This is a genomic window from Paenibacillus sp. FSL W8-0439 (assembly GCF_038008995.1).
Lineage (GTDB): Bacteria > Bacillota > Bacilli > Paenibacillales > Paenibacillaceae > Paenibacillus > Paenibacillus polymyxa.
Genome location: NZ_JBBPAK010000001.1, coordinates 1,745,071 through 1,802,741 on the forward strand (window position 1 = coordinate 1,745,071; position 57,671 = coordinate 1,802,741).

The following is a 57,671-nucleotide window of genomic DNA, read 5'->3' on the forward strand; positions in this document are numbered from 1 at the left end:
GATCAGTATGATGCTGATGGTCTTTGGAATCGTTATGATTTTTGGGAACTTTTTATTTGGGGGATTACTACATAAAAATCTGACAAAGACTGTCATCACGTTCCCGTTGCTATATATGGTCATTTACGTACTCACTTATGCTCTGGGTACTTCTTTCCTACCGATGATTGTGGTTGTGCTCATTTGGGGAGCTGTACATTCCGGAGGGCTAATTATTAGCCAAGCATGGTTAACCACTGAAGCGAAAGAAGCTCCAGAGTTCGGTAATAGCCTATTTGTCTCATTTTCTAATCTCGGTATTACGATAGGGGCTGCTATGGGTGGGTGGTTTATCTCTCACTTGGGAATACACCAGCTCATCTGGAGTGGAATGATGTTTGCACTGCTAGCATTTTTATCGGTTATCATAAAAATAAAAATGTTCAAATCAAATGCAACGGAAGCTAACGTGCGTTAAAATATGGAGAGGTAAACGGGATCTTGGCGTTGCTTATCTGGGGAGTGCTATCCTTAATTAAGCGCTTTCGTTAATCGTAATAAAGGAGTAGACATCTCTATGTGTTGAAATTACATTATTTATGGGGAGGAATCTGATGGATATTCGAATGTATCACGATCTGGAGGCTCAATTGGAAGAAGCGATTTGGGCTCTTGGAGAGGAAGCAGCTCTTACACTTCCCATAGATAGCGGTATGGCCGAGGAAAAGGCACAGAAGGCTTGGGATCTAATCCCTGAGCCAAAGCATACATGGGGCATTACAGGTGTAACCTTGCATCAGTATGTTCAAATACTCAACTATAACAGTCATATGGAGCGATCAGTAGAGCTTTTAAATGACGAAATTTTAGATTTAGAAGGTTCGGAGTACCGAATTATACATGCAGAGCCTTACATTCTAATGGCGGAAACGCTTCTTCTTCAGTGCAAGCCCCTATTAGCTCATGAATATCTCAAGAAAGCATACTCGATTGGGAGTGCACGGGCATTTCGGGATCAGCCCAAGCTTTATTTCGAAATGGCGAAAAGTAAAGCTCTGGATGAACAGGATATATTACATCGGTTTAAATCGTTGGATGTGAATGCCAAACTTTTGAGCGAATTAAAAGATAGCCAATAACCAATGTTATGGGCTTATCTTTTACATTTGAGGAGGACGATTGCTTTGAAATTAAAAGAAGTGCTCTTAGGCACACACAGCTTCGAAGCGATGAAAGCTTTTTACGGCTCTCTCCTGGATTTGCAGGTTGTAGAGGAGGGTCCATCGCGGTTGTCGTTCCAAGTAGGGGAATCGGTGCTTGGTTTTCAGGAATCCTCCCATATGGAAAATGAGTTTTACCATATTGCCTTTACGATTCCAACCAATAAATTTATAGAAGCCAAACAGTGGGCTATCAACCGAGGAATTTCGTTGATTTCAAGGCACCAAGAAGATGAGTTTTTTTTCGAAAACTGGAATGCAACCGCGTTTTACTTCTATGATCCGGATCAAAACCTCGTTGAATTCATTGCCCACCATACACTCGATAATGCAGTCGCTGAAGCTTTCGGATCTCACTCGATACTTCGTATAAGCGAGATTGGTCTTCCGGTCGATGATGTCCCAGAGGGTTCTAGAATAATTACCGAAACGTTCCAACTTAATTCATGGGGAGGGGCTGGACAGAAATTTGTACCGCTAGGGGATGTGGAAGGTTCCTTTATTGTTACAGACAAGCAACGTCCCTGGTTTCCTGATGATAGGCTTCCGACCGTGTTCAGCATCCGTGTCTTGTTTGAAGGTATATGCTCTGCCCGTCTTTCGCTTCATAATGGGTCGTATGAATTGAGATCAACCTGAGTTAAGGCTTCATCTCATCGCTACCACCCTGGATTTCTAGAATAGATCAATAAGAGGAAAATCCCGGGATTACCATACATATAGGAGAGAATAGATGAATATTAGATTGCTAAATTCAAATGAAAATTATCCGTTAGAGCTCTTGTTACTAGCTGATCCTTCGCGCCAACTTGTTGAGGAATATTTGAAAAGAGGGCAGTGTTATGTAGCAGAAATTGACCATCAAATTGTGGGAGTCTATGTTCTTTTACCTACAAGACCTGAAACAATTGAGGTGGTGAATATTGCAGTATCGGAAGTCATGCAGGGTAAGGGGATTGGCAGACAATTAGTGACACATGCGATTGAAACAGCCCGGATACAAGGCTATAAAACATTAGAAATTGGTACAGGAAACTCTAGCATTGGACAGTTAGCTCTCTACCAAAAATGTGGTTTCAGAATTGTAGGTGTAGATCTAGATTTCTTTGTCAGACATAACTATGTAGAAGAAATTTATGAGAATGGCATACAGTGTAGAGATATGATTCGTATGTCTCAGGATTTGTAGAGCTTAATTTTCTTTGCAAACCCTTCAAAGGTATCTTAAGTAAGGTTCTGAAAGGTATATGATATTGTGCCAAAAGATGGTACAATGAATTGCGGAAAGGCTATACAATCATTGGATTGCAATAGTCCTTTTTTAATGAGCTGATATCCTACTAAGTTCCTGACAAGGGGTGGTTACTTTGTACAACACAACAACCACGATACTCACAGAGATAGCAAAACATATGAGAGATCATGATTTAATCCTAAGTGATTTAGCTAGAGCAGCCGAAATGAATCCGGGCACCATGAGCAGTATTATTAATGGGAATCGCACACTTTCAGTCGATCAGTTAGACCGAATTACACAAGCGATGGGCTATCCCGTTGGTTATTACTATGAACGCTACGTGTCTGAGTATTTAGCAGAGGCTAATCCGAATTGGCGTCGAATGAGTCCTTTTATACATAATTGTGCGAGACTCAATAAATTGGACTGCATTCATGATGTGGTTAATTTATTGATGGATAAGTTAGGCTATTCAGAATCTTTATTTGAGCTTGCCGAAGAATTATTTCATGAAAAAATGTATCAAGCGGCAACCATACTTTATGAAAATGTGGCTATAAGTGAAAAAAAGCAATATTCGGAACGTCTGGCTATGTGTCAGTACCGTTTGTTCCATACTAGGCAAGGAGATAATCAAGAGAAAAACTATGAAGCAGCCGTTCAATTTGAAATATACGTTGATCGACTAGATGAGATAGAACAGTTAGATGCATTAAAAGATCTGGCGAATACATACCGTTCGTTACGAAAATGGGACAAAGTAGAATTATTCGCTAAAGCTCTGGGAGACAAGGCAAAAATTCAATATAAACTGGAGCAAGAACGCCATCCATCCAAAAGAGAAAATGCAAAGAAACCAAGCTTTCCTCTGTTTGCGTATTGGGCTTTTTCTCATTTGCTTCGTGCAGAAGTTTGTGAGGCTCATAAAGATTATGAGAAGGCACTTCAGCATACGTACAAATATGGTGACTTAAGTTGGGTGAAAGATTCAGATGAAATCACTTCAGAATGGAAAATGAGATATAAAGAATGGTCTAAAGCCAATACTTATGTAAATAAACTTCATGCTGGTGAAATTGGTGTTCTGGCTGATTATGTAACATTATTTTCTTCAAGGAAAGAAGAATTACTTTCGGGATTAGATAACATACTTGAGGCTGCTAATCGATTTCATTTAAATGTTGATCATATTCTAAATCAATTTAAAACAGAAATTTTAGCTTTGCTGGATAAACCCGAGTGTGTAGGTACGTACAATCAACAATTAGTTATAGAACGTTATATCCATTTCACACATGAATTAGCAGTTTACTACTTTAACAAAAGTAATTTTGTAAATGGCTTTACTTTTTTGTTAAATTGTTTGGAAAAATCTACATCAATCAATAATAAGTCGTATATAATTAAGTGTGTAAAACTGTATGAGTTCTATCAAGAGTGTGCAGCATCTGAGACGAAGACAGCATATAGAAATATAATTAATGAGGTGGATAATGATGAGACGTAAAGTAATTCTATCTTTTTTAGTTACTAGTTTTATACTAGTAGTAGTAGTTTCCCCTCTTCAGTATCAAGACAAAGGGTCTATTTATGAGCCCACTGGACAACACGGAGGAATGTGAGAATAAAAAGGTCTCCAGTATAGGACACAGTAGAACCTAAAAATATACTATTAATAAGTGGTTAGATGGAATGATCCGTCTAGCCTTTTTATTACCTATTTTGCTGTAAATAATCAATATGAAGAAATCTTCTTTTGAGAAATATATGTAAAAAGTGCAAAAATGTATATGTATTGTATGCCGAGTTTGTGTTGAAAGGGTGGTTTATTTATGGAGATCATACCTACGATTAGAGCAGAAGTTCAAACCTATTTGATACGGAAAAGCTTAACCATGACCGAGTTTGGTCACATGATTGATTTGAATGTAGGAACAGTTAGTGGCATTGTGACGGGCAACCGATCTATTTCTGTTCACCAGCTAGATCGCATCACTATGGGAATGAATTTACCCCCAGATTATTTTTATGAACGTTATATTGATGAATGTATTGAAGAAGAACCGCTCAACTGGCGGAGAATCAGCCCTTTTTTGTACCGATGCGTGGAGTTAGGACGACTTGATTGCTTGCGAAGAGTTGTAGGTATGTTGCTAGATAATCCTGTATATCTTCCTTCACTTTTTGAAGTGGCAGAGGATTCTTTTAAAGAAGGTTATACTGAAGCAGCGGCATTCCTTTATGAAAATGTGGCAGAAGGGGAAAAGTATCAGTATTCAGAACGATTGGCCGTTTGCCAATATCGATTGTTTACAATTCGTATTGGAGACGATCAAGAGAAAAACTATGATGCAGCAGTTCAATTTGAACCTTACGTTGAACGGTTAGATGAGATAGATCAGCTTGATGCGCTAAGAGCGTTAGTGAATACATATCGTTCTCTACGAAAGTGGGATAAATTGGATGTGTTTGCAAAAGCATTAGGAAATAAAGCTACAATACAATACAAAATTGACCAACAGCATCATGAAAATAATGAACACACAAAGAAGCCGCTATACCCTCCATTTGTCTACTGGGCATTTTCGCATTTAATACGTGCTGAAGTTTGTGATGCTAATAAAGATTATGAGACAGCGCTCCAACATATCCAGAGATATGCCGATTTAAGCTGGGTAGAAGAGAAAGATAAAACGACTCTAGAATGGAAAAATCAATTTAAAGAATGGGCAACCGCTAATATTTATGTGAATAGGCTTATGTCAGGCGACTTAGGTGTAATCCCTGATTATGTTGCTTATTTCTCTTCAAAGAAAGGTGAAATACTCCCTGCAATAGATAATATAATTGAGGCGGCTAATCGATATAATATTAATGTAGATCACATCCTTGAAATGTTTAAAACAGAAATTCAATCTTTTTTGAATGAACAGAATCAGGTAGGCGTGTATACTCAACAAATTAGTTCAGAACGTTTTACTCATTTCTCAAGGGAATTGGCAATCTATCATTTGCGTAAAGGGAAGTTTTCAGATGGGTTCACATTTTTGTTCAGCTGTTTGGAAAAGTCTGCTGAAGCTAACAATAGAATACAAGCAATCAGATGTATGAGGTTGTTTACACATTTTAAAGAACATGCATCTGCTAACACGAAGGCAGTCTATGGAGAACTGATTAAAGCAGTTAATGAAGATGAAGAATAAGCTGATCCCACCATTCCAATTGCAAATAAAATGCTTTTAAGTTCAAAACTACACCTGACATTGATTCCTGAGTTACAGGGTATGTTGTTCGAGATTTGAAAGCTAACAGTGTTGCTCATTGATTCAAATAACTTATAACAAGGGAGTGATACTTAAGACATAATAGAATTGTTTATTTCAGTTCAAACGTCACATGGATTAAAAGGAAATAACAGGATAGTAGATGGATTTTCCTAAATCACCCCTTTTGATAAGATTATTTCCATCAAAATTAAAGTGGGCGTGGTAGAATGGGGAGAGTTTTAGTTCCACCTGACAAATTGATGGAAGTGGCTGATCAGTTCTTACACGGAAAGCATGAAATGGATCGTATGCTGAATTTTCTGAGTGGACGAATTGATTTTGTCCAACAAGGCTGGTCTGGAGCTACCCGAGAAAGATTTTTTCAGGATTTTCAGGTTTCTCGACAATCCATGAGTGTAACGCTTGAACGACTTTCTACGGTTGCACAAGAACTCATCTTTATTTCAAATAACTTCACACAGGTAGACGGGGAAAAAGTCGTATTAGATGTGCCAGGGAATGGTGTACCTATCAAAACAGCATCCAGCGGTGAAGGTTGGTTACATAAAATTTTTGAACAGATTGGAAAAGCGGAGATCACCAAGGCCGAAGCCCAACTGGAAGCTAGCAAGCTACAAGGAGAAATTTTCTGGGATACTGCACAGGGAGCAAAAGGTGCTATTCAGGAAGATTTAACCTTAGGGATACTGCCTGATAAAGAACGGGATTATGATCATCCCATGGCAGCTAAAGTAGGCGAAATTCTCGGTCACGTAGCTACGACATTGCAGGGCGCCGGTGAGGTAGTAGCTGGACTAGGTGGAGAAGGATTATCAGTTGCTGTTTCATCTACAGGAGTTGGAAGTATCGTTGGAGTACCAGGATTAATTGGATCTGCAGCTTTGGCAGCGCATGGAAGTACAACCGCATTTAAAGGTGCAAGTGGAATAGGAGAAAAAACAGCCGAATTGTGGCAGATGGTGAAAGGAGAAGGCGGAGGCTCATCAAAATCTACCCCTTCTTCGGGAGCTAAGGCAGAAAAGGCTCCACATGTGATCGAGGGAACCCACAATAATAATATGGGTAGCATAATTAAGGAAGGAAATAAGACAAAATATACAAACCCTGCTGGCAATGAATTGACATGGGTTGATCAACATCCCAAAAATATTAACCGGGATATTGAGAACTTTATGAATAGCTCAGATGTAGGAAAGGCAACTGAAGCAAAAGTAGCTGGCTTTTTAAAAGAAGAACGGGAAGTCACAGGTTTTGGACAAAAAATATTAAAGAAAGATGGTCAACTTGCAGGTGATTTAGATGTAGTTACAAAAAATGAATTAATTGAGGTTAAGGCTTCAATTAAAGCAGTTAAAGAAGGACAACTTGAGAAAATGACAATTACAACTGATAAGCTTTATTTTAATCCAGAACAGAAGAAAGTTATACTTTATATTGATAAGCCTTTGGGCAATCTATCTCAAAGCAATATAGAAAAATTAGATAATATCAAGAAACTAGGAGTAACTGTTGTAAATTCCTTGGAGGAATTAAGAAAGGTGGTTAAGTGATGGGGAGTTCGGCTTTTATTTTAATAGAACGAGAAAAATATACACCTGAGAAATTACTAGGAGATGCAATCGTAGCTGCCTTTCATGCAGATGCTGGATTATATTTTGACAATGATAAAAAATATAAGAACGAGCAGTTTTTTTCAACAACTCTAAATATTTCTTATAACCCACTAGGTACTGAAAATAACCAGCAGTTTATATTCTATATTGACGGAATTGAAAATCACGAAATTAATTATGAGCATGATGAGGATGTTAGTGGATTAGATTCAAGCTTGTCCTTGTACCAAGTAGGATATATTGAAGATGTTTATGGTGTTGAAGAGCTTATTTTTCGATTTATATATGAATATCTCAAACTTAATCCTACTGACTATTTTTGGATTCCTGATTATGATTGGGTTTACAGTTGGGAGGATATGCAGAAGTTTAGATCTCTGCCTTATGATCCAAACTGGTGCTATAAAAATCCTAAATCAATATAATTTACAACGATTAATGAATATCTATAAGCTTGCTCCTTTAACAATAAAATGGGAGCAAGCTTTTTTCATAGTAATTTATCTGATAAAGAAGATAATTTGCATGCACCTAAGAATTAAGAGGCGGGTTTAAACAGGAGAGTCTTCAGTCAGGCTACTAACTTAGCGATATGGGTAAAGTATACAGAAGGTGCGTGAATGTTATGAAGTATGATACATTCTTAAAATTATGGGAAGAACAAAATAGTCTAATGAGACTATTGTTCTGTGAAAATAAAGTGTTAGACTGAAAAACAAAGCATTAGACCGTGAAAAATAAAGTTGTAGACTGGCAGCCGGCGTTAGCCGACGGGCAGGATAACGCAACCATTAGATGGACTTATGGTTCTCATATGATACAATTTATCCCAGAAGTATCTTCGCGGGTTAATGAAAAGCAGCGGTGACGAACTAATAGGAGACCAACACAAAAAAGTGGTGGTTTTATGGATATGCAATAATAGTTTACTATAGGATCTTATTCCTCGGTTCGTCTGAACCGATTGTAACGGAGATTCATGAAGTACCTGGAGAGATGGAAATAAAAGTGTTACCTGACAATGGACAGAGCGGGATTGGAAGAGCGGAAGTGAAGTGGCAAAGCCCGTAAGCGTAGGTCACAGCTCATAATACGAACGGAGAACTATAGCTTAACCAAGAAATTACTGGAAAATGCGGAGGGTAATTTGGATCGCAATTCGCTGGAATCGAGCGAAGATTCACTTCGCAGACAACTGGTGGCACTACGCGCCGAATGGAACTTGGTACTAAAAGGAGGGGGAGGACACATGCGAGAAGAACAGGAAATATTCGTGGGCAAAGGATATAATAGGTCGTACGCAATTGCTACGGGTCTACCGATTTTAAATATTAGGGGTAGCTTATCGCGTGAAAGTAACGGCCAACTACCGTTTCCGTGGGTGACAACGGGCATCAAGATTGATAAAGAACAGATGTTGGAAACCGTTATGAAGCAGAAGACACTCGAGTATTTGTTCAAGATGCAGTTCAGTAAGGAGGAGATGACCGACCGCAATTTGGTTGTAGGCTGTTATGAATACAAGAATCCGAATGACAAGGAACAAATAACGCTATATGCGCTGGTTTCGTTGAAGGAATTTCTCGCGAGATACGGCGATGAACGGGCATCAGAGATTCTGATGCGAGTTGGCTGCGCATACGAGAAGATTATGGAAGAATGCGATGAAGCCATTGAAGAACACTATGCAGTGTTGCGCCGGGCACTTCATTTGAAGAATCTGAGGGACAAATATGACGTCGTTTACGAGTGGGTTGAAGAGGAAGGGCAAAAGACGTACATAAACAGATACACCAAATCGAGTTATACGAAGATTAAAGCTGAATCATTCGTAGAGTTGACCAAACTCTATGATGAACAACGGAAGAAGGATGCAAAGAAGACGTTCTCGACTCTGGAGCCGTTAGAAGCATTCATGCAAGCATAAGAAAACCGCCCCTTTACGGGGCGGTTATTCAACGTTTCATCGAACGAAGATTCGAGGAATATCCAGCGATAGAGAGGATTCTCGACAGTCGCATCGGAAAGTGCTGACCCGTACGCCAGATATGGTCGAATGGAACTGATGGAAGACGTTGATCCAGCCAATTATTTCGGCAAAACCATAGAGGTGGAACGATTTAAGGCGATTGGAAGCCTAGCGATTCAGGGAGAATTTATCGACCTCGGTGTTTCTTACTGACGGCAAGCCGATCGGTAGCACCGAAACGGTTGTAGATATCAACGGGGGTGACATGTTCTCGCTCCCTAGTGGCAAGCCGCTGCAGAGTATAAGTGGCAAGTCCTTCGAGGCGTGGCAGCGCGACTAGCTGGATCGGTACGGCGGATGACAAGAACCTCATCTTGTATCAAATAAAATTTATCAAAACAGCCAGTCTTATCGCATGAAATAATTTTACACCACTTGTTACGCTAACAGAGAACGTTAGTTCAATAAACCAGCGGCAGTCTAGGACTTTATTTTCAGGTCCTTGACTGCCGCTGGTTTTATATTTGGGTCAGTCTAAAACTTATTATTCCAAGTCTGACGATTTAGCAATTCAGAATCAGCTTAGGAGCAACAAATCCAGTCTAAATCTTTATTTTCATCGGATAACTATTAGAGAGAGGAGGGATTTAAGAATCGGAAATTTTTATCATGGATTTGATAAGAGGTATTTTCAGTTATTTTCATTGTGGGCTGGGACTTGCAAAAATATTGGAGGCTTATAACAGATACAGTCTAAGAGGTTTTTTAATTGGAGCTACATCTTTCCTTATCGGAGGTTTGGGGCTTTACTTCACAAGGCGCTATGTATCATTGGATAAGTTATTATAGGTAGACAAATATTTTATTAAAGGAGTATACAATGCTAACATCAAAACAAGAAGAGAGCCTTAGTAAATTTATAAGTAAGATTCTGAGGCATACACCAGAACAGTTTGGTCTTGAGCTAGACCATGAGGGTTATTGTGACATTCAAGACCTGATGCAAGGAATAAGATCAGAGAACAGATGGTCTGATGTCAGTGAGTCGGATATCGAGCAAGTAGTAAGCCATTGTCCAAAGCAGAGATATGAGATGGTTAATGGGTACATAAGAGCTAATTACGGGCACAGTGCAGGCAGATTGAATTATAAGGAAGCTACTCCACCAACGATTCTCTATCACGGTACAAACACAAAGGTAATCCATAACATTTTCACCGAAGGAATTAAGCCAATGGGCAGAAAGTATGTACATCTGTCTGAATCCCTTGAGTTTGCAATTTTAGCAGGCAAAAGACGTGCGGAACTGGTGATTCTCGAAGTAGACACAGCAAAGGCATTGGCTAATCAAGTGAAGTTTTATAAAGCCAACCATGGTGTTTGGCTTGCTGACCTTGTACCCCCACAGTATTTAAAGAAGCTTGAATAAAACGTAAACCCAAAACATTAACGATGATCACAAAGACTAGACAAAATCATTCCATATAGTCTCTGTGATATCGCCTATTTTGCTGTACATACATAATCCTCCTAAAATTTTGAATGTATCCACGGGTGTCCACACTTACCCGCAAATGTCGCATAAAATATCCCGGATGAACAAAGAGGAGGTGCATGTAACCATGATACACATGGAACTCATTCAAGTGGGTGAGCATACATTTATCGGAGTCGAGGTCTAACTGCCTAAAACAACCCTGTTGACGATCTCCAACTTCCGTGGTTACATCATGTGTGGTGCGTCTAAGATGTACCGAATTTGGGGCAGTGAAATTTTCCGCTGTTTAAGCCGTAAAGTTCATAGCAATTTTCAATTTACTGATCTGTACTGATTCATTCTATTAAAATCTTATAAATGACTGAATTTTGTGACCGCATTTGTGACCTTTTGAAGGGGGACAAGCATGTGACTGTGCATTTTACTCCTGTGAGGTCTGCTCAAATGGTTGTTTGAGTTGAGCCATAAAAAATCTATTAAAAAGAAGATATTTGTATATGGACAAAATGATCGTACGATATAGCATTCTTTGGAACAGTGGTTTTGGAAAGTTTATTCTAGAGAAAAACTGCAACTGTGAATTGTGAAATGACCTTAAAAGATTACGAGTACCGACAGGAGAGTAAAGTAAATGAGATAAGCTCAAAGGAGAACGTTAAGCCAACGCAGATTAAAGTTACTGGGATTTTGAGACTTCCATATTCATAAAGTGAATAACAGCTTTAGAATGAACATGAGAGCGTATAACAGGTATATATGTTCAATGTACAACGTATTGATACCAGTTCATCAGCTACACATTAACAATAATTGAAATTGAAAGGCAATAAGATATCCTTCTTAAAGAGAATGATAGGGTAAACTTGTTGTCACTGAACACTCGTCAAGTAAACAAAATACAATACTTCTTCACAAAAGGGGGGGATTTATCAAATTTTATATTTACAATAAATAACAATTTATTAAATGACAATAAAGAAAGAACCTGTTTCTTCCAAAGAGAATATTGTATATTTTTTATTGCAAGATACAAACGTTGGAGGAGGAGTAAACGGTTTAATTTATACACAATGTTTTCGAGAAGTTTAGCTAATCTATTGTAAAATCATTAGATTAATTGGTAATTTTGATTCTCAATTTATTTCCTAAAGGAGATGTTAAATGTGAGAAAATTTCAGAAAATATCAATCTCTGCTTTTGCTTCCTTGATGATGATCTTAACACCTATACAAGCCGTTTTTGCTGACGAAGCCGTTACTAATAATACCCCTTCAGCACAGGAAATTCAGGACGTTGGAACTTTTGATTTTCAAGGAACAGAATGGGGAGATATCGGAAGTTCAACTCAGGATATATATATGACTGGGGCTATCAAGATTGTGGTTAATGCTTCTTCTACCAAAAGTTTTCCAGTTTATGCTGTCGACCCAAATGGTGGTGAAAAATTTTTAGGACAAATAAAGGGTAAAGAATATATAAAAACACAACTATATGGTTACTATAAAATTTACGTAGGTGGAAATATAAACGATGGATCATTCTACGTTTATTATTAAAAATCATTGGTTTTGCTTCACTATGAGAATATCGATAATAGTAATTTAAAGAGACTAGTCGGAAGGGAATTCCCTTCTGACTAGTCCTATTTTAATTGCTTAAACAGACCCTCAAAATATGTTTCTTACGATTCGATTTCAAATTTGGCAGAAGCACATACCACAGCAGCCGTTCGTATTCAACCACATACAAGCCCAACGGAGTCGTTAATGTGTTCGCTGGCATTGCCCTCCTAAATAATAGACGGGCCTTTAAAGTTAACATATTTTTGAATAAAACATCAATTTTACCATCCAGTTGTCCACATATTGACGCTGACTGGATTTTTCTGTATCCAAATGCGTCATTGGGAAGCTTTCACGGGGTCATAGCTGATAGTATTGCTTACATAACGAAATGGGTGTCATCAAGTGTCACCCAAAGGATAATTTTGCTGATGGTAACCTTAACTTTCCAACCTCCAACTTTGACGCTTCGTTTCTGGTAATCCCAAAGCAAGTTTACATACAATCTTCACAGCCAACTTTGCGTTCTGAAAATAGCGTGACACTGAGTAACGCTATAATTGAACTCGTGTCCATTGTGGACGTGCGTTGCCAATCCAGACATGGTGAATTTCCATATCGTAATTCTAACCCTCTGAATCGAAAGGTATGAAAGCTAAACTTAATTATCGTGAAACGCGATATTCGAAATCCTATGCATGTGGAACGAAATTTCGTTTCCCCTTGTTACATAGTGAAGCTTGTTGGCGTATTGAGTGAATTGGCTGAATATTGTTTATCCAGAGGCCAGTACGAAAAGGGAGTTCGGTTCTTATTAGATGGTATGAGGAAATCAATTATAATTAATGATGAACGCTCAATCCTTCGTTACAGGATAATTGTCGAACGTTATCAGAAATTTGTCCTAACTGAAGCCAAGACGGAGTATCATAATTTAGAAAGCTATGCACGACGACTTTCTTATTAGTATTAGTCATAAGTACACAATCAACGAGTAGTCAAGTTACAACTATACCATCGGCAGCTCAAAGTGGTTGGTTTCAAGTTTAGAGCTGGCACATTGGTAGTTAGTACATTTGTATAAATAGTTCGGAGCGTTTATTCATATGCATTAAACCATGAAAATTAAGTGAAGGTTAGACGGGCTGTCCGTCTAACCTTTTTATTTTGTAAATGTGACAATGAATTGTTCGCATTTTTTAAAAATTATTATAAAAAATCCTTTTTTTATGAAAAAATATTGTAAATCAATATACAACATTGTATATTATATCCTGTGTCTATCAAACATTGGGAGGTTTTTAGATGAAAAAGCATTTAGCAATTGCGGGGTTGGCCTTAATTATAGGTATGGCTCCTCTCACCTCAGTAAAAGCAGAAGGTAGTGCTGTACCATTGGATAAAGAGATCATCAAACAACAAATTGACAAGGATCGTATTGATCAAGTGAATTACCATCTTAATGAACTTGCACACCTGAACAAGACAGATCAGAATGACTACTTAAGCGAGTTTGGTATTAAAGTGAATAAAAAAAGCATTTCTGCATCTGAGTCTACATACAATAATGAATCATTAAAAGATGAGTTTGAAAACATATTGGATAATGCCTATATTTATACAATGGATGACAATGGATTTGTGTATGACAAAAATGGGGAAGTTGTTAATGAAATTGATTTAAATAAAAAGGAAGAGGGTGTAGAAAACAATATTGCTCTACAAAGAGCAACTATCGATCCCAATATTTTAGGCTCTAATAGTGGAGCTTTTGCTAGACAAGTAACGGCTACTGGATATAAAGGTATTAGAACAACGTTTACTTTACCTTCCTATCCTGCAATTAATGCACCTAATGGAAGTGTAGCTGGATATTTATATAATGGTATAGATGTGCTTTCTTCTTCTTATTTGAGTGGGTTTAAGCTTGAAGCTGGGTTACAGTATAGTCAAGCACAAAACAGCTATACTGCGGTTATTCATCCGCAGAGTACGCTACAGAATCCTATTCCAGATGGTTCCACTAGTGTTCCTCCTAGATACAAAGCAGGTACTAATGTTATAAGCAATGTTTTTTATGATACTACTACTTCGCGTTTTAAGTACTTTGTGAACGGAACTAATGTTAATGGTACAAATCAGTACCTTCTATTTACTTATTCAAAACCACTGAGTAGCTCTGAGGTTTCTAATTTAGTTGTTAAAAGAGTTACAGCTTTAGCTAAAGAGAATTATTCTGGTGGTGACATTGGTAAAGTAACGGTTAATTATTCTGGTACTGAGGTTACGAGAATAGATGGATCAACAACTGATTTGACACAAGGCATTTTAAGTAGTCACACGTATAATGGAAAAACGTTTGGTACGTGTGATACGCCTAGTGGAGCAATAAGTAAATCTGGTAGTGTACCTTACCAAACAGTAACAGTTAATACTGTAGGTTTCTAAGTATATTGTAGTGTTAGGTCAGTGCCTGTATATGTTTTGAAATAGGTATTGACCTAACTAAAGTTATCAGCTACTTAATGAAAAGGTTTGGAGGGATATTTATGAGAAAAGCAGTTATATTTTTATTGTCTTTTTCATTATTTTTTGTTTTAGGAGGAATTATACAAGCAGCAAGTGTTAGTGATTCAATAGCCAAAAAAGCTGATCATGCGTACAACTCAAACCTTAAAAACACGGCTTTAACAATCTCATATAAGCAAAAAGGGAAACAATTTAATTATAAGTCCCGATATATACCTATAAAAGATTTGTTTGGTGGTTATGTCGATTCAGTTTCATGGGATGCTAAGAAGAAGGTAGCGCTTGTAGGAAATCAAGGGAAAGTGTTTGTATTGAATGTCTCGGGGAAAGAAATAACTCCTTTAAGTAACCAAATAGTTGCACCGACAGAATGGACACGTATTTCAAAGGGGAGCGTTGAAATAAAAGCATCAGTTATCGCTTATGTTTTTGATAGATACGGTAACACTTATAAAGATAAAGAAAGAGAAGCTTGGAGAGAAAAACTTGATTTTTTAGATATAAAAGAAACGGATGGTTTACCTGGTATAAGAGATGGCTATCTTCATGTTTCTCTAACATACAATGACAAATGATATTTAATTAGGTGTAGTCAACTTAATGACTACACCTTTTTTGATATTTGTGGAATATTTTCCCACAGTTATACACATCTTTAATTGTACAGTCTGGTTACAATTTTATCAAATAGGTTGCATCTGAAAGATAACTGTAGAAAATTTCGAACTCTGGTATTCAAAAGCTAAGGGCTGACATGTAGGAAGTTAGCACGTTTGTATAAATAGTATGGAATGCTTGTTCGTCTCTAATCTTGAAAAGATGTGGTTATGAATGTTAGAAAAATGGTACTTCTAATCATTGCGGCTAGTTTTTTGTTTATCGTTATTATACCTGTCCAGTCGAATAGCCATCAGGTTAATCCATACTATGATCCAATTGCTGGAGCATGAACGTAAATAAAATTTGAATGAAAAAGTTTTGAAATAATGCAATCCTAAAATGGGTTTAATTGCGAACCCAACAGGTTACCGCAGAGGATTTTAATCATTCCTAAAACGGGTCAATGGGAAGCAAAGCAGATCATTAAATCATAAAAACTTTAAGTGAAGGTTAGACGAAATTGTCCTTCTAGCCTTTTTTTGTATGTATGGTTGTAACGTATTGATGTTTTCCTCGAAAATAGTCTCAAAAATAAAGCCCTCCTTTTATAAGGAAGTCTCTTGCCTTTAGAAAGCTGTGATACAGCATCCCCAAACAGTAGCAAAAAAACATAAAATCAAACAATCGCTAAGACGGAAAAACCAGCTATCTTCCAAGCCTTCTTCTTATTCATGTTACCTCCTTGATTATTGAATTATTGGGAAGGCACATGAGATTATTGACCGTCCACAGGTTTAAAAGGGAAAAGACAATAATGATTTCTGTAAAATCCTAATTATGATAAAAATAGTTTTCTTTTTCATTAGTTTAAATTGAATACCCAACCATCAAGTTGAGCCTTGCTATTACCATAGGTAATAGGCAATTTATCAGTAAGAATAACTAGTTTTTTTCAACTTCAATAAAAACACACCCTTTTCGATATTTTTTAACCACCATCTAATCGCACCTAAAAAAAGAAAATATTTGTATTTTTTATAAATAAAGTTTGTTACCGTAATAAGAGGAAAAGTCAAATAATTTTACATTTTGGCAAAAACTCAAGAAGATATTGCAAACGATTTGAACATAACAACTGAGCAGCTACATAACCATAAAAAATTCCTGAGTTGCAGGATATGGTTGAGGGGCGAAGTTTAGGACTAATAGTGCCACGTTAATAAATGTATCTTATAACAAGGGATTATAATGCTTTAGACATAATAAATTTGTTTATTTCAGTCCATTGGTCACATAATATAAAAAGGGAATATCAGGATAATAGGTGGATGTCCCTAAACATCTCCTTCTGATAATATTATTTCCATCAAAATTAAAGTGGGCGTGGTAGAATGGGGGAGAATATTAGTTCCACCTGACAAATTAATGGAAGTTGCTGATCAGTTCTTACACGGAAAGCATGAAATGGAACGTATGCTGAATTTTTTGAGTGGACGAATTGATTTTGTTCAACAAGGCTGGTCAGGAGCTACCCGAGAAAGATTTTTTCAAGAATTTCAGGTTTCTCGACAATCCATGAATGTGACGATTGAACGACTATCGACAGTAGCACAAGAACTCATCTTTATTTCAAATAACTTCACACAGGTAGACGGGGAAAAAGTCGTATTAGATGTGCCGTGGCTCGGAGACTCTGTTAAAACGGCTTCCACAGGTGAAGGTTGGTTACATAAAATTTTTGAACAAATCGGACGAGCTGAGATCACCAAGGCTGAAGTCCAGATGGAAGCTAGCAAGCTTCAAGGAGAAATCCTCTGGGATACTGCACAGGGAGCAAAAAGTGCTATTCAGGAAGATTTAACCTTAGGGATGTTACCTGATAAAGAACGGGATTATGATCATCCCATGGCAGCTAAAGTAGGTGAAATTCTCGGTCATGTAGCTACAACATTGCAGGGAGCTGGTGAGGTAGTAGCTGGATTAGGTGGAGAAGGATTATCAGTTGCAGTTTCATCTACAGGTGTAGGGAGTATAATCGGAGTACCCGGATTAATTGGATCGGCAGCTTTGGCAGCGCATGGAGCTACAACGGCGGTTAAAAGTGCAAGTGGAGTAGGAGAAAAAACAGCCGAATTGTGGCAGATGGTGAAAGGAGAAGGTGGAGGCTCATCTAAACAAACACTCACTTCCAATAAGGGAACGTCGATAGACGTTACTCCTTCATCTAATCATACCAGTACGACAACAAATCCACATCCGGCTAAAGGTGAACCTAACTCATCTGTTGATATTCTAGATAAAAATACAGGTGAGATAAAAACGAGAAGATATTATGATGAGAATGGAAGAGCTATACGAGATGTTGACTATACGAATCATGGAAATTCAAAACAGCATCCAGAGTGGCCTCATGAACATATATTTGAGTGGAAACAAGACGGAACGTTTAAAAGAATCAATAAAAAGTAGGAGGGATTGTTTTGGAATACACTGAATTAGTAGAACGTTTTGAGATGGGGGAAGAGTTTCAATTCTATTATAAAAACGACAGCTACTGGATTAGCCATAATGAAGAAGAGTATTTTCTTACTCGGGAAAGAGACAGTTTTTCGCAGTCGTTTCAATCAGCAAAAGAGTTGTTTGTTAATGGAAAGATTGATGATAAGACCATTTTAGAATTGTGGGATAACATAGAGATTTGAAAAAGTATAGATTAGACTTGTTCCTTTAAGTAAAAACCGGGGTGAACTTTTGAAGTAAGTAGGGTAAGCTTGGGACGTGCATAATATTTCGGTTATACTCCTTCAAAGCCCAGCTTGGCTCAAGACGATCATTTTAATTATTTTCATGATGTTTATAATTATAAGAACCATCATCTACTCCTTTAACGGGGGCTTGGTTATACTGAATAATTTTACCCCGCTCTTTTTTATAAAAATACCTTGTATTGGTTTCGTCCTTGAAAATAACCTGTGTACTAATTAAGGGAGCTTTAGCTATTTTAGTTTCAACTGAATAGATTTCAGATGGTTTGTATCCTTGAATTTTTACAAGATTGTTGAAAACTTCGCTTTGAGTATGACTTTTAGTGTAACTACTAAGTATCCAAATGCTTGCAAACAGAATTATTATAAAGATTGCTATTCCATGTTTCTTCATAACTATCTCCTCTTATAGATTAAAAGAGTTTCTACTATGATCTTTCTAACGGATAAGCTTCCTTAGAAATATCATGATACTAAAATAAGACATATTGCCTATTCCCTGAATTTCCCTTATGATAATTGTACTATTACCAGACAAGGAGATACATATGAAAAAAGCTATTCTATTATTATTAATGTTTGTTGTTTTAATCCCATCACAAGTATTGGCAGCAACATCTACAAAAGCAATGTCAACAAGTGAAATCGAAAAATTATACTTTGAGAATTACAAAGATCGTGTAAAGGAAATTAAAGTTGCACAAAAAAAGCTCAATGCTGTCCTGGGGGCAGAAGTTCGTGAGTTAACTCAGAGATTAAACCAAGCAACTGCGCGATATAAAAACGAAGTGAAAAATAAGTCTAGTAAAGTGGTAATAGCTCAAGCCAAGGCTGATTGCGATAAATTAAAGAAGCAGCTCAGCGTGGCAAAGGTGGAACTAAGTAAAAGTATTAAAAATTACAAGCGAGAAAGTGACCAAGTTTTAAAGGATATTGCAAAACAAAAAGCAGACCTTATAAAATTCATTAAGAATCACACGGCAGGAAAAGATAAGCTTACGGAGTCTGAATTTAGCAAGCAAGTTAATGGATATATTATGTCGATCGACAATTCATTTACTGGAGTTTTAAAAACGTTAACGGAAGCTGAATAATAGGGAGTAAGGCAGCAGGTATTACCTGTTGCCTTTTTAATTTAGATTTTATTGTTAATGTCCTTCAGGCCAAACCGTATGCAGTCACCAATCCTGTTAGGTTGGGTGCGGTTCAAGAAGTGTATAGCTGTATGCGATTTTACAGAGCTAAGAAATCTATTGTGATTACTTCAAGTAAATACACAACCTCGTGTGAACAGTTAGCCAGTTATAATGAAGTGAAGCTGCTGGATCGCAATGATTTAATTCGAATGATTGAGCTATTCCAAGAACAACAGCACAGCAAAGTAAAAGATATCATCGAAGAAGAGCCTTATTTGAGTCTAGATTCATGGGATGATTATAGGAATAATAGTAAAGTGATTAAAAAGGATCGTAAGACTGAAAAATACCAGAAACAAACTGTGTTGTGACGAAGGAAAACGGGACCGGAACGGATAGGGATACCCCCTTACCGGTCCCGTTTTCACTTTTTTCACACAAAAGACTGTCTAATGGTCGAAGAAAAACTACTTTTGGGACAGTCCCATTTTTGCAGGCAAATAACTATCTATTGACAGTTGTAGTAAGAGAACTTATTCTCAATTAACGACTTCATGCCGGAGCAAAGTTTTTTTATTGTGTTACTCCCGTGTGCGTAATAATAGATCGTACTGATCTCTGCTGGTTCAGGCTTTAACAACAGTAAGTCCCCGTCAGCTTCTTTCCAAAATTCACCCAAAACGATATAGGGCTTCTCTTTTTTATCTATTTTTTGTAATGATTCCAATTCTAAACGTGTACCTTCAATTGAAATATTCTCAACTACTTCAAAATGCTTTTTTACATCGCTTGGCAGTTGAAAATCTAATGACGCTTCTACCTGTTCAATTTTATGTAAAGATGCGCCGCCATCCAAAACATCCGAATTACTGTAAACGTTTCTAAGCGAAGTCGCAAACTTTGGATATGTCTGGAATACTTGTGGTATCTTTTTGTTAAGATGGTCAAGTAGAATTTTATCCTGCTCTTTTTGAATCTTGCAAAAGGCTTTGAATTCAGCTCCATAGTGTTGTTGGTATAGATCGGAATTTTCGAATGGAATGTTTCTCGCCTAAAGATATTCGACGGCTCTCTTTTGGCTGGCAAGGATAGGCACCCATCGAAAGTCGTGCTTGATGGGTTTGAGTTTAAGAAAAACACCACGGGATAAGTGCTTTTCCAATTGAACTTTATTTTCTTCCCACCATGCTTGCCGCTCTTCTGGAGACGGCTCGCATTGAGCTAATTGAACGAATGTCTTTTCAAATTTTTCTACCAATTCACAACCCTCCAAAAAACATCAAGCTATTGTCTTTATTCTTATGGTAGTCTGTTTTCTGGAAAAAGGGAACTAAAGGGTGCTATTCAAGAAGATTTAACCTTTAGGGATGCTGCCTAATTAATACGGAAGACTAATTTGGACTCACAATATAGAGCATTAGTGAATGAGGCGCTGGAAGGGTTTGCGGATTGATATGATCTCTTAGCTTTCTGGCTGATTATTCGGATAAGGAAATCAATGATTAGTCCAGTCAGAAAAAAACAAAATGGATAGTTACAGATTAAAGAATGAAGATGAAGATTAAAAAACGACGAATTTATGCTTTTTGACATAGGTAGAAAGGTTAATCCTTCATATAACAATTAGGAATTAAGTTCATTTTCCACAAATCGGAATAGTGTTACTATGTCATAATGAACTCATGACTAGAGGTAAATTATGACAACCATTAAAGTGACACCTGAGCAACTTATGACGGTCTCCAAGCAGTTTGAGTTAGCACGGCAAACGACAACTCAAATGAATAGCAATTTAGTACAACAAATTTTATCTATGGGACAATTGTGGGAGGGACTGACTAAAGAACACTTTTACTATTCCTTCCAGAAATCTCAGAAAAATATGAATGACTTTGTTACCCTGGTGGATTCTATTGCTAGGGAGTTACGTCACCATGCAGATAAATTCAGATTAGCGGACCTGATGGAAGCAGGTAATATTGATGCAAGTTGTTTACCGCCTCCACCGAATTCATGTGCTGTTCCTGCTCCAGATACGCGGAATGCGTTTCAGAAATCGGTAGATAGCTTAACTGAACTAGGTCAGGATTTTGTAGATGCTAATTCAGTACGCTATGAGAAAAAGTTTGATTCGGTTTGGAGCTTTTTAGATTATATGTCGTATGGTATTCCAAAAGGAATGTATCAAGGGTACATGGAACGGGCAGCTAAACAAAACGATTCATGGAATGACATGCTCAATTTCGGTACATTTGGAATAACGGGTATGATTCAGGGAGCATTTAATCCTACCAATGCGTGGTCGAAGGAACACTGGGCTAATATGATCGGTACAGCAGGATTGTTTGGAGGAGTTAGTTCAGTTATTAAGCCTAAAATTGGGTTATCAGGGTCTATAAAATATACTCCATTAAAAGATGGAACTACCCGAATAATAGAAGAGGCGGACAATGCAAGAAAAATTATTGATACTAATGGCCTGCGTAATGAAGTGCCTTTAACTGTAGCACAAATTGAAGGTTTAACTCAGTATGCAAAAAAATTAGGGATGCCACAAGAAAATATCCGTGTAGCGGGGCCTAATGACACATCTCCTACTGGATTATTATTTGATACGATTCTCAATATAAATAATGATGTATTACCTTCTAATGCGACAGGTAAATTAGCAGCTAATAGCCGGATAACTGGACATGGAACAATAGCGCATGAAGTTGTCGGACATTATGAAGCAGGACTAGCAGGTAAATCCTTCCGGGTTATGGATGATGAATTTAACGTTATAACTAGGAACTTTGCACTTGACGAAGCCCAAGCAAGTATCCGAGCTGCACGATTTGCTCCTGATTTGACCCAATTAGAAAGAATCATGCTATTAAGAGATGGAATTACTAGATTAAAAAACGAAGGTATCAAAATTAGGGAAGTTAAAGATATACTGTTCATACATGAACGTTAGAATGGAGAGGTTCTCTTTTGGAGATTATGAAGTTAGACGATATTATTAAAACACCCAATAAAGGAATCATTTTAATTGGAACAAATCTTGGTTTAGATAAGCAGGATCATACCAATTTGAAAGGTTTGATAGGTTCAAAAATACAAGTAGATAAGATAGATGGAACGAAATGCGAACTGGACGTATTGGATATAAGCATTTCTTTCTCCATTGCTAACCATCCGCTAATTGGAATTAATGTAAAGGATTCAGGAGACATTGAAGATATAAAAAAGGGAACACAAGTAGTACGATTTTTGTAAAATAAATTAAGCGAATATTATGTTGATGAAGACTGGTATGGGGAAAATTCATGTGAGAATCTATTTTAATATAATAAAGTACATTATTAGAGAGGAGGGGGGGATTTATGAATCGGAAATTTTTTATCATGGCTTTAATCAAAGGTGTTTTCGGGTATTTCCCTTGTGGATTGGGGCTACATTTCCCTTATCGGAGGTTTGGTGCTTTACTTCACAAGGCGTTATGAATCATCGGATAGGTTATTATAGATAGACAAACATTTTATTAGAAGGAGTATATCATGTTAACACCAAAACAAGAAGAGAGCCTCAGTAAATTTATGAGTAAGATTCTTAGGCATACACCAGAACAGTTTGGTCTTGAGCTAGACCATGAGGGTTATTGTGACATTCAAGACCTGATTCAAGGAATACGATCAGAGAACAGATGGTCTGAGGTCAGTGAGTCGGATATCAAGCAAGTAGTAAGCCACTGTCCAAAACAAAGATATGAGATGGTTAATGGGTACATAAGAGCTAATTATGGACACAGTGCAGGCAGATTAAATTATGAGGAAGCTACTCCAGCAACGATTCTCTATCATGGTACAAACACAAAGGTGATCCATAACATTTTCACCGAAGGAATTAAGCCGATGGGGAGAAAGTATGTACATCTGTCTGAATCGCTTGAGTTTGCAATTTTAGCAGGCAAAAGACGTGGAGAACTAGTGATCCTCGAAGTCGACACAGCAAAGGCATTAGCTAATCAAGTGAAGTTTTATAAAGCCAACCATGGTGTCTGGCTTGCCGATTTGGTGCCACCACAGTATTTAAAGAAGCTTGAATAAAGCATAACTCCAGAACATTAACGATGATCATAGAGACTAGATGGAACGATTCGTCTAGTCTTTTTAATATCGCCTGTTTTGCTGTACATACATCATCCTCCTAAAATTTTGAATGTATCCACGGGTGTCCACACCCACCTGCAAATGCCGCATAAAATATCCCGGATGAACAAAGAGGAGGTGCATGTAATAACCATGATACACATGGAACCCATTCAAGTGGGTGAGCATACATTTATCGGAGTCGAGGTCAAACTGCCTAAAACAACGCTGTTGACGATCTCCAACTCCCGTGGTTACATCATGTGTGGTGCGCTGGATGTCGGATTGCTCAATGAACGACTGGCGGATCGGAAAATTCTGGCCGCACGTGCTGTAGGGGTAAAAACACTAAAGGAACTGTTGGAAGCACCAATGGAGTCAGTGACGACGGAAGCTGAGCAACTTGGAATTAAGCCAGGGATGCCAGGCTATGAAGCATTATTGAAACTGGTGTAAGAAGCCTAGTAATAGTTGTTGGATAAAAGCAAAAAAGAAAAATTTCACAGAAAAAACCGGGCGCTACAGCTCCGGTTTTTTCTGTGAAATTTTTCATTCTATCGAGTGGAACTATTTGAATTATATACGAAGTGTATAACCTGCAAGAACAATTAATCGGCAAACAAAGCGGTAAGGTTCTCGCTAAAGGGGGCTTGGACAATTCCTTTTTCGGTAATGATGGCGGTAATGTACTCATGTGGTGTAACGTCGAAAGCCGGGTTGTAGACTTTGATACCTTGTGGGGCAGTTCTTTTGCCAAAGCTCTCGGTAACTTCCTCCGCAGAACGCTCCTCAATCGGAATATCTGCGCCTGTAGCGGTCTGTAAATCAATGGTAGATAGTGGCGAAGCAACGTAAAAAGGTATACCATGCGCCTTCGCCAACACTGCCAGGCTATAGGTGCCGATTTTGTTGGCCACATCCCCATTAGCGGCGACTCTGTCTGTACCGACAATGACAGCTTGCACCCATCCTTTAGACATCACCATGCCTGCCATATTGTCACAGAGCAGGGTGACATCTATGCCTGCCTGCTGAAGCTCAAAGGCGGTCAGACGCGCACCCTGCAATACGGGGCGGGTTTCGTCAGCAAATACTTTCAGGTGGATTCCGTTTTCCTGAGCCAAATACATAGGCGCGAGCGCTGTTCCGTATTTCGCTGTTGCCAAGCCGCCTGCGTTGCAATGAGTGAGTACGCCCATCCCATCCTTGAACAGAGGTAAAGCATGGATGCCGATTAGGTGGCAAACTTCTTCATCCTCTGCCTGAATGGCTATAGCTTCACGCTCCAGCCCTGCATTCCAGTCTTCGATCTGGCCCACCTCAGCCTCTGTGACGAGTTCGCCGGCTCGCTTCTTCATGCGGTCCAGAGCCCAGAACAGATTTACGGCAGTCGGCCGTGAGGTAGCCAAATGTCTGCACACCGCGTGTACATGCTCCAGCCACTCAGCAGCGTCATTGCCGCGATAGGAGGTAGCCCCCAGCACCACACCGTAGGCTGCGGCCATCCCGATGGCGGGGGCGCCCCGTACCTTCATGGCATGGATGCCATCCCACACTTCTTCGGTGGTGAATAAATCCAGCATGACTATCTTTTCGGGCAGTAGACGCTGATCCAGCATGGACAAGTGGTTTCCCTTCCACACCAGTGAAGTTAGAGCCTGTCCAGACACAGTTGCTTCATGGGAGGATGCGGGAAGAGATTCTTTATTTTCACTCATATGCGTGATGCTCCTTTAGTTTGGGTCGCTGTTGCTGTCCGAACAATGTCTTCTAGTTCCCGGATCGAATGAAGCTCGCGATTGCGGAGAACCAAGGCTTTTCCGATCGATAACGCGAGACGTTCCGCAGCTTCCTTGATATCAGGATCGGCAATGGTATCGATATCCGCCACATGCGACAGGCTGATGATCCGGCGGATCACTTTGCACCCTGCAAAGCCAATCGTATCTTGCAGTACTTTCTGGAGGTATAAGTCCTGATATCCGGGTGTACGTGCCAAATGATCGGTGACGTGCTCGTTCCACAGTGTACGAAACCTGCTCTCAAACTGCTCCCATACTTGAATGACGGTCTCCAGGAGCCAGTCACGTCGTTCCTTTAGCGCCGTCTCGCTAGAAGTCCATTCGGGCTGTGCTGCGTAGTTCAACAGCAGATTGGCGATGACCGCTCCGATATCAAACCCCATGGGGCCGTAATAGGCAAATTCAGGATCAATGACTTTAGTCGATTCAGCTGTTACAAAAATACTACCTGTATGGAGGTCGCCGTGTAGCAGTGCTTCTGTTCGTGTCATAAACTTTTCTCGCAGCAAAGCTACTTCCAGATGAAGGATCTGATCTGTACGGAGTGCCTCTGCTTCGTCTTCAATGTACATACCATAGTTGTTATTATCTGAAAATCGGTAGGGTTCATCCAAAATCAGATCCTCAGTTATTTTGCAGAGTTCAGGGTTTATAAAGCGTTTAACCAGCTCTTTTTTAGCCTGCTGATTCATGCCCAAATCTGAGGTGAAAAAGAGCGTGCGTGCCAGAAATTCCCCAATATGATTAGCAAAAAGAGGGTATGTGTTGCCTTCAATTAGTCCCTTGCGCATGATTGTGTGTGAGCTAAGATCCTCCATCACGGTTAACGCAAGCTCATCGTCATAGCCTAGTACCGCAGGAACCAATTCGGGGCAAAGCTGGTGCTCCTGCTGAAGTGCCTCGCGTTCAATACGGGCGCGATCCAGCGACAACGGCCAGGATTCACCCACAATTTTTACATAGGGAAGTGCCTGCTTGGCAATGATACTCTTGTTAGATTTGGAATCTGTAATATGAAAAACCAGATTTAAGTTGCCATCGCCGATTTCTCGGCATTCCAGATGAGCTTCCTGGCTAAAAAATCCGGGAATGTTCTTCACGAATTCGATTGCTTCTTCGGTCGTTAAGGGATGATATTTGGACAATGAGGTCACCTCCGTAAATTGCGCACATGTAAATGGTAAGAAAAAACATCACAATATTAAACCAAGTATTTTGATAGGATAGAGAAAGTATAACGAAAATCACTGAATTTTTGTACATTTTTTTTATGATGGATTGGAAGAGGTGGGCTTCTTCTTTTTGTTTCGTCTCTGTATAGAAAGGGTAAATATGAAACAGACGTCCGGCAGGTGATATTCAAATGCCCGCTGGCGTCTTACCGTCAGCAGGGACGGTGATGAATACGTAAACGCTTCTGAAAGTCAATTTGATGAAAAAGGAAGGGATTTATGATGGCTAAAACAACAAGTAACTCGAAAAATACGCAAACCAAATCGGTGGAGGAACTTTTAAACCGTCAAGTCGCTAACCTCAATGTGTTATATGTAAAAATTCATAACTATCACTGGTACGTGAAAGGCTCCAGCTTTTATACACTCCATGTTAAATTCGAAGAATTATACAATGAAGTGACATTGAAAATGGATGAGATTGCCGAGCGCTTGCTTGCCTTGAAAGGTTCTCCTTCCGCAACATTGAAGGAATACCTGGAGCTGTCCTCAATTCAAGAGGCTACCGGTAATGAAGATGCTCCAAAAATGGTGCAAACCCTGATTGAGGATTTTGCGACGGTATGTGAGGAGTTTCAGGAAGGTATCGAATTGGCGGAAAGTAATTCCGACCAGCCTACTGCAGATTTGCTGATCGGCTACAAAGCAGATTTGGAGAAACACATGTGGATGCTTCGCTCTTATTTGGGCTAACTCATCAGGCTTTCGCACTAAAATAACCCCTTTACATGTAAAACGCTACTGACGTCAAGCTGTCAGTAGCGTTTTTATGGCTAAAAAAGAGATTATGTATCCCATGGTTTTTGTACTACACTATAACTATGTAATCATTCGAAGGATGTATTTTGCCATTTGTGTGATTGGTAGGATGAACATTTTATGAAGAAAGGTGGATAACGTGCGTCTGTTGGTTGCACCCTTAAAGATATTTATTATAAAATAACTTGAGAATCATTGAGAATCAGTTTAGAATGATTATAAATAAATTTTTAATTATTACATTTGCTTGAAATCAGGGGGCTCCCCTGTTTAAATATCTTTCTGATTTCGACACCACACTACATTTTTTGGAGGGTATTGCGAATATGGCTACAAACTTTAAGATTGAAGGTCTCAAAGCGACCATTGAAGGTAAAGAAATTTTGAAGGGGATTAACCTCGAAATGAAGGGCGGAGAAATCCACGCCATCATGGGTCCTAACGGAACGGGTAAAAGTACGCTCGCATCTGCTTTGATGGGTCATCCTAAATATGAAGTCACAGATGGCAAAGTAACTTTGGATGGAGAAGACGTGCTGGATATGGAAGTGGATGAGCGTGCACGTGCAGGATTGTTCCTGGCGATGCAGTATCCAAGTGAAATTGCAGGGGTAACAAACTCCGACTTTTTGCGTAGTGCTATCAACGCGCGCCGTGAAGAAGGACAAGAGATTTCCCTGATTAAGTTTATCCGCCAAATGGAAGGCAAAATGAAAGAGCTTGAAATGAATCCTGAGTTTGCTCACCGTTACCTGAACGAAGGTTTTTCCGGTGGTGAGAAAAAGCGGAATGAAATTCTGCAAATGATGATGCTTGATCCCAAAATTGTCGTTCTGGACGAAATTGACTCCGGTCTGGATATCGATGCTTTGAGAATCGTAGCTAACGGCGTAAACGCTATGCGTTCTGAAGACCGTGGCTTCCTTGTGATTACTCACTACCAACGTCTGTTGAACTACATCAAACCAGATTATGTACACGTAATGATGCAAGGACGTATCGTTAAATCCGGTGGTCCTGAGCTTGCTGAGCGTCTGGAAGCGGACGGTTACGACTGGATCAAGGAAGAGCTGGGTATCGTTGATGAAACTGTAGGACAAGAGGCGTAAGCCGGAAGCGAGGAGGAAAACTGATGACAACACAAACAATCCTTCCGGTAGATTCCGAGCAACTGCGTGTTCTGTCCGAACGTAATGGCGAGCCATCTTGGCTGGTCGAAGACAGACAAAAAGCACTTGAGCTTGCAGGCCAACTGGAGCTTCCGGTATTTGAAAAAACAAAAATCGAACGTTGGAATTTAAACGATTACGGTCAACATAAATTGAGCGAGGTCATTGCATCTGTAGGTCAGGTTCCTGCAGCCATTGCTGATCTGGTCAAAGAACAACAAGAGGGCGGTCTGATCATCCAGCGCAACTCCGGTGCGGTATACGTGAAGCTGAGCGAGGAACTGGCAGCGCAAGGTGTTATTTTCACGGATTTGCAAACGGCGGTCAAAGAGCATGCTGATTTGGTCAAAGCTCATCTGAACACTGTTATTAAGGCTGAAGAAAATTCATTGTCGGCATTGCATGCAGCACTCTGGAACGGTGGAGTATTTGCTTATGTGCCTAAAAATGTAGAACTGAACGTACCGCTTCAAGCTGTGTTCCTCACGGATGATGCGACTGCAACTTTTGCGCCGCATGTGCTGCTCATAGCTGAAAATCATAGTTCCGTGACGTACGTAGACAACTATGTATCTGCAGATTTGGCGGCACCTGTTCTTCATAACGGTGCGGTAGAAGTGGTTGCGAATGCAGGCGCTAAAGTACGCTATGCGACAGTGCATCAGTTTGGAGAGCAAGTAACGGATATTTCCATTCGTCGTGCCACGCTCGGAAATGACGCTGCTATCGAATGGATTGTAGGCGAAATGAACAACGGCAATACAGCGAGCAATACCATGTCTGTGCTCAAAGGCAATGGCTCCAACTCGGATGCCAAGGTTATTGCTGTAGGTTCTGGTTCACAAAAGCTGAACTATACGACACAAGCACAGCATTTTGGTAAAAATTCCGCTAGTCAGATGATTACACGCGCAGTTATGCGTGAAGAAGCATCTTCCATCATTAACGGAATTACGAAAATTGAAAAAGGCGCTACCAAAGCAGACGGTCAGCAAACGGAGCGTGTACTGATGCTCAGCCCGAAAGCACGTGGTGACGCTAACCCGATCCTGTTGATTGATGAAGATGATGTAACGGCTGGACACGCAGCCTCGGTTGGTCAGGTTAACCGTGAGCAAGTGTATTACTTGATGTCCCGCGGAATTAGCCGTGCAGAAGCTGAACGATTGATTATTTATGGCTTCCTGGCACCTGTCGTATCTGAAATTCCGCTCGAAGGACTTCAACATCAGCTGCAAAGCCTTGTTGAAAGGAAGTTAGGCCAATGAACACTGCATTGATCCGTGAACAATTCCCGATTTTACATCAGGAGATTAACGGTCATCCGCTGGTTTATTTGGATAATGCGGCCACTTCGCAAAAGCCGCTAGCGGTCATCGAGGCGATCAAGCACTATTACGAGTTTGATAATTCGAATGTACACCGTGGTGTGCATACCTTGGGTAGCCGTGCTACGGATGCTTATGAAGGTGCGAGGGAGAAGGTAGCCCGTTTTCTGAATGCCAAGCGCAGTCAGGAAATCATTTTTACACGCGGGACAACAACCGCGCTGAATCTGGTGGCTTCTTCTTACGGTAGAGCTAACTGTAAGGAGGGTGATGAAATTGTCATCACTCCGATGGAACATCACAGTAATCTGATTCCGTGGCAACAGGTAGCCAAAGCCACGGGTGCGACTTTAAAATATATTCCGCTTCAAGAGGACGGTAGCGTTGATCTTGCAGACGTGGAGAAAACCGTCACAGAACACACAAAAATTGTTGCGATTGCGCATGTCTCCAATGTGCTTGGCGTTGTGAATCCGGTCAAAGAGATTGCTGCTATTGCACATCGCAAAGGTGCAGTTATCGTTGTCGACGGTGCACAAAGTACGCCACATATGAAAGTAGACGTGCAAGACATAGATGCTGATTTTTATGCTTTCTCTGGTCACAAAATGTGTGCTCCTACAGGAATTGGTGCACTCTACGGCAAGAAGGCGTTGCTGGAAAACATGGAGCCCGTTGAGTTTGGCGGTGAAATGATCGACGATGTGGGATTGTATGAATCCACATGGAAGGAGCTACCTTGGAAATTCGAAGGTGGCACCCCGATTATTGCTGGGGCAGTTGGCTTGGGAGCTGCCATTGATTTTCTGGAAAGCATCGGACTAGACGCCATTGCACAGCATGAGAGCCGTCTAACGAATTATGCACTCAAACGTCTCCGTGAAGTGGAGGGTTTGACGATCTATGGACCTGCTGAACGTCATGTCGGGCTTGTAACATTCAACTTGGATGATGTGCATCCGCATGATGTAGCTACTGTACTGGATAGCAAAGGGGTGGCCATACGTGCGGGCCATCATTGCTGCCAGCCATTGATGCGCTGGTTGAAAGCCAGTGCAACTGCACGTGCCAGCTTTTACCTCTATAACACGGAAGAGGATATCGACGCTCTGGTCAGCGCCTTAATCCAAACGAAGGAGTATTTTGGCGATGCAACTTGATGACTTGTACCGACGCGTGATTATGGATCATTATAAAAATCCGCGCAATCGCGGACGTTTTGAGGACGATGCTGTTACGGTGGATTTGAATAATCCTACGTGTGGTGACCGGATATCCCTTCAACTCAAAACGAAAGACGGCGTAGTCGAGGATGCCCGTTTTACAGGTGAAGGCTGCTCGATTAGTATGTCCTCGGCTTCGATGATGACAGAAGCGGTCAAAGGAAAAACGATTGATCAGGCCTTGGATATGGCGAGTCGCTTCTCCTCTCTGATGAAGGGCGAAGCGGTCGAATTTGATGATTATGAAGAATTGGAAGCTTTGTCAGGGGTCAATAAGTTCCCGGCTCGCATTAAATGTGCGACATTGGCTTGGAACGCGCTGCGCAAAGGGATTGACGAAGATAAATAATTTAAATAGAACAGAGGAGGTTTGAGAAACATGGCCAAGAAAGCACCGGAAATGGAAGAGTATAAGTATGGCTTTCGTGACGAGCACAAGTCCATTTTCCAAACAGGTAAGGGTCTCACTCCGGAAATTGTAAAGGAAATCTCCAAAATTAAGGGTGAACCGGATTGGATGTTGGAGTTCCGTCTGAAAGCATTGAAGCAATTTGAAAAAATGCCAATGCCAAAATGGGGCGGAGACATGGATGAACTGGATTTCGATGATATCCAGTACTATGTAAGACCTTCCGAGAAGCAAGGGAAAACGTGGGAAGAGGTTCCTACAGAAATTAAGGAAACCTTTGATAAACTGGGGATTCCTGAAGCGGAACAAAAGTTTTTGGCTGGTGTATCTGCGCAGTATGAATCCGAGGTTGTCTACCACAGCATGCAAAAGGATCTGGAAGAGCAGGGTGTCATTTTCATGGATACCGATACAGCGTTGCGTGAGCATCCTGAGATTTTGAAAGAGTATTTTGCCACAGTCGTACCTCCTGCAGACAATAAGTTTGCGGCCCTGAACAGTGCGGTATGGTCAGGCGGTAGCTTTATCTACGTGCCTAAAGGTGTGAAATGTGAAGTTCCATTGCAGGCTTACTTCCGTATCAACTCGGAAAACATGGGTCAATTTGAGCGTACGCTCATTATTGCTGACGAAGACAGCTTTGTGCATTATGTAGAAGGCTGTACAGCTCCAATTTACAGCACGAACTCGCTGCATAGTGCTGTGGTTGAAATTATTTGTAAGAAAAACGCACGCGTTCGTTACACAACGATTCAGAACTGGGCACCAAACATTTACAACCTGGTAACTAAACGTGCGGTTGCTGAAGAAAATGCAACGATGGAATGGGTTGATGGCAACATCGGTTCCAAGCTGACAATGAAGTATCCTGCCGTTGTACTGAAAGGTCGTGGAGCGAAAGGGATGGTCTTGTCCATCGCTGTTGCAGGCAAAGGCCAGCATCAGGATGCAGGTGCGAAAATGATCCACTTGGCACCAGATACTACATCCACCATTGTATCCAAATCGATCAGTAAGCACGGTGGTAAAGTAACGTATCGCGGATTAGCTTCCTTTGGTCGTCAGGCTCAAGGTGCAAAATCGAATATTAAGTGTGATACGTTGATTTTGGATAATCAGTCAACTTCAGATACTATTCCTTATAATGAGATCATGAATGACGATATTACACTTGAGCACGAAGCAACGGTGTCCAAAGTATCGGAAGATCAACTCTTCTATCTGATGAGCCGTGGTCTGACCGAAGCTGAGGCAACACAAATGATCGTTATGGGCTTCATTGAGCCGTTCACCAAAGAACTACCGATGGAATATGCGGTAGAAATGAACCGCTTGATCAAGTTCGAAATGGAAGGTAGTATCGGTTAAAACGCGGTAACCCTTGGTGAGACAAGGTACTTGAGGTAATTAAAGCTGTTTAATCCGAGTCGTGCCGATTTTGTGCCAACTCGAATTTCCTTTTAAATGTAGAAGGCGAACTTTTTAAGTTCGTCTTCTTCTTTTTTTCTAATGCCATGTGAAACCAAAAATTTATTGTTAGGACTGCAGATAATCGCCTAGCACGTAACTATGCTTGCTTAATAGGATATTGTAAAAACTGCAAAACATAAGGAGGCAGGCAACGGATGCAGAAGAATAAACCTGTAGTCAAGAAGAAAACAATCTCAGCTAAACAGACACAGAGGCATGTACATGAATTTGAAGGTAGTACCAAACTGGCTGAAGCAGGCGCAGACCGACATAACCACCGCTTTGCAGGTGTTACTGGGCAAGCGATTCGAGTTGGAAGAAGTCATGTCCACGAAATTGATCTTACGAAAACTGATTTTGTGAACCATTTTCATAATCTGAGAAGGATTAGAACAGGACCAGCTATTCCAGTCGGAAATGGAAAACACGTACATTTCGTTACGGGCCAAACTACATTAAATGATGGTCATGTACACCAGTTTAATTTCGCAACATTGATTGAGGAACCTCTTGTTTAATGAACGATGGGTTTGACTGAAGCAGAGGCCGATTGTGTACCGACTCGGATCTCCTGCTAGTATAGGAGGCGAACTTTTTAAGTTCGTCTTCTTCTATTTTTTTGGTTACGTGTAAATACGTGTTTACGTTTGAAGTGGGTTTACAGATCCTTAATAGGTCGACAAAAAGCCAAAGCCGCCCCAAAAGTTGGGACAGCTCGCTTCTACATATTTATTTATCTGAAGTTTTATGGTCTAAGTCATGATGCAACTCGGTTGCTGGTATTTTGGCATTATAGATCTGTCCTTTGGCAATGGGGTTAGAGATGTATACATAGCTCCCGGTTCCATCCGGCGCACTTCCTGTTGCCCACAGACCTTCACTAGATTCTTCGCCTTCTGACAAGTTCCAAAACTCATATGCTTCAGGCTGAGATTCTTGCTCTGCTTCAGGAGGGAAGGAAGCCGGTACCACAACACCATTTTTTTCTTCTAATTCTTGAATTGCCGCCATCCATTGATATTGATGATAGCGGTCGCGTGCTAGCATTTTCCGTAATGTAGCCCTAACGCTTTCGTCTTGCGTCATATGATATAGTCTGGCTACCTGCAATCGACCTTGACTCTCTGCATGCAGGTTGGACCGCATATCTGCCAAAAGATTACCACTAGCCACAATGTAAGAACCATTCCATGGAACTCCATTGGAATTAGTAGGCAATCCACCAAGACCGCTGACCAGCAGGTGCTGCGGGTTAATTCCTCCCATAATGGCAGCTGTAACAGGGTCTTTGGCAGCTTGCTCCTGATCTTCTGGTTTAGCCCCATCAAGTAATTGACTAATTAAAGCACACAGCATCTCCACATGTCCTATTTCTTCTGTTCCAATATCCATTAACATATCTTTATATTTTTCATCACCGCGACAGTTAAACCCTTGAAACAAATATTGCATCATCACGGTCATTTCTCCAAATTGGCCTCCCAAAACTTCTTGTACCTGTCGGGCAAATAGAGGGTCAGGTCGCTCTACTTTCACTTCGAACTGCAACTCTTTTTGATGTCTAAACATAATTAGTCCTCCTATAGGTTAAAAGCAGTTTAGTGAATCCAAGCTATATTAACCTATTCAATGCGCAACAAAACGAAGGATCTGCCTAACCATAAAATCCCCTAATTCTACTAGAATGATAGGAGCCTTCATGAAAATAACTTTTCTGGTTCTTTGACTTGTATAAAAATGATAAAAAAGGGTAGCATATGTTTCACTTCAAAATAAAACTCTAAGGGGGTTTTGGTATTGTATTTTTATAAAGAAGATTTAATTAACTTAATAGTACCTGATAAACCCGACCCAGCTGCTGCAAAAGTGATTCAGGAGGTATTGGGTGGTCGATTTGGAGAAATGCGTACCATGATGCAGTTTTTCTTTCAAAGTAATAATTTTCGTGGTAATGCTGTTCAATATAGGGATTTGATTCGAGGAGTTTTCCTAGAGGAGCTTAGTCATGTTGAACTGGTCCAACATACCATAAATCAACTTCTGACTGGCTCAGGTGAAGACCAAGCCGGCGATGCTGGAGTTGATCATGCTCCTTTGGATGAAGCGATAAAACATGCCAATCCTCATCATTTTATTATGGGAGCTCAAAGTTCCTTACCCGTTGATGCAAGTGGTAATCCTTGGTTAGGTAGTTATGTCTATTCCCACGGTAATCTGATTAGTGATTTGCTTGATAATCTCGTACTCGAATCTACAGGGGTTCTGCAAAAATCTCGAATTTACGAAATGAGCTCGAACAAAACATTCCGGGAAACATTGGCTTTTTTGATTGTACGGGATAATGCTCATCAAAATGCATTTGCCAAAGCATTAGAGACACTTGGAGTGGATTGGGGAAAATTGTTCCCGGTTCCAAACTACGATATTAACAAGTATCCAGAATGTCGGAAGTATGTTGAAATGGGCTTTCACAATGCACAGTTTAATTTTCGATTGGATTCTACCCGTATTGGAGAAATATTCAATGGGCAAACTCCAAGCAGAAACGGTGGGGATTTGAATGTCATTGACCCTCCAGAAGGCTTTCCTCTTCCGTATATGCCTGAATTGCCTAATGAACATAGCCCAGGTCTACAAGATCTTAATTCCTAGGATTAAATATATAAATACAGATAGTAACTAGGCTTATGTCCGTAACACAAAAAGAGGCTGTCCTTTGTAGGGAAAACCTACGGATTAAGGACAGTCTCTTTTCATTCGTGTAACCTATGCTTCGAACAATCATTCCATACAAACAAAGTAACGCCGGGTGGCAGTGGCAGATCAGGATTCCAGATAAATCTCATCAATGGATACATGGCGTTCCCTGGATAAATCTATATATTCATCGTCGTTAATTCTTACTAACGGTCTGAAGTAATCCACAGGATTGTTCAGAATAATGGTTCCTGTCTGGCCTGTAGTCAATAGAACTTGCTTATTAATAAAATTCGGTAGCATATGTCTGATAAACACTTGGGTAGTTTCTGGATTTAGATGTCCAAAACTCATACTGTGCAGCTCGCGTAATACAGTGAGCAACTCCTGCTTCGTCTGATACACACGATTGGAAATCATCGCGCTGTATACGTCGGCAACAGCTGTTATGCTGGCAAAAGGATGAATTTCTTCCTTGAACAGTCCATGGGGGTACCCACTTCCGTCTTCGCGCTCGTGATGCTGCAAGGCGACGATTGCTGAAATCTCATCGCTGGTTGAATTGCGAATAATATCATAGCCATACAGAGAATGCTTTTTCATCTCATGAAATTCTTCAGGTGTCAGTTTACCCGGTTTGTTCAAAATCTCATCCGGTATCATGGACTTGCCTATATCGTGTAAATATCCAGCTTTACCAGCGGCATATGCCTCTTCCTCTGTATATCCTAGCCAAGTGGCAATGTAATATGACAGTATACCTACTTGGAGAGAATGATTATAAGTATAGTGATCTCCCCGTTCCATAATTAACAGCAGAGATACGACATCTTTTTGACGAGCCAGTTCTGAAACGAGAGGACCGAACAGCTCATCAACTCGATATTCATCAAATTTTCCAGTTGAGGAAGCTTCGAGGAACATGCTTTCAAAGCCGCTGATCGTCTGCTCTATGAGGGGAACGGCGCGTTTGAGGGACTCGGGGGAAGCTGGAACATCGGGGGCAAAGCCAGCCGGAATGCTCGCAGAACCAGCATCAATGTCAATATAATCGACACCGTGCATAATGAGCTTGGAAATATCGTCATGCTGAAGCTCGGTGCCCTGTATCATGACAGGCACACCATGCCCATTGTATGTATCGGATTTGAGGCGATCGCCCGGCTTGGCATCGGTAACGTGAACTCTCATGCGCTAACCTCCTTATTGTCGTAAATTTGTCGAAAATACGAAACAAACTTAATATATCAAGAATTATATGGGATGACAACGACTAATTTACTATTATTCCAAGCTGTAAAATAGGTCCCAAGGACCCGTCACCTCTGAGTTACATATAGAAGGTAATGTCAATGATTTTCACTATCTATGTCCACCTCATATGTACCATATTGCTAAATAACATGGTATGCTTAAACATTAGAAGCTCCAAAGTCGATATATAAAATATAGAGGAGGGCGGTTATGGAGATGACGACTCGGCAAACGTTGACCATTTTGCATACCAATGATATCCATAGTCATTTTGGCAGTATGCCTTCGATAGCCGCGATGATCAATGAACGAAGAGCTGCATCAGGGGATGCGCTTCTTGTGCTGGACATAGGAGACCACATGGATCGGATGGCCCCCGAAACGGAAGGAACGCTCGGTGGGGCAAATGTGGATGTGATTAATCTGACAGGATACGATGCAATTACGATCGGTAATAATGAGGGACTGACTTTTACCTCGGATATGATTGAACAGGCATATGCAGGCATTCATTGTCCAGTTGTATGTGGCAATCTGACAGAGCGTGCTACGGGGAGGAATCCTTCGTGGATGAAGGAATCCGTTATTTTGAACAAAGCAGGAATCAAGATCGGTTTACTAGGTGTGACGGCTCCTTTTACAGAGTTTTATCAATTGTTGGGCTGGGATGTGCTTGATCCGTTTGAGGTGCTGGGGAAGCAGATTGCGGCACTCAGAAAGCAGGTGGATGTGGTGGTCGTGATGTCTCATCTGGGTTTACCCTCTGATGAGAAATTAGCGTCCCAGTTTCCTGAGATTGACGTTATTCTTGGTGGTCACACCCACCATGTGCTGGAGGAACCGCTTCAGATCGGGAACACCGTTCTATGTGGGGCCGGGAAGTTCGGAACGTTGCTCGGTGAAGTGACACTAACCCGTAACCATAGTCTTGAACCGTTTCGAGTTACCTCAGGCGGCGTAGTTCCTGTGAATCAGACGCTGCTGGACGAAAAAGTGGCATCGGCCATTGTGTTGCATCGCAGACAAGCAGAACGCGCCATGGAGAGCACGGTGGCAGTAACGGATCGGGAATTGGAGATCGCCTATAATGAGGAGTCCCCTTTCGGGAATTTGCTGGCACAATCGGTATCCCATTTTACAGGCACCGAAATTGCCCTCGTCAATGCAGGTCAACTGCTTGGTCCGTTGCCTCAAGGAGATATTAGCAAAGGAATACTACATTCCTTATGCCCATCGCCGATTAATCCCTGTGTTATGAAGTTGCGGGGAAGAGACATTCGGTTGACACTGGAGCAGTCCCTGCTGCCTGAATTTACAGACAAGCCCATGACCGGCTTTGGCTTTAGAGGCAAAGTACTTGGCACCATGTGTGTGGAAGGGTTGACCATTCAGTATGATCCGGACCGTGCTCCTTATGAAAAAGTGACGGACATTCATGTAGCGGGTCAACCCTTGGAAGAAGATGAGGAATACACAGTGGGCACGTTGGATATGTTCACTTTCAAAGCAGGCTATAAGGTGCTTGCGAACGGAACAGATCTCCAATTTATGCTTCCAGAATTTTTACGGGATTTGATTGAAATGGAGTTGAAGCGTCCGGGCGCGATGGAAGAATGTTTTGCAGCTAGGTGGCTTCAGGTATCAAAACAATCGGGAGAGGATTAAGCTGCGACTGGTACCTGTTACATTATTGAGAGCCGGCATGAAGCTGGGCAAAAAAATATACAATGAAAATGGAATGGTGCTGCTCTCGGAAGGTGTTGAGCTTACTTCGCGATTGATTGAACGTCTAGGCCAAGTCGGAATTGGATATGTATACATTGAGGATGCAGTGACAGAAGATATCGTCATACCCGAGATGATCCATGAACAGACAAGGGCGGCGGCGCTACAGGAAATCAAAAAGCAGTTTCAGGGTTTGTCATCCTACTCCGTAGATCATAAGCACAAATATTTTGGCAAGTCTTTTTATAAGGTAATGGAATCCATTCTGGACGATATTGGAGGCCGCCAGGATGCCATCATAATGTTGATGGATATTGGAGCTGCGGATCAGGATTTGTATCATCATTCTTTGAATGTATGCTTGTATTCACTAGTCCTGGGGATATCCAATGGCTACGATAATAACCAGCTCATGGAGCTAGGGATAGGTTCATTACTGCATGATATCGGTAAAATGAAGATTTCACCTCAAGTGCTCTATAAGCCGGGTAAATTGACGGACGAGGAATATGAGCATATGAAAACACATACAGTGATCGGCTATAAGCTACTTAAAGACGAACCCGGGATTCCCTTGCTGTCAGCTCATTGTGCATTACAGCATCATGAGCGTATTGACGGCAGTGGATACCCACATGGTTGGAAAAAGGACCAAATCCACGAATATGCGAAATGGATCGGTCTGGCGGACTCGTATGACGCGATGACGGCAAGTCGAATATACAAGCAGGCTTTGCTGCCTTATGAAGCGATGGAGGTGCTATACGCCGGGGCAGGAACGCTGTATGAGCAGCGGATGCTGGAAGCCTTTCGTGACTGTGTAGCTATTTATCCTCTGGGGCTCTCTGTGGTGCTCAACACAGGGGAAGAGGGAGTCGTAGTGCGTATACACCCCAAAATCCCGCAAAGGCCTGTCATTCGTATTGTAAGAGACCAGGATGGACAGGAACTGAAGGCGCCTTATGATGTGGATTTGTCCGTATCCCTTTCGGTTATGATTACAAACACATTGGGTGCAGCTACCGGTCCTTTCGGAGGAGTTCACGTAGATTAGCAGAGGATGTGGAAGAAAGCATGCAGACACTTTACACATCATGATATGATAATTATACGTCTTTTGAGGTTAATAACAGAAATAAGGTGAAAACATAATGACAGTTCTACAAGATAACACGCTACCCCAAATATCGCCAACGTATGATCCGTGGGACCCGATTGTATCACTGCGTACGCATGGTCGTCATTTGCTTACAAGTGTGGAAATGACCGTAACACATTTATGTAATATGCGCTGTGAGCATTGCGCTGTCGGTGACATGCTGGTTATGAAGGAGGCCCCTTTCCTTCCTTTAGATCTGATGCTGAAGCGCCTGGATGAAGTTGAGCATCTGGAGACAATAAGTATTACAGGCGGAGAACCTGCTTTGCTTGATAAAACAGTGGACGATGTGATCGTTCCGCTGTTGAAGTATGCTAAAGAGCGCGGTATTCGTTCGCAAATCAACTCCAACTTGACATTGGATATCCGAAGATATGAGAAGATGCTTCCGTATCTGGATGTCATGCATATATCGTTTAATTATTTAAATGCTGACGATTTTTATGAAGTGGGATTTGCAAATACCGGACGTCCGACTCCACGCGCGGGTGCTGTGCGCCTGTATGAAAAAATGATAGAGAATGCACGCAAATTGAGCGAAATGGGAATGTTCATTTCAGCTGAGTCCATGATTAATTATCGGACACACACGAAGCTAGGAGGCATTCATCAGTTGATCAACGAAATGGGATGCCGCCGGCATGAGGTTCACCCGATGTACGCGTCGAATTTTGCTTCTGCCTTGCCTGTACTGTCCCTTGACGATATGCGAAACTCGATTGATAAACTGCTGGATGTACGAAATCAGGACATGTGGATGTTATTTGGTACCCTACCGTTCTTTGCTTGTTCAGAGCATGAGGAAGACCGTAAATTGCTTCGCCGTTTGCGACAAGAACCGAATATTACGGTACGTAATGATCCAGACGGAAGAAACCGTGTAAATGTGAATATGTTCACGGGTAGCGTATATGTGACGGATTTTGCAGACATTCCAGCTTTCGGAAACATTCAGGAAAACAGTCTAGATAATATTTTCGGTGAATGGCTGAATGAGCATCCGCTAAATCAGACCGTGAACTGTCATTGTGATGCGGCTGCGTGTTGCGGACCGAATCTACTCGTAGCAGATATGTATTACAAGGGTGTAGACTTTAAATCAAGAAAAGCTTTGCAATTATAAGCATTTTTACATGATTACAATTACAGTTTTCAATCATAAATACTGAATTGAATAACTTACAAGTCGAATGGTGCAAAATGCTAACTAAAGAAATGGGGAGTTCGTATTGGATGGTCATACCGAGTTTCATTGGGGATTGCTAGGGGTGAATCTCTTCTTGGTACTGCTGCTTGTCTTTCTAAACGGTGTTTTTGTGGCCGCAGAGTTTTCGCTGGTCAAAATGCGCCAATCCCGATTGACGCAGCTTCAAAGTGAGGGTCATCGCCTGGCAGGCTATGCGCTGAAGGTGAACCAAAAGTTGGATGCTTATCTGTCTGCCACCCAATTGGGCATTACGCTGGCCTCATTGGGGCTAGGCTGGATTGGTGAGCCAGCAATATCCGGCTACCTGATAGAGCCACTCATGCACAAACTCGGTGTAACTGACGGTACACTGATTACAACGGTATCCGTTGTCGTCGGATTTTGCGTCATTACTTTTTTGCATATTGTATTGGGCGAACTGGCTCCCAAGTCTTTGGCGATTCAAAAGACTGAAGGTGTGGCGTTGTTTTTATCGGCGCCCTTGCTGCTTTTTTATAAGGTTTTTCTACCTGTAATCTGGGTGTTAAATGCTGCCGCAAACATGTTGTTACGGGCATTCGGCATTCAGCCGGCGAGTGAAGCCGAAGCGGCACATTCTGAGGAAGAGATCCGTATATTGATGAATCAGAGCGCTAAGAGCGGTGTAATCGATAAGGATGAAATCAAGCTGATGGATAATATCTTTGATTTTTCCGACTTGCTTGCTCGTGAAATCATGTTGCCGCGTACTGATATGGATTGCTTGTACACGAATTTGTCGTTTAAGGAAAATTTGAAGATTATCAGTGAGACCAAGCATTCCCGTTACCCGGTAGCGGTCGAGGATAAAGATCAGATTATCGGTTTTGTCCATATTACAGATCTTCTGTTAGCCGAGCAGGGTGAGCAACTGGATCTGGCCTCGGTGGTGCGTCCTATTCTGAATGTGCCTGAGTCCATGGAAGTAAGTCATGTGCTACGCCTTATGCAGAAAAAGCATTCCCAAATGACTCTCGTGGTGGATGAATACGGTGGAACCGCCGGCCTGCTGACAGCGGAGGAAATTCTGGAGGAAATCGTCGGGGATCTCTATGATGAGTTTGAGGATGAACGTCCAAGCGTGGAAATGAAGGAAGACTTTATCTCTGTGGACGGTCGTATGCTCATTGAGGATGTGAATGATTTAACTGGAGTGAACATTGAAGACGACGAAGTGGATTCCATCGGAGGCTGGCTGTTCAAGGAATTGGAAGGCAGTCCGGTGAAAGGGAAGAAAATAGAGTTTTATAATCTGACCTTTGAAGTGGAGGAAGCAACAAGGCTTCGCATTATGAGAGTGAAAATCCACCGTAAAACTGAGCCTGTCATTGAAGATGAGCTTTCTAACGATGAGGAATCCTAATCCACAGAGATAGCCATGACTAGTTCAGATATGTAGTTATATAGAGTGCTGAAAGAAAGAGCCTTTAAATCCACGTTACCGTGGTTTTAAAGGCTCTTTTTGAGTTAGTTACTACTGCAATTCAATCGAAATATAGATAGCGGGGAGGATGCCATAATCAGCTTGAGCAGCAGTTCGATAGTTTATTTCTTTGAACAAAAATTTGTATCCGTTATTTTTTTGTTCGAGACTTGGGCGATGCGGCATATGTTGAATAGTAAAGCAGATGGATCAATTAAAGGAGGTTCCGGCCCGTGAAATTTCCACAGCAAGGTCAGTATGCCCCGTTTGTCGGCCCGTTCGATCCGTGTCCGCCCGTTCTGTGCAAGACTTATGTGCTCCCGCCAAACTTGTTTATACAATTTCAGCCCCCTGGTCTGCCACAATTCAGTCCAGAGGAGGCACTGACGAAAGGAACGCTATGGCCATTGCTTTACAGTCCTTATGAGCCTAGGAGAAACCAGGGGGGAGGCGAATAAAATGGAGAATCCAAATCAGGGTCAGTCCCCAAGTCAATTCCAACAGCCAAATCAGCCTGAGGGTGGACATCAACAGCCGAATCAGTCTCAAAGCCCTTATTCAAATTCATATCAATACCAGAACCAATATCAATATCAGAACCAGTATCAAAATCAAGCCCAGGACTATAGTCAACCCAGAGAACCGATCCAAGGTTATACGCCCCAAGCCTATGCGCCTCAAACCAAGCCGGGTGATTCCCAGTTTTATGCGCTATTGGAGAAGCTCCAAGCGGTGGATTTTGTGCTGGTGGAACTGAATTTGTATCTGGATACACACCCGGATGATTTGCAGGCCATCGAACAGTTCAACAAGCTGACACAGGAAAGAACGGCGATTGCTAACGAGTATCAACTCCTATATGGACCCTTACAGAATTTTGGTCGTGCCTATTCCAAGTATCCTTGGGAGTGGAGCCAATCACCTTGGCCGTGGCAGGTATAGGTAGGGAATCGTACAACCTTTTGTATAAAGGAGGAACATAAATGTGGGTATATGAGAAAAAACTGCAATATCCCGTACGTGTCAGTAAATGTGATCCTCATATGGCCAAACTGCTGATGGAGCAGTATGGCGGAGCGGATGGCGAGCTGGCAGCGGCTTTGCGCTATCTGAATCAGCGGTATACGATTCCCGATAAAGTGATCGGTGTACTCAATGACATCGGCACGGAGGAATTTGCGCACCTCGAGATGATTGCGACTATGATTTACAAGCTAACCAAGGATGCGAGTGTGGAGCAAATGGAGGCAGCCGGTCTAGGCGAATATTATGCGGCACACGACCATGCGTTATTTTACCAAAACGCTTCCGGAGTGCCTTTTACAGCGGCCTATATCCAAGCTAAAGGGGACCCGATTGCTGATCTGTATGAGGATATTGCGGCAGAGGAAAAGGCGCGAGCTACATATCAGTGGCTGATTGATTTGACAGACGATGTGGATTTGCAGGATAGTTTGAAGTTTCTGCGTGAACGTGAGGTGATTCATTCGTTGCGTTTCCGTGAGTCAGTAGAAATTTTGAAGGGAGAAAGAGATCGGAAAAAGGTGTTCTGAGGAGTCTTGTATGACGAATAGGAAAGGCCATCTGCAAGCATCACGTGCAGGTGGCCTTTCCTATCTATAAAACTAGTAACTTGTAAACAAAGCAGATTGTAGCTAATAAAGTCGATTTTCTACAAAAGAAATCGACTTTTTCAATGGCGCTCAACAGAATATTATTTTTGGTCTAGCTGTGCAAAATACTGCTCGTTATATAAAACACTTGGATGAGTAGGATGGTGCAACTGGGCTATGCGATGATGCGATTTTGCTTTTTCGATGTCACCGATTCGGTCATAACAGAGACATAATTGCAAGTGTGGAAACCAGGTATAGTACGACGAATTGGTTAAGGCCATCACATTTTGCGGGGGCTCAATCAGCGTCGCCTGACGAAACCAATAAATGGCTTGAGCATACTGCTCATCTTCAATGAACAAATTGCCGAAAGCACAGCAGAATTGGGCGCGTGGTACATCGAGGGTAAGTGTGCGGAGCAGTGCCATCCGTTGCTCCTTTTTTTGTGCTTGACGACCGTAGCAATCCGCAAGCTTAAAGCAAGCAGCAATCCGATCTTCTATCCATCCTTGATTTAGCCCTAGATAATGTTCGTACTGCTGAATGGCTTCTAGTGTGCGTCCGTTATCATACAATTCATTGGCGAAGTAGTAGTGATCTCTTTCAGAAAATACGGTGCCCTGCTCCCGATGCTTGAGATATATGTGCAAATTACGAGCAGTATAAGCTCGTGTTTTGTTATGAGTCACCGCCATATTACTATGAAAGATGCTGCCTGTTACATTCAGGAACTCGTGAACAAATCCGGTCCATCTGAATCTGCGATCACGCCGTACAATTCGGTTTCTTTTGAGCTTATACAACGGCTGTCCTTGTTCATCTACGGATAGCACATAATCCATTGTAATGCTGTCATAAGAGAGGGTGGCTTGTTTTTTCCAGTTGAGAAAGGATAGTCGATCTTTTTCTTCCAGTATGTCATCGGCATCCAGCCAAAATTGATATTCTTGCGTGGCCTGATCAAACGCATAATTACGGGCAGCGGAGAAATCATCGCACCACTCAAAGTTGTATATCCGAGCGTTGAATGATGCAGCGACCTCTTGGGTTCTATCGGTAGATCCAGTATCAACGATAATGATTTCATCCACCAGGTCATGGACTGATTTCAGACAGGTATGAAGGGCTTCTTCTTCGTTTTTGACAATCATACATAAGCTGACAGTCACCATGCTCTCTGTCCCTCCCAAAAAACTCGGTATAATTTCCATTTTATTAGGATAGCTTGCTCATTATGTAGTAATTCGGCTTGAACATGTAAAGGGGATATGATGATCATAAATTCAGTTCTGCTCTAATAAATTAGAAAATCAAAGCTGGATGTTTGGGGGAAGGGTATGGATTGAAGATGTGGGTGACGTTCCGGGTTAGGATGTGCGACAGGATGGGTTTTATCGTTGAGTGGGGAGATTGTATTTTGTATTGATGTCGTTTTCATTGATATTTCCAGGTGTAAGTCCATTCATACCACGCTCACTCCCATATCGCTTGGTCGCAATTATGGTATGCGTTAGGACATGGAGGGGGAATGGTTATGAGGCTTCCGCCTGATGGAGGCGTTGACACATGCGTATACTAATCGGCAGCCCGGTGCACCAGAAGCCGGAAATTTTGTCTTTGTTCCTTCAAGCATTGGAGCGTCTGGAGGCACCTGACGTACTACCGGATTATTTGTTTGTCGATGATAATGACAATCCGATTTCAAGCCAGTGGCTAGTTGACTTTTCCAATCGACTTCCGGGACGGGTTTTACCCTTGTTAACAGGCTCGCAGCAAGTGGAAACCCGAAGTGATGAGCACACTCATTATTGGCCGCCTGCTCTTGTCTGGAAAGTGGCTGGCTTTAAAAATCGTCTTATTGATTATGCACTTCAGCACAATTATGACGCGTTGTTTCTGGTCGATTCAGACCTGGTTCTCCATTCCCGTACCTTGTGCAGGTTGGTGGAGACGGAGAAGGATATTGTATCAGAGATTTTCTGGACACGCTGGCAATCGGAAGGACCGCTATTGCCTCAAGTGTGGGTTAGTGATGAATATAACTTGTTCCATCGTGAAGATGGCGAAGTGTTGTCGGCAGAGGAGCGAGCGCAACGTGAATTGCATTTTATACACCAGTTGCATGTTCCAGGTTTGTATGAGGTGGGTGGTCTAGGCGCGTGTACCTTAATCCGCAGACGGGCGCTGGAAGCAGGGATTCATTTTGGTAAAATCAAAAATGTTTCTTATTGGGGAGAAGATCGACATTTTTGTATTCGAGCGGCTGCATTTGGATTTCCACTTTTTGTAGACACACACTATCCGGCAATGCATCTATATCGGGAAGCCGATCGAATGAAGGCAGAACAGCTATTATTCACCCTAAAGTACTTTACATCGAACCGCCCAGAGCATGTAACACATGCGGAACACTCCGATATTTCTCCAAGCTCTCCAGCCTTCAATCGTCCAGCATCGTCAAGAACCCCTAAATTCAATGAACCTCCAGTTATACCCGATGATCTCCGCGAAACTGCTGTCTTTGCCAAGTACACGGCAGATTCGTTTGTTGTACCCCCGGCGTTCACTGGTCCACGACAAAGTGAGCTTTATACACCGCCTGTCTCTAATCCTAAATTGACGCTGACCATGACGGTATGCAATGAGGCAGATCGCAAGCTTACAGACGTGCTGCTGAGTCACCGGGAATACATTGATGAAGCAGTCATTATTGATGATGGTAGTCATGACGATAGCGGAGCGTTGTGCCGGGAAATCTTACAAGGAATCCCTCTGCGTCTGATCCGCAATGAAACACCCTCTTTTATCAATGAAGTCGAACTTCGAAAGCAGCAGTGGAGAGAGACATTGACTTCTTCTCCCGAATGGATATTAAGCATGGATGCTGACGAAATGTTCGAATCCCGCTTTGCCCAAGGGGTACATTCTTTGTTAGCGGGAACGAAAGCGGATACGATTTGTTTCAGGTTGTTTGATATGTGGTCTTCGACGCATTACCGTGATGATGACTATTGGCAGGCTCATCGGTATTACCGTCCTTTTTTAATTCGATATAAAGAGGGGTTCCCTTATAAATGGAAGGAGCAGTCCTTGCACTGTGGGAGATTACCCGAAAATGTACTTGACCTTCCCACAGAGATCAGCAACTACCGTATTCAACATTGGGGTTGGTATACACCTGCTATTCGCATGGCTAAATTTGAGCGGTACCAGCTGCTTGACCCAAGTGCTCGTTATGGATGGAAAGAGCAATATGAATCCATTTTGGACCCGAATCCACGACTTACACTCTGGGTCGATCAGGACAACAAAAACACAGAAAAAGAACCTACACCAGAATATGAACCTGCGCAGCAGGCGAACGACTTGGATGTCGCCAAGGTGGCCAGTGTGCAGGTCATGAACAAACCCGATCTCCAAATTAAAGGTGAAGCCAAGGTTATTTCTTATGGTAAGGAGAAGGGGAGAGGAGCAGAACAGAGCGTAAAATGCAAATTGTGTGGCTCAGCCGACACGATAGTATTTCACAATTATGAACACTTTACCTTGATGGGATGCGGCTTCTGTGGATTGGTTTTTCGTAAGGATGTGGATCATATTCAGTCTGAGAAAATGATAGCAGAGATTTATAATGCCAATTGGGTTGCTATGCGGGATAGTGCGGCGACGTCCACCTATGGGGATCATGCTCTTTTTGGACTTATGCTGCTCGATATGTTCAGTCCCAAAAAAGGAAAGCTGCTTGAGATTGGTTCAGGGACTGGAGAATTTATCCATGCTGCCCTTCAAGCTGGCTGGAATGCAGTGGGCATTGAGCCGTCCAGTGAATCGCGTGCCTATGCCAAATGCAAATATGAGGTGGAATTATTAACGGGTTATTGGAACGGTGAAACAGAGCTAGATGCTCAAATTCAACAATCTCTAGAAATTAACCAAGATTATAAAGATCAGGAAGCGATTGAGACTGAAAGTTTAGAGGAAGAAGCGGACTTACCTCTGGAGCACCAATACGAAGCCATAGCATGCTGGCATGTGCTGGAGCATATCGCGGACCCGGTCGCATTTTTGACGGATTTGCGTGAACAGCTTCAACCTGACGGAACGTTATATATTACGGTGCCCAATAAAAATTCGTTTACCAACGAGGCTTATGGCGTTCACTCACCTTTATTTACGGAGGAAGATCATTTGTACCATTATTCGGATCATACACTGACGCTCTTGCTGGAAAAGTCCGGCTTGCGCCCGGTGGCTTTGTTCACCCGCCAGCTTCCTGCTGGTTTGGATGCCTTGCTGCAAGCACATCCTTTGTACGGTGAGCTTGCCTTTACAGAGCAAATGGGATTGTTGGCTAAGCTTCAAGGTGAGAAACGGGGTCATGAATTATGCTGTGTAGCAAGAGTAATCTAAACATCTCCAAAGGAGGCTACATTCATGAATATGGCTGACCCGTATCTGTCTCGCTTTTTTGTATATTCTGATCCCAATTCGTCCAATATGATTTACAGACTCCCTCAAAGCTGGTGGAGTCGTCCCTATGAGTATGAGTGGTGTCTCCAATTTATGTCCGGGCAAGATACAGTATTGGACGCGGCTTGTGGAATACCGCACCCGTTCAAATTTGAGCTGGCCCGCCGTTGCGCTCAGGTTTATGCCTGCGATTTGGATATACGCATCGTTTCTGTAGATGCCATCTTGGCTGAGGTGCGGCGGGATATTGGGGAGGAGGCTGCTGAGCGCATTCAGGAGATTTTACCGGTTCGGCTCCACTCCGCACATGCCAATTTAACTGCTCTGCCCTATGAAGATTCCAGTTTTGACAAAATTGTATGTATATCAGTGTTGGAGCACTTAACCCCCGATGAATCTTTGGCAGCCTTGCGTGAATTTCACCGAACTTTACGGGATGACGGCATGCTTCTGTTGACATTTGATTATCCTACAGTGGATCTTTCAACGATGGAACAATGGATAGAAGAAGCGGGGTTTTCGTATTGGAGTGGTGTGGATCTTAAGCTTCCACGGGGGGCTCTACACACAGACATGTGGGGCGGTTTACATTGTTTTAGGACTGTTCTAAAAAAATATAAGAGTTAACGGTATGCGCAATGAGGTTTACACAGACCTCTCTTATTGCTTATCATGAGAGGGGTTGGAGTGTAAACTTACATAGGAAAGGAATGACTGATAACTACATGAACAATGCACCTGTGTTGAAGAAACCTGAGGCTATGGTATTTGATATGGATGGTACACTTTTCCAGACGGAGACGCTGCTGCTTCCTGCGTACCACAAGCTGTTTGATACGCTGCGCGCCGAAGGGCTTTATGAAGGAGAGACTCCTCCCGAGGAGCTTATTTTGAATAGTTTGGGTATGCTGCTGGATGAAATCTGGAGAAGAGTGATGCCAGAAGCTAGTGAAGCAGCTCACAGAAGAGCGGACGAGTTGTTGCTTCAGCTGGAGCTGGAGGGATTGAAGAATGGAAGTCATGCTCTGTATCCACATGTAAAAGAAACACTTCAGGCACTTCATGAGCAAGGTGTCCGATTATTCGTAGCCAGTAACGGGCTGGAGGATTACGTAAAGGGGATCGCTGCAGCGTATGAAATGGTTCCTATTTTTGAAGGACTGTACAGCGCTGGGGAATACAGTACGCTTTCCAAAGTGAATTTGCTAGAAATTCTGTTGAGCAAGCACGATATTTCGAATGTATGGATGGTAGGAGATCGTTCCTCAGATGTGGAAGCTGGCAAAAAGAACGGACAGACGGTGATCGGCTGTGCTTATGCTGGATTTGGTGTGAATGATGAGTTGGAAGGGTCCGATGCGATTATTACAGACTTTACGCAGTTGCTTACGCTTTATAAAAACGCCGAGTAACGGTGAAAACGCAGATAAGCGTTATAAATCGCTGTGGCGTACCATATAAATAATACATGCAAACGATGTTAAGCAGATAACAAAACAAAGGAAGGCAGCCACTTAGGCGGAGCCTTCCTTTGCTTTACTTTCTGTCTTATCTTCTGTTTGTTCTTCTGCTTTTTGTTCCGTCTGCGGCTTCGGATTAATCTGAGTGTGGTAGACCCATAGGGCATATTCCATAGGTTTGGTGATGGCACGACGATAGGTTTCTTTTTCGCCAATGCGTGAAAATACCTCGCGAGCCGGCTTCGGGTTGACCTCAAGCACGTAGATATGACCGTCCTTATTAATTGCCAAATCGAGCGCAAGCTCACATAATGCCCCATAGCTTTCTTCCAGATATGCAGCAATGTCCAGTCCGAGCTTTTCCCCTTGCTTGATGATTTTCTCTCTGTGGCCTTCATCACGAATCCATTGCGTCAGCAATTGCTTCATCGGTACTGCCTTGCCTCCGCCATGCAGGTTGGAAGTGACACTCCGATGTGCCCCGATGCGCCCGGCACATCCCGTTAGCTCCCATACTCCCTGGCTATTTTTCTGTACCAGCATACGGTAATCATGGACCCTGCCATTCGGCAACTGCACAGGAATGCCTTCCTGAACAATATAGTTATCCATGTTCCAGCTGCTCAGACGCGGCTCCAGACGATCCAGACGTACCCGTTGCTGGGGAATAATATGGCGCTTGCGATTGCGTCCCTCAATCAGATACAGGCCACTCTGCTTGTTAACAGGCTCAATGCGTAAAATGCCGCGGCCTCCTGTGCCGTTAATTGGCTTGAGGTATACTAGTGAATTCTGTTTGAGCATTCGCTTTACACTATGAAATCCATCGAACGGCTCTGTTGCAGGCAGATGGGGGCGAAAGGCAGCCTTTCTCGCAAGCTGCTGATGAATGGCCCATTTATTGCTCAGCGGTCGGTTTAAATAAACAAGGTCTGTATACTGCAATCGGAATTTCTTTAATTGACGATACCGCTCACTGCGCTGCACTCGGCAGCGGTCGAAAATCATATCCGGAAATTCTCGCCATTTTCGAGTCCATTTACCGCTATGTGGATCATAAATTTGGGCAAGGAGCAGTCTGCGATCCTTATGGACATCCGCAGGAGTGAATACATACATATCCAGCCCCAGCCTTTTGCCTTCTGCGATCATGCGTTCATATATGTCACGTTCCTCCAGTTGCTTCTTACTGTTCAAATACAAAGTCATGATGCCTAGGACAGGTTTTGGCACAGCATTCCACCTTCCTCTGCCGTCTGCTCATCTTCGGACAACTCCCCACAAAATATCAGCGTGGGCTTTCCTGTCGGTCCAGTCGTCATTTCATGCGCAATAAGTCCAGCGCCGAAACAGGTTTTGAGACTGGCCATATTGTCGGTGGCTACGCTGCACGTCAGACGGCGCAGCTGTTGGAGCTGGGCGGACAGCAGTCTAGCGCCCAGTCTGCGGCCCCGGTAAAGCGGACGAACAATCACGATGCAAGCATCTTTCCCATAATTCAGAGCGAGGGAAAATCCCGCAATCCGTAGCCCCTTCTCCGTGCGCACATATGCGCACAGGAGGGAGGAGCCAGGGGTGTTCAATTGCTCCGGCGTTAAAACAGCCAACTGCCGCAGAGCATTGCGAGTAATGCGCATGCCGCCCGAACTGCGAGCCAGAAACAGCAACTGTCGTCGTCTTAGTACCCAACTCCGGGCAGGCAAATGTTGAACATCGCTAATTTGCGGCATGATTCCACTTCCTTGAGATTATTTCATTCGTTCGGCCAAAAAGGAGCTGTATTGAAATATACGTCTAAGTGATTTTTGACGGATTTCGGGCTCGTCGAATTTCATCGGTTTGGCATTGGCTTCAAAAAACCAGAGGGTCCCGAGTGTGTCTACGCCCAAATCCATAGACATTTCACCGTGAGAAAGACCGGATGCGCGTTCAATTTGACGTGCAATCTGAATGGCCGTACTTTTAACCTTATCCAGCAAATCTGTGCTGTCCTCAGGTCCAAAGATTGAGGATAGCAGCTTGAACGGATCCTCCACACTTCCCCCACGCGGAACATGTGTTGTAATACTTCCCTTACCCGCTAGTCTGGCGCCTACTCCGGTAATGCTCCATGCGCCACGGGCATTTTTTTGCACCAGAAGCCGCAAATCGAAGGGCTTTTTCTGATAGGTTGCCAGATCGATACCCTGCTGAATGATATAAGGCGAGTTGCCTGTTTCTCGGCGAATACGTCCCCATAACCGAGACAAGGATACAGATCGGTAGGTTATGCTTTTTTTGTCATGTTGAATGGTCAACCTGTATGCCATCAGATGCTCAGGGTTGAATCTGAGAATCATAATTCCCTTTCCGGCCTTACCGTTTTCCGGTTTGAGATACAGGTATGGATATGCAGACAGCATTTTTCCTAAGGAAGACAGGTTGCTCAACCGTTTGGTAATTGGAACAAGTTGACGAGTGGATTCCGAGGTACGGAGCCATTTGAACAGTTCCCATTTGTTAAAAAAGCCCGGATTGTACAGCTCAACGCCTGAGGCATGTGAAATTTCATCCAGCTTTGCGCGCACAGAAGTTTTAAGTTCATAATTACGGTTGGGGATACGATTATAAATGACCTGTGGAGATGGGAAATCTTGTTCCTCCCATATCTGTGAGTTTTTGTTGTAGATGTAGCCCTTCACTGTTTCATCTGCCAGCTTCAAGTCCCTGACAGTAACAATGTACACCTGATACCCCATGCGCGTTCCCGTTTCTAGAATATCCCTGAAGTTTCGCTGATTTCCTTTGAAAAATTGTTCATCGTCGTGCACTGTCAATACAGCAACAACTGGTTTTTGCTCCGCCCGGGTATTCATAGTTCCTCTTTTCTGCGGAATTTACTGAGGTAAAGACAGTGGTCCAAAATATGCTCCACGGATGCTTTACCCTCCGCACGCAACGATGGATGCTGAAAAATGGATCGACCTGGCTTAGAATTGGCTTCAAACATCCATACCTTTTCATCCTGATCAATGCCCAGGTCGAATCCGATTTCACCCAGTAGATGCTGGTGGTGATATTCAATGGCTTCTGCTAGCGTAACTGCTACATTCTTGGCACGTTGAAGCACTTCACCCGCTCGGTCTCCGAATACCCGACCGAGCGCTTGCTCGGGTGTCATCAGGGAACCGCCGTTTTTGATATGAGTCGTGACACTGCCACGTCCGGCTTTTTTGGCTCCAATGCCAACGACGACCCATTGGTTATTGCCGTCTTTGTGCATATGAAACCGGAAATCAATCGGGCAATTATCAATCTCGATTAGTTGAATGCCCTGCTGAATGACGTAGCCTTTTAGCGTCTGTCCCTTATTGGAGTGAAGCATCCGCAGCATGGAGTTAAAAGTGGTAAACCGCAGCAGTACATTGCTATTTTTCTTCCGATACCTCACATAGTATCCTTGTTTGGGGACATAGGACAGACGATAGATTCCTTTGCCCAGACTGCCGCTACTTGGCTTATAATAAGCAAATTGATGCCGCTCCAGCATACCTCGGATACGTTCAGAGCTGGGATTCATATAGGATTCAGGGACATAACGGTTAACCTCTGGATTATTTTCCAGCAGGTGATAGATATCGGATTTATTGAAAAAGCTCCAGTTAAAGAAAGGAATTCGTTTGCGGGAAAAGCGTTCGCGTAGTTGATTAATCGCTGGGGAAAAATCTGAGCGGCGGCTCGGCAAACGATTATAAATTACGTCCGGCAGAGGTACGAGTTTACGTGTAAACTCCCCGCTGGATGACAGAAAATAGCCGTTAATCGTATCATTTTGCCAGTTGATATCCCGTGGGGTGAAGGCAAAAATATAAGATTTTTTGCTGCCTTCCTTCAAAAGTTGCTTAATAAAGCCTGTGCGTGATCCGAAAGGGCGGGTGGTGGAGTTAGTAGCATCAGACAATACTCCAATCAACGGTCCAAGCTGAACATCTCCGTCCAGATTCCGCAAATAAATAGACCCGCTTTTGGGAACACGGATTGCGTTGCGCAAGCCGGAGGTCAAGTATAGATGACGTCCCGCCTTCTGAATGGGTTTTACTGTTGCGGGAATCTGATCCTTGCCAAGTCGCAGACGAATGGACTTGGCTCCAGATAACTTAAGGCTTTTCAACAAGGCAGTGGATATATACGCCACCTTGTCGGGCTGCTGTGAGAAATGCACATTGCAATGCGTTAAACTCATCTGTTTATCCTCCTATACCGTATGTTCAAGGGAGGCGCCCGCGCCCTTTGGCCCTGTCGCTTTGGAATGGGTCATTAAATATCGAGCATATTCGAGCGGGCGGTTGACCGACCGAAAAGCGCACTCTGGCTGACGAGTCTGAAAAAAGGAGGCCCGGCCAGGGCGGGAATTAACCTCCAACAGCCAGATATTCCCGCTCCGGTCAATACCATAATCAATTCCCAACTCGCCAAGGCGGCCATAGCGTTCCTCCAACGCCCCGGCAATGGTCAAGGACAGCTCTATCATCTGCCCGATGATGAGACGTGTGCTGTCCACACCAAATTGTTCACGAAGGTAAGGCTCTGCCGGATGGGCTTCGCCCCCACCGTGCAGATTGGAAGTCAGAGTTCCTTTTCTGCCTTCCCTCACGGCAAAGCCCGTCAGGCGCCAACAGCCGTTGCCGTCCTTTTGCATGAGTGCGCGAACATCAAAGGGATGATTGCTTTGGCTTGTTAATTTCAAATAAGGCTGCACGATATAGGCGCGTTTGTGTGCAATACCGTCAATCCATGACAATCCTGCATCCAATTCAGTAAACAAGCGACGGAACGGGCGGTTTTGGGAGTTCCTGCCTTGTACGTACAGTCCCTGACCTCCTTCCGCCAGCCGGAGATACAGCGTGCCCTTGCCATGTGTTCCGGACTGTGGTTTCATAAATAGCTCCGAATGGCGTTGCAGCCACTCCACAAGCTGGGTCGTATCCCGGTATGGGGCCGTAGGCGGTACAAAGGGCCGTACTTTATCTACCGTATGCAGAGCGCGATACACCTGCCATTTGCCAGGCAAGTTACGCGACCAGTAGATAAGCTTGCGCGACTTTTGCTCCGCTATGTCTCCCAGTGTGCGCTTGACATCCTGGCTCTCATGGATATGGAGACAGCGGTTATAAATAATATCCGGCAAGGGAAAGCGGCCAAATGTCCATACTCCAGCACGATAAACATAACCCCGTATGGAATGATCTTCAGGTGAAACTCCTTCGGCGGTAAACGCCATTACGCTAATACCAGAGCGCTTGCCCAACAAGCTTAGCCTGCGGCAGAAGTCGGCTTCGGTAATAGGGGGAGTAGCGTCCTGCTTTCGGCTAACAAGCACGCCCAGCATGCCTGGCATAACAAGAGACACCGACAACAGCTCCTTTGGCAGCCGGACTCTGGAAGAGATGGATTCATTTGAATCCGGCTGAATAACAGCAATATTCAATCATTTTTTTTACGGACGGGCGGGTTTTCTGATCGTTTAACGGCGTATTGTCATTTTTTGATGGTTTGGAATTGACCTCCAGCAACCAGATACGCCCCGTGCTGTCAATCGCCAAATCAATACCAAATTCCGCGAAATGGGCGGGAATTGCCTTTTCTACTCCGCTTGCGATATCCAGTGCTGCTGTTTTGAGAGAGGTAAGACCATTCGATTTAACAGTTGCGGGCAGCGTGGTTTTGGCCAGTGCTTCCTTGACTGTACTGAGCGTACCGCCTCTTGCCAGATTGGATACAAAGTGGCTGCCTCCGGCGATCCGAGCGACAATGGATGTTACGGTCCAGGTTCCAGACGCATTTTTTTGTACAAGCGCGCGAAAATCGACCGGACGTTTACCGTGATCAATCAAGGTAAGGCCCTGTTGCAGCTGAAAGCGTGTCGATTTCATTTTTCCCGCTAAGCTTTTGTACAGTTTATCGACGTTGGCGTACGTTTGCTTTCGGGGTGTGCCCGCTGTTGTGGATAGCACCGAAAAGGTACCATCGGTTTGCTTGTTAATGCGCATAATGCCTTTACCAAGGCTTCCGCGCACGGGTTTGAGAAAAACAGAGGGATACTGGGTGCACATTTTTTTGAAAACGGCAAAGGTTTGCAGCAAGTGGGACTCGGGTAAATACTTGCGTAGGGAAGAATTCGATTTGAGTGCATCAAACACTTCATTCTTATCCAAAAACTTTTCATTAAAAAAGGCCGTGCCGTACTGCGATTTTACTTCTTTCATGAAATGCTGTACGCTAGTTCTGTTCTCGAGTTTACGGGAGGTAAGCCGGTTATTGACGACATCGCCGGCAGGCATGACCGTCTTTTTCCAGCCTCCGTCATACACCCATCCCTGAACTCGCCCGGGCTGACTTCCGATATGCTCCGGGGTGAAGAAATACACATATGCTCCTTGTCTGCGGCATTCCCCGACTAGTTCACGGCAGAACAGGGTGATCGCCCCGAAAGGCTTGTCGGGTTGTTCGGGATAGTCCCGACTAACCAGCACGCTAATAAGTGGGCCCACTCGAAGTGTCCGGCGGCCTCGGCTGTAGGTTACTCGCAGATTACAACTGTCATGACTGGCATGAAGCCCCATTTTTCGGGCCAGTACGCTTCCCACGCGTAGACCGCTGTATCGGGGTACCGATATGACGGTAACCTCTTGGCGGAACGAACCGAAGGCGAGCTGAACGGGGTGGCCTGCGGATATTTTCCATTTGCGAAGCAGGGACTCGCCGACCATGAGTACGTCATCCTGCAAGATGCCCGATCCGATGATTTGAATCGTTGTTTTTTTGATGGACATCGTGGATCTCCTTCCGGGCAGCAACTTGATGTCTTGAAAGTAACGGGAAACGTGAATGGGCTGTAATAGCACTGATTCATCATATGAGGACATATATACCTTGGTGATTGACGGACAATGTGAAATGTTGACACAAAACTTGTAATGGAGGAATGAACAATCATGAATATCTATGACAAAGCCCATGATTTAGCAAAAGCATTGAAAGAAAGCAAAGAGGTAGAGGAAATTACGTCAGCGATGAAGCTGATTGAAACGGATCCAGAAGCCAAGAAAATGCTCGACGATTTCCGTGAACGCCAAATGGAAGTGCAACAGCGGATGATGAGCGGCGATATGCCAGCACAGGAAGAGATGGAAAAGATGGAAAAAATGTTCGAGGTACTCAGCTTGAACCTCAACATCCGTCGTCTGTTCGACGCTGAACGTCGCTTGAGCGTGATTATTGAGGACGTAAATAAGATTATTGCGGACAGTCTTCAACATTTGTACGGTTCGTCTCTGTAAGTTTGTCTCATATTCCTTCCTGTCCTCTCATAGACTAGATACATAGAGTCACAGGGAGAGGAAGGGATACGATTGGGTTCATTTAAAAAATGGAAACACGGTTTGTACACACTGATTGCATTGGCTATGGTATTGGTCGCATTACCACGCATCTCGTTGGCAGGTGGTTTGAATTGGGTCAACGGCTTTGGGATGGTATGGGTACTTTTTGCGTTGCTTGTCATCGGAGCGAACCTGCATTTTTTGCTGGGTGTAGATGAGGAAAAGCGTAAAACGCTGGAGCGTGTGCGACGGGCCAAAATGCAGCAGTGGCAGATGAAATGGGATAACAAAGCTGACAAAGGCAAAATGCTGTAAGTGTTTCTAGTACGAAGCGGTCTCTTGTAACAAGGGACCGCTTTTT

The 57,671-nt window shown here is 42.6% G+C and carries 57 protein-coding genes and 1 pseudogene (1 of these 58 running past the window's edge); 44 read left to right on the forward strand and 14 right to left on the reverse strand.

Going from position 1 to position 57,671, the window contains the following annotated elements:
• From MKX36_RS07550 to MKX36_RS07635, 18 genes and pseudogenes are all read left to right on the forward strand, one after another.
• Positions 1-457 carry the final stretch of an MFS transporter gene (locus MKX36_RS07550; RefSeq protein WP_340864474.1) on the forward strand. Its footprint begins 719 nt before the window's first position, so only the last 457 of its 1,176 coding nucleotides appear in the window; the start codon falls outside the window, past its left edge; the stop codon is at positions 455-457.
• A gap of 136 nt (positions 458-593) precedes the next feature.
• Positions 594-1,118 carry a hypothetical protein gene (locus tag MKX36_RS07555; RefSeq protein ID WP_340864475.1) on the forward strand — a complete coding sequence of 175 codons (525 nt, stop codon included), beginning with the start codon at positions 594-596 and terminating at the stop codon, positions 1,116-1,118.
• A 45-nt stretch (positions 1,119-1,163) separates the two neighbouring features.
• Positions 1,164-1,838 carry a VOC family protein gene (locus MKX36_RS07560; protein WP_340864476.1) on the forward strand — a complete coding sequence of 225 codons (675 nt, stop codon included), beginning with the start codon at positions 1,164-1,166 and terminating at the stop codon, positions 1,836-1,838.
• A gap of 94 nt (positions 1,839-1,932) precedes the next feature.
• Positions 1,933-2,388: a GNAT family N-acetyltransferase gene (locus tag MKX36_RS07565; protein WP_016820451.1), complete on the forward strand. Its 456-nt coding sequence runs from the start codon at positions 1,933-1,935 to the stop codon at positions 2,386-2,388.
• 223 nt (positions 2,389-2,611) lie between these two features.
• Entirely contained in the window at positions 2,612-3,943 is a 1,332-nt protein-coding gene (locus MKX36_RS07570) for a helix-turn-helix domain-containing protein (protein WP_164965406.1), read from the forward strand.
• A 325-nt stretch (positions 3,944-4,268) separates the two neighbouring features.
• Positions 4,269-5,639: a helix-turn-helix domain-containing protein gene (locus MKX36_RS07575; RefSeq protein WP_340864477.1), complete on the forward strand. Its 1,371-nt coding sequence runs from the start codon at positions 4,269-4,271 to the stop codon at positions 5,637-5,639.
• Between the two features lie 290 nt (positions 5,640-5,929).
• Complete coding sequence (locus tag MKX36_RS07580) at positions 5,930-7,273, forward strand: WXG100 family type VII secretion target (protein WP_340864478.1); 1,344 nt, start codon at positions 5,930-5,932, stop codon at positions 7,271-7,273.
• The gene (locus MKX36_RS07585) at positions 7,273-7,761 is read left to right on the forward strand and encodes a hypothetical protein (protein WP_016820446.1); all 489 of its coding nucleotides are present in this window, start codon (positions 7,273-7,275) and stop codon (positions 7,759-7,761) included. Before MKX36_RS07580 ends, MKX36_RS07585 begins: the two co-directional genes overlap by 1 nt.
• Before the next feature lie 722 nt (positions 7,762-8,483).
• A complete protein-coding gene (locus MKX36_RS07590; protein ID WP_225164862.1) occupies positions 8,484-9,263 on the forward strand; it encodes a hypothetical protein in 780 nt (259 codons plus the stop codon).
• Between the two features lie 129 nt (positions 9,264-9,392).
• The gene (locus MKX36_RS07595; RefSeq protein WP_016820444.1) at positions 9,393-9,518 is read left to right on the forward strand and encodes a hypothetical protein; all 126 of its coding nucleotides are present in this window, start codon (positions 9,393-9,395) and stop codon (positions 9,516-9,518) included.
• Positions 9,519-10,185: 667 nt separating this feature from the next.
• Positions 10,186-10,734 carry an RNA 2'-phosphotransferase gene (locus tag MKX36_RS07600; RefSeq protein ID WP_340864479.1) on the forward strand — a complete coding sequence of 183 codons (549 nt, stop codon included), beginning with the start codon at positions 10,186-10,188 and terminating at the stop codon, positions 10,732-10,734.
• Positions 10,735-10,927: 193 nt separating this feature from the next.
• Positions 10,928-11,047: pseudogene (locus MKX36_RS07605) on the forward strand (DUF1805 domain-containing protein); the annotation flags it as partial.
• Between the two features lie 919 nt (positions 11,048-11,966).
• On the forward strand, positions 11,967-12,359 hold the full coding sequence (locus MKX36_RS07610; RefSeq protein ID WP_123796963.1) for a hypothetical protein: 393 nt from the start codon (positions 11,967-11,969) through the stop codon (positions 12,357-12,359).
• A gap of 1,311 nt (positions 12,360-13,670) precedes the next feature.
• Positions 13,671-14,813, forward strand: coding sequence for a hypothetical protein (locus MKX36_RS07615; protein ID WP_340864480.1), 1,143 nt, complete (start codon positions 13,671-13,673; stop codon positions 14,811-14,813).
• 101 nt (positions 14,814-14,914) lie between these two features.
• On the forward strand, positions 14,915-15,469 hold the full coding sequence (locus tag MKX36_RS07620) for a hypothetical protein (protein WP_123796964.1): 555 nt from the start codon (positions 14,915-14,917) through the stop codon (positions 15,467-15,469).
• Positions 15,470-15,721: 252 nt separating this feature from the next.
• On the forward strand, positions 15,722-15,844 hold the full coding sequence (locus MKX36_RS07625) for a hypothetical protein (protein WP_290409044.1): 123 nt from the start codon (positions 15,722-15,724) through the stop codon (positions 15,842-15,844).
• Positions 15,845-16,919: 1,075 nt separating this feature from the next.
• The gene (locus tag MKX36_RS07630; protein ID WP_435530557.1) at positions 16,920-17,963 is read left to right on the forward strand and encodes a WXG100 family type VII secretion target; all 1,044 of its coding nucleotides are present in this window, start codon (positions 16,920-16,922) and stop codon (positions 17,961-17,963) included.
• An 11-nt stretch (positions 17,964-17,974) separates the two neighbouring features.
• Positions 17,975-18,196 (forward strand): hypothetical protein, encoded by a 222-nt coding sequence (locus tag MKX36_RS07635; protein ID WP_290409046.1) that lies wholly within the window; start codon positions 17,975-17,977, stop codon positions 18,194-18,196.
• A gap of 133 nt (positions 18,197-18,329) precedes the next feature.
• On the opposite strand, the gene MKX36_RS07640 is transcribed toward MKX36_RS07635, so the two are convergent.
• A complete protein-coding gene (locus MKX36_RS07640) occupies positions 18,330-18,653 on the reverse strand; it encodes a DUF3139 domain-containing protein (protein ID WP_340864481.1) in 324 nt (107 codons plus the stop codon).
• 154 nt (positions 18,654-18,807) lie between these two features.
• Here MKX36_RS07640 and MKX36_RS07645 point away from each other — a divergent pair, with 154 nt between their 5' ends.
• Together MKX36_RS07645 and MKX36_RS07650 are read left to right on the forward strand one after the other, a co-directional pair.
• The gene (locus MKX36_RS07645) at positions 18,808-19,353 is read left to right on the forward strand and encodes a hypothetical protein (RefSeq protein ID WP_340864482.1); all 546 of its coding nucleotides are present in this window, start codon (positions 18,808-18,810) and stop codon (positions 19,351-19,353) included.
• Positions 19,354-19,403: 50 nt separating this feature from the next.
• Entirely contained in the window at positions 19,404-19,766 is a 363-nt protein-coding gene (locus tag MKX36_RS07650) for a restriction endonuclease (protein WP_290409224.1), read from the forward strand.
• Positions 19,767-19,903: 137 nt separating this feature from the next.
• Here MKX36_RS07650 and MKX36_RS07655 read toward each other — a convergent pair whose 3' ends face one another.
• Both MKX36_RS07655 and MKX36_RS07660 read right to left on the reverse strand, forming a co-directional pair.
• A complete protein-coding gene (locus MKX36_RS07655) occupies positions 19,904-20,251 on the reverse strand; it encodes a hypothetical protein (protein ID WP_290409049.1) in 348 nt (115 codons plus the stop codon).
• 195 nt (positions 20,252-20,446) lie between these two features.
• Positions 20,447-20,653: a hypothetical protein gene (locus MKX36_RS07660; protein ID WP_340864483.1), complete on the reverse strand. Its 207-nt coding sequence runs from the start codon at positions 20,651-20,653 to the stop codon at positions 20,447-20,449.
• A 441-nt stretch (positions 20,654-21,094) separates the two neighbouring features.
• Here MKX36_RS07660 and MKX36_RS07665 point away from each other — a divergent pair, with 441 nt between their 5' ends.
• The 4 genes from MKX36_RS07665 (at position 21,095) to MKX36_RS07680 (ending at position 23,984) form a co-directional block, all read left to right on the forward strand.
• The gene (locus MKX36_RS07665) at positions 21,095-22,354 is read left to right on the forward strand and encodes a WXG100 family type VII secretion target (protein ID WP_340864484.1); all 1,260 of its coding nucleotides are present in this window, start codon (positions 21,095-21,097) and stop codon (positions 22,352-22,354) included.
• Positions 22,355-22,380: 26 nt separating this feature from the next.
• Complete coding sequence (locus MKX36_RS07670) at positions 22,381-22,656, forward strand: hypothetical protein (protein ID WP_290409225.1); 276 nt, start codon at positions 22,381-22,383, stop codon at positions 22,654-22,656.
• Positions 22,657-22,937: 281 nt separating this feature from the next.
• On the forward strand, positions 22,938-23,486 hold the full coding sequence (locus tag MKX36_RS07675; protein ID WP_340864485.1) for an RNA 2'-phosphotransferase: 549 nt from the start codon (positions 22,938-22,940) through the stop codon (positions 23,484-23,486).
• A gap of 195 nt (positions 23,487-23,681) precedes the next feature.
• Complete coding sequence (locus MKX36_RS07680; RefSeq protein ID WP_017425931.1) at positions 23,682-23,984, forward strand: YunC family protein; 303 nt, start codon at positions 23,682-23,684, stop codon at positions 23,982-23,984.
• Between the two features lie 152 nt (positions 23,985-24,136).
• Here the strand turns inward: MKX36_RS07680 and mtnA are convergent, their stop codons facing one another.
• Both mtnA and mtnK read right to left on the reverse strand, forming a co-directional pair.
• Positions 24,137-25,246, reverse strand: a complete 1,110-nt coding sequence (gene mtnA / locus MKX36_RS07685; protein ID WP_045243946.1) for an S-methyl-5-thioribose-1-phosphate isomerase — start codon at positions 25,244-25,246, stop codon at positions 24,137-24,139.
• Entirely contained in the window at positions 25,243-26,475 is a 1,233-nt protein-coding gene (mtnK, locus tag MKX36_RS07690) for an S-methyl-5-thioribose kinase (RefSeq protein ID WP_340864486.1), read from the reverse strand. The genes mtnA and mtnK overlap by 4 nt, the downstream gene beginning before the upstream one ends.
• Positions 26,476-26,784: 309 nt before the next feature.
• Between mtnK and MKX36_RS07695 the strand changes: the two genes are divergently transcribed.
• The 7 genes from MKX36_RS07695 (at position 26,785) to MKX36_RS07725 (ending at position 33,438) form a co-directional block, all read left to right on the forward strand.
• Positions 26,785-27,255: a Dps family protein gene (locus MKX36_RS07695; RefSeq protein ID WP_013309551.1), complete on the forward strand. Its 471-nt coding sequence runs from the start codon at positions 26,785-26,787 to the stop codon at positions 27,253-27,255.
• Positions 27,256-27,647: 392 nt separating this feature from the next.
• Complete coding sequence (gene sufC / locus MKX36_RS07700; RefSeq protein WP_017425928.1) at positions 27,648-28,430, forward strand: Fe-S cluster assembly ATPase SufC; 783 nt, start codon at positions 27,648-27,650, stop codon at positions 28,428-28,430.
• 23 nt (positions 28,431-28,453) lie between these two features.
• Positions 28,454-29,758, forward strand: a complete 1,305-nt coding sequence (gene sufD / locus MKX36_RS07705; protein WP_019686826.1) for a Fe-S cluster assembly protein SufD — start codon at positions 28,454-28,456, stop codon at positions 29,756-29,758.
• A complete protein-coding gene (locus MKX36_RS07710; RefSeq protein WP_025364501.1) occupies positions 29,755-30,978 on the forward strand; it encodes a cysteine desulfurase in 1,224 nt (407 codons plus the stop codon). The genes sufD and MKX36_RS07710 overlap by 4 nt, the downstream gene beginning before the upstream one ends.
• Positions 30,968-31,390 (forward strand): Fe-S cluster assembly sulfur transfer protein SufU, encoded by a 423-nt coding sequence (gene sufU, locus MKX36_RS07715; protein ID WP_013309555.1) that lies wholly within the window; start codon positions 30,968-30,970, stop codon positions 31,388-31,390. The genes MKX36_RS07710 and sufU overlap by 11 nt, the downstream gene beginning before the upstream one ends.
• 30 nt (positions 31,391-31,420) lie before the next feature.
• Positions 31,421-32,818, forward strand: a complete 1,398-nt coding sequence (gene sufB / locus MKX36_RS07720) for a Fe-S cluster assembly protein SufB (RefSeq protein WP_016819590.1) — start codon at positions 31,421-31,423, stop codon at positions 32,816-32,818.
• A gap of 257 nt (positions 32,819-33,075) precedes the next feature.
• Complete coding sequence (locus MKX36_RS07725; RefSeq protein WP_016819591.1) at positions 33,076-33,438, forward strand: YmaF family protein; 363 nt, start codon at positions 33,076-33,078, stop codon at positions 33,436-33,438.
• Between the two features lie 211 nt (positions 33,439-33,649).
• Here MKX36_RS07725 and MKX36_RS07730 read toward each other — a convergent pair whose 3' ends face one another.
• On the reverse strand, positions 33,650-34,489 hold the full coding sequence (locus MKX36_RS07730) for a manganese catalase family protein (protein WP_016819592.1): 840 nt from the start codon (positions 34,487-34,489) through the stop codon (positions 33,650-33,652).
• A 228-nt stretch (positions 34,490-34,717) separates the two neighbouring features.
• On the opposite strand from MKX36_RS07730, the gene MKX36_RS07735 reads away from it, so the two are divergent.
• Positions 34,718-35,572: a manganese catalase family protein gene (locus tag MKX36_RS07735; RefSeq protein ID WP_016819593.1), complete on the forward strand. Its 855-nt coding sequence runs from the start codon at positions 34,718-34,720 to the stop codon at positions 35,570-35,572.
• A 171-nt stretch (positions 35,573-35,743) separates the two neighbouring features.
• Here the strand turns inward: MKX36_RS07735 and MKX36_RS07740 are convergent, their stop codons facing one another.
• A complete protein-coding gene (locus MKX36_RS07740) occupies positions 35,744-36,808 on the reverse strand; it encodes an HD-GYP domain-containing protein (RefSeq protein WP_019686830.1) in 1,065 nt (354 codons plus the stop codon).
• Positions 36,809-37,081: 273 nt separating this feature from the next.
• On the opposite strand from MKX36_RS07740, the gene MKX36_RS07745 reads away from it, so the two are divergent.
• The 7 genes from MKX36_RS07745 to MKX36_RS07775 all read left to right on the forward strand — a co-directional run bounded on the left by MKX36_RS07745 (position 37,082) and on the right by MKX36_RS07775 (position 43,956).
• Positions 37,082-38,536, forward strand: coding sequence for a bifunctional metallophosphatase/5'-nucleotidase (locus MKX36_RS07745; RefSeq protein WP_340864487.1), 1,455 nt, complete (start codon positions 37,082-37,084; stop codon positions 38,534-38,536).
• A complete protein-coding gene (locus tag MKX36_RS07750) occupies positions 38,490-39,650 on the forward strand; it encodes an HD-GYP domain-containing protein (protein WP_019686832.1) in 1,161 nt (386 codons plus the stop codon). Before MKX36_RS07745 ends, MKX36_RS07750 begins: the two co-directional genes overlap by 47 nt.
• Before the next feature lie 97 nt (positions 39,651-39,747).
• Positions 39,748-40,878, forward strand: coding sequence for a radical SAM/CxCxxxxC motif protein YfkAB (gene yfkAB / locus MKX36_RS07755; protein ID WP_019686833.1), 1,131 nt, complete (start codon positions 39,748-39,750; stop codon positions 40,876-40,878).
• A 106-nt stretch (positions 40,879-40,984) separates the two neighbouring features.
• Positions 40,985-42,343 carry a hemolysin family protein gene (locus MKX36_RS07760; protein WP_016819598.1) on the forward strand — a complete coding sequence of 453 codons (1,359 nt, stop codon included), beginning with the start codon at positions 40,985-40,987 and terminating at the stop codon, positions 42,341-42,343.
• A 293-nt stretch (positions 42,344-42,636) separates the two neighbouring features.
• Positions 42,637-42,861 carry a spore coat associated protein CotJA gene (locus MKX36_RS07765; RefSeq protein WP_016819599.1) on the forward strand — a complete coding sequence of 75 codons (225 nt, stop codon included), beginning with the start codon at positions 42,637-42,639 and terminating at the stop codon, positions 42,859-42,861.
• 1 nt (position 42,862) lies between these two features.
• Positions 42,863-43,345 carry a spore coat protein CotJB gene (locus MKX36_RS07770; RefSeq protein ID WP_340864488.1) on the forward strand — a complete coding sequence of 161 codons (483 nt, stop codon included), beginning with the start codon at positions 42,863-42,865 and terminating at the stop codon, positions 43,343-43,345.
• Between the two features lie 41 nt (positions 43,346-43,386).
• Positions 43,387-43,956: a manganese catalase family protein gene (locus MKX36_RS07775; RefSeq protein ID WP_016819601.1), complete on the forward strand. Its 570-nt coding sequence runs from the start codon at positions 43,387-43,389 to the stop codon at positions 43,954-43,956.
• A 161-nt stretch (positions 43,957-44,117) separates the two neighbouring features.
• Here the strand turns inward: MKX36_RS07775 and MKX36_RS07780 are convergent, their stop codons facing one another.
• On the reverse strand, positions 44,118-45,191 hold the full coding sequence (locus tag MKX36_RS07780) for a glycosyltransferase family 2 protein (protein WP_340864489.1): 1,074 nt from the start codon (positions 45,189-45,191) through the stop codon (positions 44,118-44,120).
• Positions 45,192-45,585: 394 nt separating this feature from the next.
• On the opposite strand from MKX36_RS07780, the gene MKX36_RS07785 reads away from it, so the two are divergent.
• From MKX36_RS07785 to MKX36_RS07795, 3 genes are all read left to right on the forward strand, one after another.
• Complete coding sequence (locus MKX36_RS07785; RefSeq protein WP_340864490.1) at positions 45,586-48,429, forward strand: bifunctional glycosyltransferase/class I SAM-dependent methyltransferase; 2,844 nt, start codon at positions 45,586-45,588, stop codon at positions 48,427-48,429.
• 24 nt (positions 48,430-48,453) lie between these two features.
• Positions 48,454-49,116 (forward strand): class I SAM-dependent methyltransferase, encoded by a 663-nt coding sequence (locus tag MKX36_RS07790; protein ID WP_340864491.1) that lies wholly within the window; start codon positions 48,454-48,456, stop codon positions 49,114-49,116.
• 83 nt (positions 49,117-49,199) lie between these two features.
• Positions 49,200-49,901: an HAD family hydrolase gene (locus MKX36_RS07795; protein WP_016819605.1), complete on the forward strand. Its 702-nt coding sequence runs from the start codon at positions 49,200-49,202 to the stop codon at positions 49,899-49,901.
• Positions 49,902-50,003: 102 nt separating this feature from the next.
• Here MKX36_RS07795 and MKX36_RS07800 read toward each other — a convergent pair whose 3' ends face one another.
• The 6 genes from MKX36_RS07800 to MKX36_RS07825 are packed head-to-tail and all read right to left on the reverse strand — an operon-like array spanning position 50,004 to position 56,761.
• A complete protein-coding gene (locus MKX36_RS07800; protein WP_019686837.1) occupies positions 50,004-51,182 on the reverse strand; it encodes a YheC/YheD family endospore coat-associated protein in 1,179 nt (392 codons plus the stop codon).
• Positions 51,164-51,679 carry a GNAT family N-acetyltransferase gene (locus tag MKX36_RS07805; protein WP_016819607.1) on the reverse strand — a complete coding sequence of 172 codons (516 nt, stop codon included), beginning with the start codon at positions 51,677-51,679 and terminating at the stop codon, positions 51,164-51,166. The genes MKX36_RS07800 and MKX36_RS07805 overlap by 19 nt, the downstream gene beginning before the upstream one ends.
• An 18-nt stretch (positions 51,680-51,697) precedes the next feature.
• The gene (locus tag MKX36_RS07810) at positions 51,698-52,804 is read right to left on the reverse strand and encodes a YheC/YheD family endospore coat-associated protein (protein WP_017425918.1); all 1,107 of its coding nucleotides are present in this window, start codon (positions 52,802-52,804) and stop codon (positions 51,698-51,700) included.
• Positions 52,801-54,171 carry a YheC/YheD family endospore coat-associated protein gene (locus tag MKX36_RS07815; RefSeq protein WP_016819609.1) on the reverse strand — a complete coding sequence of 457 codons (1,371 nt, stop codon included), beginning with the start codon at positions 54,169-54,171 and terminating at the stop codon, positions 52,801-52,803. Before MKX36_RS07815 ends, MKX36_RS07810 begins: the two co-directional genes overlap by 4 nt.
• 12 nt (positions 54,172-54,183) lie before the next feature.
• On the reverse strand, positions 54,184-55,338 hold the full coding sequence (locus MKX36_RS07820; RefSeq protein ID WP_340864492.1) for a YheC/YheD family endospore coat-associated protein: 1,155 nt from the start codon (positions 55,336-55,338) through the stop codon (positions 54,184-54,186).
• Positions 55,339-55,381: 43 nt separating this feature from the next.
• Positions 55,382-56,761 carry a YheC/YheD family endospore coat-associated protein gene (locus tag MKX36_RS07825; protein ID WP_290409064.1) on the reverse strand — a complete coding sequence of 460 codons (1,380 nt, stop codon included), beginning with the start codon at positions 56,759-56,761 and terminating at the stop codon, positions 55,382-55,384.
• Positions 56,762-56,923: 162 nt separating this feature from the next.
• Here MKX36_RS07825 and MKX36_RS07830 point away from each other — a divergent pair, with 162 nt between their 5' ends.
• Together MKX36_RS07830 and MKX36_RS07835 are read left to right on the forward strand one after the other, a co-directional pair.
• Complete coding sequence (locus tag MKX36_RS07830) at positions 56,924-57,268, forward strand: YlbF family regulator (protein WP_016819612.1); 345 nt, start codon at positions 56,924-56,926, stop codon at positions 57,266-57,268.
• A gap of 72 nt (positions 57,269-57,340) precedes the next feature.
• Entirely contained in the window at positions 57,341-57,625 is a 285-nt protein-coding gene (locus tag MKX36_RS07835) for a hypothetical protein (RefSeq protein WP_017425916.1), read from the forward strand.
• Positions 57,626-57,671: the final 46 nt, after the last annotated feature.

What these genes read in the sequence shown, in the direction of transcription:
- MKX36_RS07555 (WP_340864475.1), top strand. Translation starts at nt 594, where the DNA reads ATGGATATTCGAATGTATCACGATCTGGAGGCTCAATTGGAAGAAGCG.
- MKX36_RS07565 (WP_016820451.1), top strand. Translation starts at nt 1,933, where the DNA reads ATGAATATTAGATTGCTAAATTCAAATGAAAATTATCCGTTAGAGCTC.
- MKX36_RS07570 (WP_164965406.1), top strand. Translation starts at nt 2,612, where the DNA reads ATGAGAGATCATGATTTAATCCTAAGTGATTTAGCTAGAGCAGCCGAA.
- MKX36_RS07575 (WP_340864477.1), top strand. Translation starts at nt 4,269, where the DNA reads ATGGAGATCATACCTACGATTAGAGCAGAAGTTCAAACCTATTTGATA.
- MKX36_RS07580 (WP_340864478.1), top strand. Translation starts at nt 5,930, where the DNA reads ATGGGGAGAGTTTTAGTTCCACCTGACAAATTGATGGAAGTGGCTGAT.
- MKX36_RS07585 (WP_016820446.1), top strand. Translation starts at nt 7,273, where the DNA reads ATGGGGAGTTCGGCTTTTATTTTAATAGAACGAGAAAAATATACACCT.
- MKX36_RS07595 (WP_016820444.1), top strand. Translation starts at nt 9,393, where the DNA reads ATGGAACTGATGGAAGACGTTGATCCAGCCAATTATTTCGGCAAAACC.
- MKX36_RS07600 (WP_340864479.1), top strand. Translation starts at nt 10,186, where the DNA reads ATGCTAACATCAAAACAAGAAGAGAGCCTTAGTAAATTTATAAGTAAG.
- MKX36_RS07615 (WP_340864480.1), top strand. Translation starts at nt 13,671, where the DNA reads ATGAAAAAGCATTTAGCAATTGCGGGGTTGGCCTTAATTATAGGTATG.
- MKX36_RS07620 (WP_123796964.1), top strand. Translation starts at nt 14,915, where the DNA reads ATGAGAAAAGCAGTTATATTTTTATTGTCTTTTTCATTATTTTTTGTT.
- MKX36_RS07625 (WP_290409044.1), top strand. Translation starts at nt 15,722, where the DNA reads ATGAATGTTAGAAAAATGGTACTTCTAATCATTGCGGCTAGTTTTTTG.
- MKX36_RS07630 (WP_435530557.1), top strand. Translation starts at nt 16,920, where the DNA reads ATGGAAGTTGCTGATCAGTTCTTACACGGAAAGCATGAAATGGAACGT.
- MKX36_RS07640 (WP_340864481.1), bottom strand. Translation starts at nt 18,653, where the DNA reads ATGAAGAAACATGGAATAGCAATCTTTATAATAATTCTGTTTGCAAGC.
- MKX36_RS07645 (WP_340864482.1), top strand. Translation starts at nt 18,808, where the DNA reads ATGAAAAAAGCTATTCTATTATTATTAATGTTTGTTGTTTTAATCCCA.
- MKX36_RS07665 (WP_340864484.1), top strand. Translation starts at nt 21,095, where the DNA reads ATGACAACCATTAAAGTGACACCTGAGCAACTTATGACGGTCTCCAAG.
- MKX36_RS07670 (WP_290409225.1), top strand. Translation starts at nt 22,381, where the DNA reads ATGAAGTTAGACGATATTATTAAAACACCCAATAAAGGAATCATTTTA.
- MKX36_RS07675 (WP_340864485.1), top strand. Translation starts at nt 22,938, where the DNA reads ATGTTAACACCAAAACAAGAAGAGAGCCTCAGTAAATTTATGAGTAAG.
- MKX36_RS07680 (WP_017425931.1), top strand. Translation starts at nt 23,682, where the DNA reads ATGATACACATGGAACCCATTCAAGTGGGTGAGCATACATTTATCGGA.
- mtnA (WP_045243946.1), bottom strand. Translation starts at nt 25,246, where the DNA reads ATGAGTGAAAATAAAGAATCTCTTCCCGCATCCTCCCATGAAGCAACT.
- MKX36_RS07695 (WP_013309551.1), top strand. Translation starts at nt 26,785, where the DNA reads ATGGCTAAAACAACAAGTAACTCGAAAAATACGCAAACCAAATCGGTG.
- sufC (WP_017425928.1), top strand. Translation starts at nt 27,648, where the DNA reads ATGGCTACAAACTTTAAGATTGAAGGTCTCAAAGCGACCATTGAAGGT.
- sufD (WP_019686826.1), top strand. Translation starts at nt 28,454, where the DNA reads ATGACAACACAAACAATCCTTCCGGTAGATTCCGAGCAACTGCGTGTT.
- MKX36_RS07710 (WP_025364501.1), top strand. Translation starts at nt 29,755, where the DNA reads ATGAACACTGCATTGATCCGTGAACAATTCCCGATTTTACATCAGGAG.
- sufU (WP_013309555.1), top strand. Translation starts at nt 30,968, where the DNA reads ATGCAACTTGATGACTTGTACCGACGCGTGATTATGGATCATTATAAA.
- sufB (WP_016819590.1), top strand. Translation starts at nt 31,421, where the DNA reads ATGGCCAAGAAAGCACCGGAAATGGAAGAGTATAAGTATGGCTTTCGT.
- MKX36_RS07725 (WP_016819591.1), top strand. Translation starts at nt 33,076, where the DNA reads ATGCAGAAGAATAAACCTGTAGTCAAGAAGAAAACAATCTCAGCTAAA.
- MKX36_RS07730 (WP_016819592.1), bottom strand. Translation starts at nt 34,489, where the DNA reads ATGTTTAGACATCAAAAAGAGTTGCAGTTCGAAGTGAAAGTAGAGCGA.
- MKX36_RS07740 (WP_019686830.1), bottom strand. Translation starts at nt 36,808, where the DNA reads ATGAGAGTTCACGTTACCGATGCCAAGCCGGGCGATCGCCTCAAATCC.
- MKX36_RS07745 (WP_340864487.1), top strand. Translation starts at nt 37,082, where the DNA reads ATGGAGATGACGACTCGGCAAACGTTGACCATTTTGCATACCAATGAT.
- yfkAB (WP_019686833.1), top strand. Translation starts at nt 39,748, where the DNA reads ATGACAGTTCTACAAGATAACACGCTACCCCAAATATCGCCAACGTAT.
- MKX36_RS07770 (WP_340864488.1), top strand. Translation starts at nt 42,863, where the DNA reads ATGGAGAATCCAAATCAGGGTCAGTCCCCAAGTCAATTCCAACAGCCA.
- MKX36_RS07775 (WP_016819601.1), top strand. Translation starts at nt 43,387, where the DNA reads ATGTGGGTATATGAGAAAAAACTGCAATATCCCGTACGTGTCAGTAAA.
- MKX36_RS07780 (WP_340864489.1), bottom strand. Translation starts at nt 45,191, where the DNA reads ATGGTGACTGTCAGCTTATGTATGATTGTCAAAAACGAAGAAGAAGCC.
- MKX36_RS07785 (WP_340864490.1), top strand. Translation starts at nt 45,586, where the DNA reads ATGCGTATACTAATCGGCAGCCCGGTGCACCAGAAGCCGGAAATTTTG.
- MKX36_RS07790 (WP_340864491.1), top strand. Translation starts at nt 48,454, where the DNA reads ATGAATATGGCTGACCCGTATCTGTCTCGCTTTTTTGTATATTCTGAT.
- MKX36_RS07795 (WP_016819605.1), top strand. Translation starts at nt 49,200, where the DNA reads ATGACTGATAACTACATGAACAATGCACCTGTGTTGAAGAAACCTGAG.
- MKX36_RS07805 (WP_016819607.1), bottom strand. Translation starts at nt 51,679, where the DNA reads ATGCCGCAAATTAGCGATGTTCAACATTTGCCTGCCCGGAGTTGGGTA.
- MKX36_RS07810 (WP_017425918.1), bottom strand. Translation starts at nt 52,804, where the DNA reads ATGAATACCCGGGCGGAGCAAAAACCAGTTGTTGCTGTATTGACAGTG.
- MKX36_RS07815 (WP_016819609.1), bottom strand. Translation starts at nt 54,171, where the DNA reads ATGAGTTTAACGCATTGCAATGTGCATTTCTCACAGCAGCCCGACAAG.
- MKX36_RS07825 (WP_290409064.1), bottom strand. Translation starts at nt 56,761, where the DNA reads ATGTCCATCAAAAAAACAACGATTCAAATCATCGGATCGGGCATCTTG.
- MKX36_RS07830 (WP_016819612.1), top strand. Translation starts at nt 56,924, where the DNA reads ATGAATATCTATGACAAAGCCCATGATTTAGCAAAAGCATTGAAAGAA.